A 53,988-nucleotide genomic window follows, 5' to 3' on the forward strand; every position below is an offset into this window, starting at 1 on the left:
GCCTGCGGACATGAGAACGGGGGTGGTGCTGCGCCGACACGGCACCACCCCCGTTACGGCCCTCAGAGGCCGGGACACGCCGCTGCGAGACGGCGTTCGCCCAAGTTTCAAACAAGCCGGAGCCCACCACCAGGGTTGCAGGGGGTTGCAACTTCCTGGCGTCTGTGGGCGGACCGTGTTCCTCCCCGAGCCGCTACCGGCACTATGAGACGTACAGTCAATGGATCCGGGACCGGGAGGACCAGTGCCGCTCTCGCCGACGCATGTGACCCACCTAGCCACCGTGGACACGGCACGTGCAGCCCGGGTACTGAACGACATCCGCTCCGCCACCCTGTCCGGCCGGCGCACGCCCCTCGCCCCGCGCCCCGTGATCGAGGAGTCCTGGAGCCGTATGCTGCGCGGCGGCGTCGACCCGGACCACGACTTCCGGTCAGGTCTGCTGCCCGCCGAGGAGGTGCAGCGGCGCCGGGAGGGCACACAGCTGAGGCACGTCCTGCCGGTGCTCAGGGAGGGGCTGCTGTCGGTCGCCGACATCGCCCACCACATCATGGTGGTCGCCGACGACGAGGGCCGCGTGCTGTGGCGGGAGGGCAGCTCCCCCGTGCTGCGCAAGGCCGACGGCACCGGCTTCGAACTCGGCGCCGACTGGCGGGAGAACGTCGTCGGCACGAACGGCATCGGCACCCCGGTCGTGGTGCGCCGCCCCGTCCAGGTCTTCGCCTCCGAGCACTTCGTGCGCTCACAGACCTCCTGGACCTGCACCGGCGCCCCCATCAAGGACCCGCGCGACGGCCGGCTGATCGGCGTGGTCGACGTGAGCGGCCCCCTGGACACCATGCATCCGGCGACGCTCGCCTGGGTCGACTCGGTGGCCAAGCTCGCCGAGTCACGGCTGCGCGAGCTGCATCTGGGCTCGCTGGAGCGACTGCGCGCCGTGGCCGCGCCGGTGCTCGCCCGGCTCACCGGCCGGGCGCTGGTGGTGGACCGGGACGGCTGGACGGCGGCCGTGACCGGAATGCCGTACCCGAACCGGATCGCGCTGCCCAAGTCGCCCTCGCCGGGCCGCCGATGGCTGCCGGCACTCGGTCTGTGCACCCTGGAACCGCTGGCCGGCGGCTGGTTGATCCGCGCCTCCGACGAGCCGGAGCCGCAGGGCGCCACCCGGATCATGCTGGACCTCGGGCAGCCGCGCCGCTGGACGGTGACGGTGTCGGGCGGCGCCGGCACCTGGAGTCACGAACTGAGTCCTCGGCATGCCGAGTTGCTCTATCTGCTGGCTCTGCACCGGTCGGGCCGCAGCGCGGCGGGCCTGGCGCAGGACATGTTCGGCGATCCGGGCCGCACGGTGACCGTGCGCGCGGAGATGTCCCGGGTACGGCGCTATCTCGGGGCGTTCCTGGAACACCGGCCGTATCGTTTCTGCGAGGACGCCGAGGTCGAGGTGCTGCTGCCGGGCGACCCGGCCGACCTGCTGCCCCACTCGACGGCTCCGGCCGTGTTGGGAGCCCGCGCTTCCACCGAGACCGGGTGAAAACCCTCGCTCATGGTGCATCTTCCGCATAATTGCAGCGTCTTCGTCCCCAGCGGTGCCTTACTGCCGTAGCATCCCCCTACGGGCCACCCCCACCTGCTCCTGGTTCAACGTACGGATCATCAGGCGCAGTTGGCCCGCCTTGGGAGGACGGTATGAAGCAACGTGGCAGACACCGCAGGCGCAAGCGGGGCCAAGCCCTGCGCGCCTTCCTGGCCGGGACCGCCCTCGCGCTGACCGCCGCCGCCACCATGATCAGCACCTCGCAGGCCACGGTGGCCGCCAATCCCGGGACGCTGAAGCCGCTGACCTCGGCCGCCGAGACCGCCCCCCTGCGCCTCAGGGAATCCCTGGTCCCGCAGCGTGCCCTCGACCGGCTCTCCTCCGAGATGGGGCGTCCAGTCGGTGTCTCCGCCGTCCTCGACTCGGCCGACCGGTCCCTGCGCGACGCGATCGAGTGCACGGCCGGCGAGCGGGCGGCGCTGCCCGTGGAGCCGACGGCCACCGCCGCCTACTGCTGGGACACCGCCGACACCCGCTCCTGGCGGGCCGGGGCGGTCACCACCTCCGGGGACGCCGACGACGACGGCCGGTGGGGCGCCAACCGCGTGATCCTCTCCGCGTGGAGTCGCACCGGCACTGCCGCGGACGGCGGGGGCCTGGCCCGGGTCGCCTTCGTCGACGCCAACGACCTGGACCAGCTCACCTACTCCTGGGTCCTGCTCGCCGTCCCGGTCGACGACGGACGTGACTTCCGCGGCCTGGTCTCCCAGGTGTCGGGGATGGTCTGGTACCAGAACAAGCTGCTGGTCACCGCGAGCGGCGACGGCGGCGACGCGCTGTACGTCTACGACATGGACCGCGTCCAGCGGGCCACCGTCGACAGCGCCGCGGTCGGCAGGGTCCGCGGCGGCTGGTCGGCGCACGGCGCCCAGTGGGTCCTGCCCGCCGTCGGCTCCTACCGCCTGACCGACCAGGCGGGTGCCACCCGCCCCGACTACCTCTCCCTGGACCGCAGCACCGCGCCGGACAGCCTGGTCGCGAGTGAGTGGATCTCCGGGGCGGGCGACACGGGCGCCCGCATGTGGCGCTACGACTTCAGTGCCGACCCCCGCCGCTCCGGCCTCCTGGCCACCGCCACCGGCGGCTACGCGCGCGCGGCCGAGGCCTACGTCACCAAGGCGTCCGGCTCCGGCCCCGTCCTGTCTCGCGACTCCCAGTGGTACCTGGGCCGGGCGGCCCGGGCGGAGGGCGACCACGGCACCCTGTGGCGCCAGAACGCCTCGAACCCCGCGAAGGCCACCCGCTGCGGCACGGACGAGACCCGCAGCTGCTGGAGCGGGGAGGCGGAGTCCCTGTCGTACTGGGAGCAGACGGGCGACGTGTGGTCCCAGTCGGGCCGGGTGCTGTTCGCGCTGCCGCTGGCCTCGATCGACAGATCTCTTAAATAGATGATTCCCTGACCGGCATGCCGAACATCCCCGTGACCACCTGGTCCCTGGAACAGACCGCCCCCACCGACCTCCTCCCGGCCGAACCCCCGGAGGGCGACATCCGCATCCACCGCGCGGAAGTCCCCTCCCCCGAGTTCAGCCGCTTCCTCTACGCCTCCGTCGGCGGCGACATCCGCTGGACCGACCGGCTCTCCTGGACGTACGCCCGGTGGCGGGAGCACCTGGAGCGGCCGGGCGTGGAGACCTGGGTGGCCTACGACCACGGCACGCCCGCCGGGTACGTCGAGCTGGAGCCCCAGGACGACGGCGTCGTGGAGATCGTCTACTTCGGCCTGATCCCGGCCTTCCGCGGCCGGCGGATCGGCGGCCACCTGCTGTCCTACGGCACCGCACGCGCCTGGGACCTCGCGGACCGCTGGCCGGGGCTGACGGACACCAAACGGGTCTGGCTGCACACCTGCTCCAAGGACGGCGAGCACGCGATGGCCAACTACCAGCGCCGTGGCTTCCAGCTCTTCGACACCAAGGTCGAGGAGGAGTCGGAGGTGCCCGCACCGGGCCCCTGGCCCGGGGCCTACCCGGCCTGACCTGCGGCAACAAGGGGTCCCGCGATCTTTGTGACCAACGACACCCTTATCTCGCCTACCGAGACAAGGGTGTCCACATGCTGGATAAAGCTGGACTGTGTCCAGAACGCCGTGACACGCTTCCGTCATGTCTGGAACTGGAATTGCCTTGGTGAGTCGGCGGCACGTCGACCTCGGCCGTATGTCCAGCGCCATCTGTCCGGTGCGCTGACGAGCCGCAGCGCCATCCGGCACATCCCCTCGTTCTCCTCCCCGCGCAACGACGCGCAGGTACACCCATGCGCCCGTACGCGCAGGTAAGAGCCGCTTACCGCCTGTCCCGAAGGACGTAACAACCATGGCCGCCACCCCGCAGAACCCTGCCGCCGCAGCGCCCCGCCGCAAGGTGAGCCGTCACCGCGGTGAGGGTCAGTGGGCCGCGGGGCACCACACCCCTCTGAACGGCAACGAGCAGTTCAAGAAGGACGACGACGGTCTCAATGTGCGGACACGCATTGAGACGATCTACTCGAAGCGCGGCTTCGACTCGATCGACCCCAACGACCTGCGCGGCCGCATGCGCTGGTGGGGCCTGTACACCCAGCGCAAGCCCGGGATCGACGGCGGCAAGACCGCGATCCTGGAGCCGGAGGAGCTGGACGACAAGTACTTCATGCTGCGGGTGCGGATCGACGGCGGACGCCTCACCACCCAGCAGCTTCGCGTGATCGGCGAGATCTCCGAGGAGTTCGCGCGCGGCAGCGCGGACGTCACCGACCGGCAGAACATCCAGCTGCACTGGATCCGCATCGAGGACGTCCCCGAGATCTGGAACCGCCTGGAGGCGGTCGGTCTCTCCACCACCGAGGCCTGCGGCGACTGCCCGCGTGTCGTCATCGGCTCGCCGGTCGCCGGCATCGCCGAGGACGAGATCATCGACGGCTCCTGGGCGATCGACGAGATCCACGAGCGGTACATCGGCAGCCACGAGTTCTCCAACCTGCCCCGCAAGTTCAAGACGGCGATCTCCGGCTCCCCGCTCCTGGACGTGGTCCACGAGATCAACGACATCGCGTTCGTCGGTGTCGAGCACCCCGAGCACGGCCCCGGCTTCGACCTGTGGGTCGGCGGCGGCCTGTCCACCAACCCCAAGCTCGGCGTCCGGCTCGGCGCCTGGGTGCCGCTCGCGGAGGTGCCCGAGGTGTGGGCCGGCGTGGTCGGCATCTTCCGTGACTGGGGCTACCGGCGGCTGCGCACCCGTGCCCGGCTGAAGTTCCTCGTCGCCGACTGGGGCCCGGAGAAGTTCCGCCAGGTCCTGGAGGACGACTACCTCAAGCGCAAGCTGGTCGACGGTCCCGCGCCCGCCGAGCCCTCGGGCCGCTGGCGCGACCACGTCGGCGTGCACCGCCAGAAGGACGGCCTGTTCTACGTCGGTTTCGCCCCGCGTGTCGGCCGTGTCGACGGCACCACCCTGACGAAGATCGCCGAGGTCGCGGAGGCGCACGGCTCGGGCCGGGTCCGGACCACCGTCGAACAGAAGATGATCATCCTCGATGTCGCGGAGGCTCAGGTCCAGCCGCTGGTCGAGGCGCTGGAGGCGCTCGACCTCACCGCCAAGCCCTCCCCGTTCCGGCGCGGCACCATGGCCTGCACCGGCATCGAGTACTGCAAGCTCGCCATCGTCGAGACCAAGGCGCGCGGCTCCCAGCTGATCGACGAACTGGAGCGCCGCATCCCGGACTTCGACGAGCCGCTCACCATCAACCTCAACGGCTGCCCGAACGCCTGCGCCCGTATCCAGGTGGCGGACATCGGTCTCAAGGGCCAGCTGGTCCTCAACGACCGGGGCGAGCAGGTCGAGGGCTACCAGGTGCACCTGGGCGGCGCGCTCGGTCTTGAGGCCGGGTTCGGCCGCAAGGTGCGTGGCCTGAAGGTCACCTCCGAGGAGCTGCCCGACTACGTCGAGCGCGTCCTGAAGCGGTTCCAGGCCGAACGCGAGGAGGGCGAGCGCTTCGCCGCCTGGGCCTCGCGCGCCAGCGAGGAGGCCCTGTCGTGAGCGAGCGGGCCGCCCCCTTCTACTGCCCCTACTGCGGCGACGAGGATCTGCGTCCGAGCGAGCAGTCTCACGGCGCCTGGGAATGCGCGGCGTGCAACCGCGCATTCCAGTTGAAGTTCCTCGGGCTGCTCGCCCGGGGCCTTCAGCCCACCGACGCAGCGGGAGACCAGATATGACCGCGATTCAGGAAGAGCGCACGACCGACGATCTCAGGGCGCTCGCCGAGCAGGCGGGCCGTGATCTGGAGGACGCCTCCGCGCTGGAGATCCTCCAGTGGGCGGTCGACACCTTCGGCAAGCGTTTCTGCGTGACCTCGTCGATGGAGGACGCGGTGGTCGCCCACCTCGCCTCCCGGGTCCTCAAGGGCGTCGACGTCGTCTTCCTCGACACCGGCTACCACTTCGAGGAGACCATCGGCACCCGTGACGCGGTCGAGGCCGTGATGGACGTCAACGTCATCACGCTGACCCCGCGTCAGACGGTCGCCGAGCAGGACGCGGAGTTCGGCCCGAAGCTCCACGACCGCGACCCCGACCTGTGCTGCAAGATGCGCAAGGTCGAGCCGCTGGAGCGGGGCCTGAAGGACTACCTGGCCTGGGCGACCGGTCTGCGCCGCGACGAGTCCCCGACCCGGGCGAACACCCCGGTCGTCGGCTGGGACGAGAAGCGGCAGAAGGTCAAGGTCTCCCCGATCGCCCGCTGGACCCAGGACGACGTGGACGCCTACGTCACCGAGCACGGCGTCCTGACGAACCCGCTGCTGATGGACGGCTACGCGTCCGTCGGCTGCGCCCCCTGCACCCGCCGTGTCCTGGAGGGCGAGGACGCGCGCGCCGGCCGCTGGGCCGGGCGTTCCAAGACCGAGTGCGGGCTGCACGGATGACGACATCTACCAAGGAGTTGCACGTGACGACCGGAGCCACTGTCTGGCTCACGGGTCTGCCGAGTGCCGGCAAGACCACCATCGCGTACGAGCTGGCCGGCCGGCTGCGCGAGGAGGGCCACCTCGTCGAGGTGCTCGACGGCGACGAGATCCGCGAGTTCATCTCGGCGGGTCTCGGCTTCAGCCGCGAGGACAGGCACACCAACGTGCAGCGCATCGGCTTCCTCGCCGAACTGCTCGCCCGCAACGGCGTCAAGGCGCTGGTCCCGGTCATCGCGCCCTACGCCGACAGCCGTGACGCGGTGCGCAAGCGCCACCAGGAGAGCGGTGCCGCGTACGTGGAGATCCATGTGGCGACTCCGGTCGAGGTGTGCTCCGTACGCGATGTGAAGGGCCTGTACGCCAAGCAGGCCGCGGGTGAACTCTCCGGGCTGACCGGCGTCGACGACCCGTACGAGGAGCCCGAGACGCCCGATCTGCGGATCGAGTCGCAGAACCAGACCGTCCAGGAGTCCGCGGCGGCGGTCCACGCGCTGCTCACCGAGAGGGGACTGGCATGACGACGACCGTTGCCAAGTTGGACGAGGGCACGGAGGCTCCGTACGCCCTGTCCCACCTGGACGCGCTGGAGTCCGAGGCGGTGCACATCTTCCGTGAGGTGGCGGGCGAGTTCGAGCGGCCGGTGATCCTGTTCTCCGGCGGCAAGGACTCCATCGTCATGCTGCACCTGGCGCTGAAGGCGTTCGCCCCCGCGGCGATCCCCTTCTCGCTGCTGCACGTGGACACCGGACACAACTTCCCCGAGGTCCTTGAGTACCGCGACCGTGTGGTCTCCGCACATGGGCTGCGCCTCCATGTGGCGTCCGTCCAGGACTACATCGACCGCGGTGTGCTCAAGGAGCGTCCGGACGGGACCCGCAACCCGCTGCAGACCCTCCCGCTGACGGAGAAGATCCAGGCGGAGAAGTTCGACGCGGTCTTCGGCGGTGGCCGCCGGGACGAGGAGAAGGCCCGCGCCAAGGAGCGGGTGTTCTCGCTGCGCGACGAGTTCTCCCAGTGGGACCCGCGCCGCCAGCGCCCCGAGCTGTGGAACCTGTACAACGGCCGCCACGCACCCGGTGAGCACGTCCGCGTCTTCCCGCTGTCCAACTGGACCGAGCTGGACGTCTGGCAGTACATCTCCCGCGAGGGGATCGAGCTGCCGGAGATCTACTTCGCCCACGAGCGTGAGGTCTTCTCGCGCAGTGGCATGTGGCTGACCGCCGGTGAGTGGGGCGGCCCCAAGGACGGCGAGAGCGTCGAGAAGCGCCTGGTCCGCTACCGGACCGTCGGTGACATGTCCTGCACGGGTGCCGTCGACTCCGACGCCGACAGCATCGAGAAGGTCATCACGGAGATCGCCGCCTCCCGGCTCACCGAGCGGGGCGCCACCCGCGCCGACGACAAGATGTCCGAGGCCGCGATGGAAGACCGCAAGCGCGAGGGGTACTTCTAAGCATGAGCACCACCACGGAACTCACCGAGACGACCCTTCTGCGGTTCGCGACCGCCGGCTCCGTCGACGACGGCAAGTCGACCCTCGTCGGCCGGCTGCTGCACGACTCCAAGTCGATCCTCACGGATCAGCTGGAGGCGGTGGAGCGCGCGTCGGCGAGCCGGGGCGCCGAGGGTCCGGACCTCGCGCTGCTGACGGACGGTCTGCGCGCCGAGCGCGAGCAGGGCATCACCATCGACGTGGCCTACCGCTACTTCGCCACGCCCAGGCGCCGGTTCATCCTCGCCGACACCCCCGGCCATGTGCAGTACACCCGCAACATGGTGACGGGTGCCTCCACGGCCGAGCTGACGGTGATCCTGATCGACGCCCGCAACGGTGTCGTCGAGCAGACCCGCAGGCACGCGGCCCTGGCGGCGCTGCTGCGGGTGCCGCACGTGGTGCTCGCGGTCAACAAGATGGACCTGGTCGACTACCAGGAGTCCGTCTTCGCCGCGATCGCCGAGGAGTTCACGGCGTACGCGCTCGAGCTGGGCGTCCCGGAGGTCACCGCGATCCCGATCTCGGCGCTCGCCGGGGACAACGTGGTGGAGCCGTCGGCGAACATGGACTGGTACGGCGGCCCGACCGTCCTGGAGCACCTGGAGACGGTCCCGGTCACCCACGACCTGAGCCACTGCCACGCCCGACTTCCCGTGCAGTACGTGATCCGCCCGCAGACCGCCGAGCACCCCGACTACCGGGGCTACGCCGGTCAGATCGCCGCCGGTTCCTTCCGCGTCGGTGAGCAGATCACCGTGCTCCCGTCGGGCCGTTCCACGAAGATCGCCGGGATCGACCTGCTCGGTGAGCCGGTGAACGTGGCCTGGACGACCCAGTCGGTGACGATCCTCCTGGAGGACGACATCGACATCTCGCGCGGCGACCTGCTGGTGCCCAGCAAGGACGCCCCGCCGACCACCCAGGACATCGAGGCGACCGTCTGCCACGTGGCCGACGCCCCGCTGACCGTCGGCCACCGTGTGCTGCTCAAGCACGGCACCCGCACGGTCAAGGCGATCGTCAAGGACATCCCGTCCCGGCTCACGCTGGCCGATCTGTCCCTGCACCCGCATCCGGGACAGCTCGTCGCCAACGACATCGGCCGGGTGAAGATCCGTACCGCCGAGCCGCTGCCCGTGGACTCCTACTCGGACTCCCGGCGCACCGGTTCGTTCATCCTCATCGACCCGAACGACGGCACCACGCTCACCGCGGGCATGGTCGGCGAGTCGTTCGCGTCCCCGGAGCCGGTCAAGGACGAGTCCGAGGACGACGGGTGGGACTTCTGACATGAACTCCACCGACTACTACTCCACGTTCGCGAAGGAGGGCGGCCGCGTAGGCAGCGGCGCGCTCGGCAGCGGGCAGGGCGGAGTGGCGCGATGTGTGCGTTGACGTACGCGCACCGCTTGCGCGCCCCGTCCCCCCACAGCCGTAGACGCAGACCTGCCGACCTCCCGGCCACGACCTGAGAGACCGTGACCGCCGGGCCTCCGAGAGGAACACCTCCCGTGCCTGCTTCATCCGCTCTTCGCCGCAGTTTCGCGGTCATCGCCGCGCTTCCCCTTCTCACCCTCGCCGCCTGCGGTTACGGGTCCGATTCCACGGCCGACAACGCCAAGGAGAAGGTCGCCGCCGGTTCGTCCAAGATCGACGGTCTCGGCTCCGTCAAGATCGGCTACTTCGGCAACCTGACCCACGGGACCGCGCTCGTCGCCCGTGAGCAGGGTCTGTTCCAGAAGGAGCTGGGGGCCACCAAGGCCGCGTACCAGATCTTCAACGCCGGCCCCTCGGAGATCGAGGCCCTCAACTCGGGCTCGATCGACATCGGCTGGATCGGCCCGTCCCCGTCGATCAACGGCTACACCAAGGCGAACGGCACCAACCTGCGCATCATCGGTGGTTCCGCTTCCGGTGGTGTGAAGCTGGTCGTCAACCCGAAGAAGATCAAGTCCCTGAAGGACGTCAAGGGCAAGAAGATCGCGACCCCGCAGCTCGGCAACACCCAGGACGTGGCGTTCCTCAACTGGATCGCCGACCAGGGCTGGAAGGTCGACGCGAACACTGGCAAGGGCGATGTGTCGGTGGTCCGCACCGACAACAAGATCACCCCGGACGCCTACGCGTCCGGTGCCATCGACGGCGCCTGGGTGCCGGAGCCGACCGCGTCCAAGCTGGTCGCGGAGGGCGGCAAGGTACTGCTCGACGAGGCCTCGCTGTGGCCGGACAAGAAGTTCGTCATCACGAACATCATCGTGCGGCAGGCCTTCCTCAAGGAGCACCCGAAGGCCGTCGAGGCCGTGCTGAAGGCCTCGGTCGAGGCCAACAAGTGGATCAACGCCAACTCCGACAAGGCGAAGGCCGCGGCCAACAAGCAGCTGGAGGCCGACTCCGGCAAGGCGCTCAAGCCCGAGGTCCTGGACCCGGCCTGGAAGTCGATCCAGTTCACCAACGACCCGCTGGCCGCCACCCTCAACACCGAGGCGGAGCACGCCGTCAAGGCCGGCCTCCTCGAGAAGCCGGACCTGAAGGGCATCTACGACCTCACGCTCCTCAACAAGGTCCTCAAGGCCGAGGGCGAGAGCACCGTCGACGACGCCGGTCTCGGCGCCAGCTGATCCCCGCCCGACGAGTTCCCAGGAGGTGACGACCATGGCAACGACCTTCGCCAAGGCCGAGGAGTCGGTGGAGTACGCCGCTCGCCTTGAGCATGTCTCGAAGTCCTTCGCAGGACCGGGCGGGCAGCAGCTCGTCCTGGACGACATCAGCATCGATGTCGCACCCGGCGAGTTCGTCACCCTCCTGGGGGCCTCGGGCTGCGGCAAGTCCACCCTGCTGAACCTGGTGGCCGGCCTGGACAAGCCGACCGTCGGCACCATCGCGACGGAGGGCCGCCCGGCCCTGATGTTCCAGGAACACGCCCTCTTCCCGTGGTTGACCGCGGGCAAGAACATCGAACTCGCCCTCAAGCTCAGGGGAGTTCCGAAGAACGAACGGCGCGAGCGGACCGAGGAACTCCTCGAACTCGTCCGTCTGAAGGGCGCGTACGGCAAGCGCGTGCACGAGCTGTCGGGCGGTATGCGCCAGCGCGTGGCACTGGCCCGCGCGCTCGCGCAGGAGAGCAACCTGCTCCTGATGGACGAGCCGTTCGCGGCCCTCGACGCCATCACGCGGGACGTGCTGCACGACGAACTGACGCGGATCTGGACGGAGACCGGCGTGTCCGTCCTCTTCGTCACGCACAACGTGCGCGAGGCGGTACGGCTCGCGCAGCGGGTGATCCTGCTGTCGTCCCGTCCGGGGCGGATCGCCCGCGAGTGGACGGTCGACATCCCGCAGCCGCGCCGCATCGAGGACGCGCCCGTGGCCGAACTGGCCCGTGAGATCACCGAAGAACTGCGTGGGGAGATCCGCCGTCATGGCCAGCACTGAGACGACACCGGCGCAGGACTCCGGGAGCGTCGAGGCGGGCCTCGACGCGCTGGAGACCACGGCCACCGGCCGTACGCCCTTCAGCCAGACCTTCAAGAACAAGATCCTTCCGCCCATCATCGCCGTCGCCGTGGTGCTGGTGGCCTGGACTCTTCTCTACCCGGTCGTCGACAACCCGTCGAAGCTGCCCTCCCCCTCCGATGTCTGGGGCGAGGTCGAGGACCAGTGGCTCAAGGGGACCTTGTTCTCCTACATCTGGGGGAGCGTCTCCCGCGGCCTGCTGGGCTTCCTGCTCGCGCTGGCCATCGGTACGCCGCTGGGCCTGGTGGTGGCACGGGTGAAGTTCGTCCGTGCCGCGTTCGGACCCATCCTGTCCGGCCTCCAGTCGCTGCCGTCGGTCGCCTGGGTCGCGCCCGCGGTGATCTGGCTGGGCCTGGACAACTCGGTGATGTTCACGGTGATCCTGCTCGGCGCGGTCCCGTCGATCGCCAACGGTCTGGTGTCGGGCGTCGACCAGGTGCCCCCGCTGTTCCTGCGCGCGGGCCGCACCCTGGGCGCGACGGGCCTGCGCGGCACCTGGCACATCGTGATGCCGGCGGCGCTGCCGGGCTATGTGGCCGGTCTGAAGCAGGGCTGGGCGTTCTCGTGGCGTTCGCTGATGGCCGCGGAGATCATCGCCCAGTCGCCGGACATGGGCATGGGCCTCGGCCAGCTCCTCGAGGTGGGCCGCACCAACAGCAGCATGGCCACGGTGTTCCTCGCGATCCTGCTCATCCTGTTCGTCGGCATCGCGATCGACCTGCTCATCTTCAGCCCGCTGGAGCGGTGGGTGCTGCGCAGCCGCGGGCTGCTGGTGAAGGGCTGAGTCCCATGAAGCCCGTCCTCCTCGTCATCGCCCACGGCAGCCGCGACCCGCGGCACGCCGCGACGGTGCACGCTCTCGTCCGCCGGGTGCGCGCGATGCGCCCCGGCGTGCGGGTGGAAACGGGCTTCCTGGACTTCAACGTCCCCTCCGTGCAGGGGGTGTTGGAGTCGCTGACGGCGGAGGGTGTGCGGGACGTCGTAGCGCTGCCGCTGCTGCTGACGCGGGCGTTCCACGCGAAGGCGGACATCCCCGCGGTGCTCAGGGACGCGCCGCCGGAGCTGCGGATCCGCCAGGCGGAGGTGCTGGGCCCGTCGCCGCTCCTGCTGTCGGCGCTCGAACGGCGGCTCTACGAGGCGGGGCTGACGCCCGCCGACAAGTCCTCGACCGGGGTCGTGCTGGCCTCGGCGGGGTCCACCGACCCGGAGGCGATCGCAGTGATCGCTGATATCGCGCGGGAGTGGCGGCACACCGGTTGGTGCGCCGTGCGGCCTGCGTTCGCCTCCGCGGCTCTGCCTCGCACGGAGGACGCGGTGCGGGAACTGCGGGCTCTGGGCTGCGCGAAGGTGGCCGTGGCGCCGTACGTCCTCGCCCCCGGGTTCCTGCCCGACCGGATCGCGCGGGGCGCGGCGCAGGCGGACGTCCTGGCCGAGGTGCTGGGGCCCGCGCCGGAAGTGGCGCGGGTGCTGCTGCGGCGCTACGACAGCGCGTCGGCGCGAGTGCTGCTGCGGATGAGCGCCTGAGGCGGCGCTACTCCCCTACGGCCGCGACGGCCTCGTCGGCCAGCCGTACCAGCTCTGCCACCGGCATCGACCCGGCCTGTCTGCGTTCGCGGGCGTAGGTGTTGGCGAGCCGCTGGAGGAGTTCGTTCAGCGGGGTCGGTACGCCGTGCAGGCGGCCGAGGAGGACGATCTCGCCGTTGAGGTAGTCGGCCTCGATGGTGCCGGTGCCGCGGGTGAGGGACTGCCAGGAGGAGCCGCCGCCGCGCGGAGTGCCGTCGGGGGACAGCAGGGTGACCTTGTCGCCGCGGACCTCGCGCTGTTCCTCGGAGCTCGCGTACGCGATTCCGGCCGCGTCGAGCACGGCCACGCCTTCGGCCCGTACCCGGTCGACGAGCGCCAGGGCTTCCTCGCTCTCGACGGGACCGATGACCGCCTCGACCGCGTTGGCGAGGTTGGACAGCAGCTTGGCGTACTGCCAGCGGGCGAGGTCCGGCACGACCGGTGCCTCGAACCTCGACTTCTCCAGGTCGGCGGCGATCCGCCGGGCCGTCTCGTCCGTGCCGTGCGGATGGACGCCCAGGTGCAGGATGCCGGTGAGCGGGCTGCCCGCGGCGGAGACGACTCCGGGTTCGACGAAGGTCGCCGGCAGCCAGACGCAGACGCCGTACACATGCCGGAAGCGCCGCAGGGCCACGCGCTGCCCTTCCACGCCGTTCTGCGCGCACAGCAGCGGAAGCCGCTCGGCCGCTGTGCCGCCGCCCTCGACCGGGGCCGGGCCCCAGGCGTCGAGGGCACCTTCGGTGTCCTGGGTCTTCACGGCGAGGACGAGCACGTCATCGGCGCGCAGGGCACCGAGTCCGGCCGGCCCGTCCACCACCGGCAGCCGGTACGTGAACTCGCCGTCCGGCACTCTCAGCCGCAGTCCACCGTCCCTGAGCGCCGCGTGGTGCGCCCCACGGGCGACCAGGACGACCTCGTGCCCGGCCCCCGCGAGCCGCCCGCCGACGGCCCCGCCGACCGCCCCTGCCCCGATGATGACGTAGCGCATGGCACGAGCCTCGCACACCGTCATTCCGCGAACGGCGTCGCCTGGTGGAAGTAGAGCAGCCACCCGCTCGGTGTGAGCCGCCACAGCGAACTGCGGTGCGCGCGCCTGCCGTCGGACTCGGTGTCGAAGACGAGATGCACCAGACCGGGCGCGAGCTCGACGCCCTTCATCCCGGACACCACGATCGGGCCGGCCGCCTCCTCACCGGCCCCGGCGAGGGCGGCGATGACGGACGTGCGGTCCCAGTGCCGCCCGGACGCGCCGAACTCGTGGAACTCGGGGTGCAGCAGCGCGCCCACCAGCTCCGGCGACGCGCGCACTTCGGGGTCGAGGAGCCTCAACTCCCTCTCTACGGCCGTCTCCACGGCGGGGCCCCGGTCACTCACCCGTCATCTCCACCAGCTTGACGACGGTGTTCCAGTTGCGGCTGGTGGCGATCACGCCCTTGTTCAGCCTCGGCCTGGACAGCTGCTCGGCGAGCTTGGAGCGGCCGAGGCCGTTCGGGACGTACAGGTACAGGGCGCGGTCGCCGAGGCGGAACTCCTCGGGGAGGTAGGCCGACCGGTCGATCTCCGTGAAGCGGTCCGCGTCGACGGGGGCGGAGAAGTAGGTGACGTGGAGCTGCCTGCCCTCCAGTTCGGCGGCCGGGAAGGGGCAGTTGTCGGCGATCGACTTCAGGTAGGCGTGGTCGCGGACGATCACGTCGACCGTGAAACCGAACCGCTTCTCGATCGCGCCCGTGAGCTCGGCGGCCAGGGAGTCCTCGTCGCCGTGGTCGGCGGTGAAGACGGCCTGGCCGCTCTGGAGGTAGCTGCGTACACCGTCGTGGCCGAGGCCTTCCATCAGCGTGCGCAGGTCGGCCATGGGGACCTTCCTGCTGCCGCCGACGTTGATTCCGCGCAGCAGCGCCGCGTACGTCGTCGTCATGCGCCCACCCTAGGACGGCGCCGCTGACCCCGATCGCCGCCCCGCAGAAGGTTCGTTAGATGTAAGGGTCACGATCCTCCCCAGTACGGAGGGCGCGCGGTCCCTTGGGAGGAGCCGAGGGCCCCCGCACTTCACCGGACAGCACGACGAGACGGGTTTATCCAGCTCATACCTTCGAAGCGAAAGGTGGCGGCAGGGGGCTGCCACCGCTCACAAGGGGGCAAGCCCGTCATGGGGAACGGAGACACAAGGGTGCGTGGCCTGGCCGCCCGGGCCGGCGGCTGGAGCGCACGCCACCGATGGGCTGCCGTCGGTATCTGGGTGCTGTTCGTCGTCCTGGCGATGGGACTCGGCTCGGCAGCGGGCCGGGTCGACGTCAAGGACAGCGATCAGCTCAAGGGGGAGACCCACACCGCCGCGAAGATCATCGAGGACGCCGGGATCGACGAGCCGGCCAGTGAGACGGTCCTGATCCAGGCCAGGGACGCCGGGGGCAAGGCGACCGACGCCGACTTCAGGGCGGCCGTCTCCGCGGTCGTGAAGGCGGTCGAGGGCACCGGCAAGGTCACGGACGTCACCTCGCCGTACGACACGAGGACGATCTCCAAGGACGGCCGCAGCGCGCTCGTGCAGTTCGACATGCGCGGCGAGGCGGACACCGCCGGGGAGCGGGTCGAGCCGGTGCTGAAGGCCGTCGAGGGGGTGCAGAAGGAGCACGAGTCGCTGCGGATCGAGGAGATCGGCGGCGCCAGCATGATGAAGACGTTCGACGACGCGTTCGGCGACGACTTCGAGAAGGCCGAACTCTCCGCCGTGCCGGTGGCCCTCGGCATCCTGCTCATCGCGTTCGGCGCGCTGGTGGCGGCACTGCTGCCGGTGGCCCTGGCGGTCACCGCGATCATGGCAACGATGGGCCTGATGGGCGTCGTCAGCCATGTGATGCCGATGAGCGACACCGCCAACTCGGTGATGCTGCTGGTCGGCCTGGCCGTGGGCGTCGACTACTGCCTGTTCTACCTGCGCCGGGAGCGCGAGGAGCGGCAGGCCGGCCGGGACGCCCAGACGGCCCTGCGGATCGCCGCCGCCACCAGTGGCCGCGCGATCATCGTCTCCGGTGTCACGGTGTGCGTGGCGATGGCGGGCATGCTGTTCACCGGGCTCGCCGAGTTCGAGGCGATGGGTCTGGCCTCGCTGATGGTCGTGGCGGTCGCCATGGTCGGTTCCGTGACCGTGCTGCCCGCGCTGCTCTCGCTGCTGGGCGGGCGGGTCGAGAAGGGCAAGATCCCCTTCCTGCACCCGGAGAGCCGGCTGCGCCGCAAGCGGGGCGGCAACCGGGAGAGCCGGTTCTGGACGGCCGTGCTCAAGGGCGTCCTCGCCAAGCCCGTCGTCTCGGTGGTGGTCGCGGCCGGCGCGCTGCTCGCCATCGCGGCGCCCGCGCTCGGCATGAAGACCCAGAACCTCACCCTGGACCAGGAGTTCGGCGACTCGCTGCCGATCGTGCAGACGTACAACCGGGTCAACGACGCCTTCCCCGGCGGCTCCGAGCCGGCCGAGGTGGTGGTCAAGGCGGCCGACATCAACGCTCCCGAAGTCACCGGTGCGCTGGCCGACTTCAAGGCGAAGGCGATCTCCTCGGGCGCCTCGCGCGGCCCGGTCGAGATCAAGCTGCACGACGCGCAGAACCTCGCCTTCGTGTACGTCCCGCTGGTGGGCGGCTCCGACCTGGACAAGGCCGGACAGAGCCTGGACAAGCTGCGTGACGAGGTACGTCCGGCCACCCTTGGCAAGGTCGACGGTGTCGAGGCGCCGATCACCGGACAGGTCGCCGGTTCCAAGGACTTCAACGACCAACTGGCCGGAGCGGTCGTCCCGGTGTTCGCGTTCGTCGTGGTCTTCGCCTTCGTGCTGATGCTGCTGTCGTTCCGCTCGCTGACGGTCGCGATCACCTCGATCGTGCTCAACCTGCTGTCGGTGGGCGCCGCCTACGGCATCCTCGTCGCGGTCTTCCAGCACGGCTGGGGCGCGTCCCTGGTGGGCGCGGAGGGCGTCGGCGCCATCATCACCTGGCTGCCGCTGTTCCTCTTCGTGATCCTGTTCGGCCTGTCGATGGACTACCACGTGTTCGTGGTCTCGCGGATCCGCGAGGCGCACCTGCGGGGCCGCAGCACCAAGGACGCGATCCAGCACGGGGTGGTCACCACGGCCGGTGTCGTCACCAGCGCCGCCGTCATCATGGTCGCCGTGTTCGCGATCTTCGGGACGCTGTCCATGCAGTCCATGAAGCAGATGGGCGTGGGCCTCGCGGCCGCGGTGCTCATCGACGCGACGATCATCCGGGGCGTGCTGCTCCCGGCGGTCATGGCGCTGCTCGGCGAGCGCAACTGGTACCTGCCGCAGTGGCTGAACCGGCTGCCCGACCTCACCCACGACGAGGCCGCTGACGCCGTGGCCCCGCCCGCGGCGCGGGACGACGAGGGTGAGCCACTGAGGGTCTGACCCCTCCGCAGTGAGGGCTGAACCCCCTTGTACTGAGGGCCCGTTGGTCACCGGGGAGCCAGCGGGCCCTCACTCATGCCCGGCGCGCGCCCAGTTCGGCCTCGATGAGGTCGGCGGCCCTGCGCGTGCCGCCCTCCTGTGCCATCTCCGCCTGGACCTCCTTGAGCCTGCGGGCGACCTCGGGGTCGTCGACGAGCGCGAGGGCGGCTTCGCGCAGCGCCTCGGCGGTGGCCTCCTCGGTGTCGATCCGGCGGGCCACCCCGAGCCCCTGGAGCATGTCGGCGTTGCCGAACTGGTCCACGGCCTGCGGTACGGCGATCATCGGCGTGGCGGTCGCCAGTCCCTCCTGGCTGCCGCCCGCGCCGGCGTGCGTGACGAACAGGTCGGCCTGCCTGAGGACCGCCAACTGCGGTACCCAGGAGCGCACTTCGACGTTGTCCGGTACGGCGCCCAGTTCGGCCGGGTCCACGTGCTTGCCGATCTGGAGCACGAGGTGCCAGCCGGGGAGGTCGCCGAACGCCTCGAGGCACTCCTTGTAGAAGTCGGGCCGCTTGGTGAAGGAGGAGCCGAGGGAGACGAGGGCCACCTTCCCGGCCGTCTCCGGGCGCCGCCACTCCCCCTGGGAGGCGCGGTCCCCCTGACAGGCGCCGACGAAGGTGTACACGCTCTCGTCGACCCGGTCGGCGTTCGGCTGGAGCGCCCTGGGGATCAGGACGAGGGAGCGGTCGGGCCGCCCGAGGAAGGAATCGGGGTGCAGGCCGATCCCGTTCTCCCGGAGCCAGCCCTGGAAGCGGGCGTAGTAGGCCTGCCCCCGTGCGGTGCTCTTCGGCTCGGCCCACAGGGGCTCGGCGACCTCCTCCTCGTAGCCCTGCCAGGCGACGAGGTTCGGCGAGAGGGAGATCGCGGGCACGCCCCAGCGGTGGGCGAGGACGCGGGCCGGGTACGCGGTGATGTCGTGCAGGACGAGATCCGGTTCGTCGCCGTCGTACGCCTCGGCGAGCTGCGGCAGGGCCTGCATCGCGTCGGCGAGGAAGAGCTCCACGTGGTCGAGCAGTTCGGTGCCCCAGGCCGACGGGTCGTCGTCGGGCCCGGGAAGCGTCGAGTTCCACGGCTTCACCTCGGCCCCGGTCTCGGCGACCTTCCCGGCGAACAGGGGCGGGACGGCGTACGTGACCCGGTGCCCGCGCGCCACGAGCTCGCGGACCACCTCGAGGCTGGGGTTCACGTGACCGTGGGCGGCGATGGAGAACATGGCGATGTGTGAGGTCATGGCGGCCACTCTGCACGAGACGAGACGTCTCGTGCAAGCCGATTTCGGTCGCCGGGAGCCGCGCCTCCCGTTTCTCAGCGCTGGTAGCGGGCCAGCACCAGGTTCCCGTCCTCCTCCAGGCGTGTGCGCAGCTCGCCGAGGCCGATCGACCCGCTGTAGTACTCCTGGAAGGCGGGGGTGGCGACCTTGTCCTTCCACTCCGGATAACCCCGCACGGACTGCGCGGGGGCCGACCGAAGGTGTGAGGCGAGGGCGGTCCCCGTCGCCCAGCCGTCCTTCGCGGTGTGCAGGGCGGGGCCCTTCAGGGCCGCGGTTCCGGTGGGCAGCATCCAGTCCCCCAGCGCCAGCCGGACCATGTTCTTCGGCCGGAGCAGGAAGTCGATGAACTCGGCGGCCTCCTTCTTGTGCGGGCTGTCCTCGGCGACGGACAGGGTCTGCGGGCTGACTCCCTGGGTGAGCCCGTCGGTGCCGGCCGGGGCCGGCAGCACCTGCCACCGGAAGCCCTTCGGCGCCTGCTGCGCGATCTGCTGACGGTAGGAGAACCCGAGCGGGACCATCGCGTACTTGCCGCCGAAGAAGCCTGGCAGGGTGTCGGAGCCGCCGCTGCCGAGCGTGGTGGGCGAGGCGCTGTGGTCGGTGTTCGCCTGGTCGTGGATCGTGCGGGGCACGGTCTCGTCGGCCTTCTCGAAGCGGATGGTGACCTTTCCGTCGGCGTCCCGGTGGAAGAGCTGTCCGCCCGCCGACAACGACAGGTTGAGGGTCGCGGAGACGGGCTCCTTGAGCGGCCAGGCCACGCCGTACTTCCCGTCGCCGCTGAGCTGCTCGGTGATCCGCCGGAACTCGCCCCAGCTCCAGGGGTGTTCGGGGGTGGGGACGCGTACACCGGACTCCTTCAGCCACTCGGCGTCGGCGACGAGGACCCGCGGTTCCTGGAGGAAGGGCACGCCGTAGACGCCGTCGCCGAAGGTGGCGGACTGCCAACTCCGCTGCGGGATGTCCGACTTCAGCCGCCGGGACAACAGGCTCCTCAGGTCCGCGAGGTATCCGCCGTAGGCGAAGTCCGCGAGGTCGTCGGAGGCGTCGTGGATGATGTCGGGCGCCTCGCCGCCCTCGAAGGAGGTGAGCAGCTGGTCGTGGACGCTGTCCCAACTCCCCTGCACGTACTCGACCTTGATGCCCGGGTGGGTGGCGTTCCACTCCTTCACGAGTTCCTGGTTGGCCTCGACGGACTCCTCCTGCCAGGCGAGGGACTGGAAGCGCAGAGTGACGCGGCCGTCGTCGGAGGTGCTCGTGTCGGTGCACCCGGCCAGGAGCAGGAGGAGGACCCCTGCGAACCATCGCGCACGCATCAGCTCTTCACCGCCCCGGCCAACATGCCTCCCGTGATACGGCGTTGGATGATCGCGAAGATGACCAGCGACGGCAGGGTGGCGAGGAAGGCGGCCGCCGCCAGCGGGCCGAGGTCCGCGACTCCCTCCGCGCCGATGAAGTGGGTGAGGACGACCGGCAGGGTCTGTTTGTCGGCGGTCTTCAGCAGCACCAGGGCGAAGAAGAACTCGTTCCACGCGGTGATGAACGCGAACAGCGCCGTCGCCACGATTCCCTGCGCGAGCAGCGGCGCCGTCACCGACACCAGGGTCCTGAGGCGCCCGGCCCCGTCGACGGCCGCCGCCTCCTCCAGCTCGGTCGGCACGGCACGGACGTATCCGACGAGCATCCACAGCGCGAACGGCAGCGCCCACACGACGTACACCAGCACCAGGCCCGCGAGGGAGTTGATCAGCCTGAGGTTCTTCAGCACCAGGAACAGCGGGATGATCACCAGTACGAGCGGGAAGGCCTGGCTGACCACCACCCAGCCCGTGGCGGCCTTCGCGAGCCGGGTGCGGTGGCGGGCCATGACGTAGGCGAGCGGAGTCGCGATCAGTACGGCGATCACGGCGGCGGTGAGCGCGGCGAGCAGGGAGTTCCCGGCGGCGCGCAGCAGGGGCTGTTCGTCGAAGGCCTGCCGGAAATTGTCGAGCGTGGGCTCCCGGGGGATCCACGTGGGGTGCAGACTGCCCAGCTCTCGCGGGGACTTGAAGGCGGTGGAGACCAGCCAGAGGAAGGGGAAGGCGAGGAAGACGAGATAGGCGAGGAGGGCGGCGTACTGGCCGACGCGGCCGGTGGCGCTGGTCCTCATGCCTCGTCACCTCCCCGGAGTCGGCCGACCAGGAAGAGGGCGAGGAGGACGGAGATGACGGCGACCATCACACAGCCCATCGCGGCGGCGTAGCCGAACTGGCCGTAGCGGAAGGCCTCTTCGTAGGCGAAGAGCATGGGCAGACGGGTGCGGCCGCCGGGTCCGCCGCTGGTCAGCACGTACACCAGGGCGAACGAGTTGAAGTTCCAGATGAAGTTGGTTCTGATCGTTTCCGTGATTCCGTGACTACTCGGTTTCAAGTTCTACGGCCTCTCTACCTGCCTCTTAGTTCCTCGCGAGTGCCCATGCGTGGTCATGTGTTGCCACTCGTGGCCATGATCGTTTCCCACTTGTTTCCCAGTGGGAGACTGAGGGCGGGGCGAGTGCATAAAAGCGCCGGGCCCGGCTCCCTGGGGACGCCCTCGAAGGCGATGGATGGGAACCGGGCCCGGCTTCTATATTCAACGAGTACCCGCCACATCGATCACGATGATCGGTTCACTCGTTCGGGTGGATACCGCGTGCGCATTGCCGGGTACCCGGGTAGGTCCGCCACGTGACCGCCAAGGGGGGTGCAGCGGCCAGGCAGTGGACCCTTCGACACCTCGGGGACCTGAACCCCGCGGTGCCGAAACCTTTCTTCTTCAGTTGACAAGCGCCACCCGTCAGCCCATCCGGCTGCTGGATATATCCAGGATCAAGGGTGGCCCATAGCGTCGGACTCCAAGTCATGATCTTCGGCAGGGGTTCCGATGCCAGCAGCACGCCACAGGCGGATCGCTGCTGACATTCAGCGGCGCATCGCTGCCGGGGAGTGGCGGCCTGGACAGGACCTGCCTTCGAGAGCCGAGCTAGCTGCCGAACTCGGCGTGAACCCTCAGACTGTGCGCCTCGCCTATGTGCTGCTGCGTCGGGCCGGCGTTCTGGCGGGCGAGGAGCGCCGGGCGGTGTATGTGGCGCATCCTCCTGCTATGCGCACTCTCACCGACGCGGATGCCGATTGGCCGTTTGCCAGCGAGACCACCGACACCCGCTCGCGCCCCGCCACGGTGGAGCTTGCGGAGCGGCTTGGCGTCCGCGTGGGTGCGGTCCTGCAGCATGAGGCGGTGGAGTGCCTGGATCCTGGCGGCCGGTCGGCGATGCTGATGGAGTCGTGGTGGCGTGGCCGGCGTCGGCCGCATGCGGCGTTCAGTGCCGAGGTGGGGGCGGTGGCTTTGGAGGAGGGGCAGGCGCACGCGCTGGGGCTGCTTGTGGACACGCTCGCGTTCCGTGTCGTCCGCACTCGTTTCGACCATGTAGGCCGCCCCCTGGAGACTGCTGATCTGCTCTTGCCGATGGATCGGTGGCTGATCCGGCTTGCGCTAGGGCAGCCATAGCTGTGGCGGGGGCATAATCTGCCACCCCTCCCTGACTTGTAGTCAAGCGGTAAACCGCCGGTAAGGGAAGCGTGTTCCCTGCATATATCTGCACTGATTGTGCGCGATCGATTCAACTGCGTAACCGCTTGCCAAGGTTCTGGCCAGGACTTTCCTGACACGCCGGTCAATGATCGCGTATCGCCCACCCTCAACCCGGTCGTCGCAGCCCTGGGCGCCGGCCAGCCTCACTCGTCGTGCATGCACGCATCGAGCACGGCCGCGGCCTCGCCGAGGGTCTGCACGTGCAGTGCGGCGGATCGCAGCCCGGATCCGAGACTGCCGGTGAGCGCATCCCTGGCTTGCAGGAGGGCCTGTTCGCAGCGGGCCCATTCCGTGGTGCCGGTCGCCAGGCGGTCGAGGCGGCGTCGCACCTGCTCGGCGAGGTCCCGGATGACGTCGCGCAGCTGGTCGTGCATCTCCTGGCAGCGGTCACGCGTGGGGAGGATGCCGGTCGCGTCGCGGGCTTCGGCGATGAGGTCGTCGAGTTGCGCCTGCTGTGCGGTGTGGCGTTGCTCCGTACTGTGGCTCACGTCGACGCTCCGTTCGTCGGCCATGCCCCCGGGCCGTTGCTGGCGGTCGCGGGGGTCCCGTGCAATTGCAGGCTAGCCCGACTTGTATCGCTCTGTCTCACGACGTAGCGATACGTAGCCCGAGATGCCGCTCCATGGGGGCACGCCTAGCTTCAGATCATGGCGACTGATCCGGATGCGGTGATTGATCACGAGGGGCCTGTAACCCCGTACCGGCAGCTCGCCGACATCCTGAAGGCGCGGATCGCGCGCGGCGACTGGCAGCCGGGGCGGCCGATCGCCTCGGAGACTCGGTTGGTGCAGGAGTACGGGATTGCTCGGACCACGGTGCGGCGCGCGCTTGACGTCCTCGTCGAGGAGCAGGTCGTGTGGAAGGTACAGGGGCGCGGGACCTACGTCGGGCAGGCGCCCGAGGAGGGCTAGCCGGTCAGGCGCCGAGGAGCGTCATCATTCGCTGCTGCAGCTCGTCCCCGCCCAAGGCGACCGAACCGTCGGGTCCGACGACCTCGACCGCCGACAGCTCGCTGCGTTCCCAGCCGTTGGCAAGGAAGGCGACCGCCTCGTCGAGCGTGTCGCACTCTTCCTCACACTCGCTGAAGTACCGCCAGTAGCGTGCCCTGTAGATCGGTTCGCTCATGCAGCCAGGATGACAGATCGGTCGCCCTCGCCAGAGCCTCTGACAGTGCCCGACGATAGACTCGGATCATGCCCCCCTCTCCTCCGGCGCCGATTCCCGTGCGGTCTGCCGCCGTCGTGGACGCGGAGATTCGCGCCGTGCTGGAAGAGGCGCGCGGCTGGCTGTGGGGGCCCACCCGGGAACGCTACGAGCAGCTACGGGCGGAATGGGTGGAGGCCGTGCGGGCGGAGATCACCACCGCCGCGTAGGGTGACGTGCGAGCGCCCCGCCTGCTTACCTCAGGCGGGGCGCCACTTTTGCGCGGGCTACGGGCGCCACGCCTCCAGGTAGCCGGGACGGCCGTCGTACACCGCCGCCTTGCGCTTCGCCCACCGCTCCACGACGTGCAGCATGGCGGGCAGGTAGTCGGCCTCGCGGCGCAGCGCGGCCCTGCGCGTCGGGTCGTCGTCGTGCTCTCGCGTCATCCGGCTGGCTTCCTTCTGGTGTGCCTGGTGGGCGCGGAGGAGCCGCTGGTACTCGGCGAGGAGTTCGCGGTCGACCTCGATGTCCCGCAGCACCCGCGCCGGATCATGCTCGACGATGTGCTCGGCAACGCCAGCCCAGTTCGCGGAGGCGCACTCTTCCGCCCGGTCGCCTTCGGTGGCGACGATGACGCCGGTCTCCCCGATCTGCCGGAAGCTGTCGCCCGCTCTGCGCGCGCTCCGCTCGTCCTCGTCGAGCTGGGCGCGCAGAAAAACGATCAGGTCATCCATCCTGCACCTCCGTCTCCTTGACCGCAGTCGTGCAGTCCGGGCACGTGATCTTCGTGCCGCGAGGCAGCCACTTCGAGGCCTTGTCCCACACCCACCTGCCGCACGCGGTCTGCCTGTTCTGGATCCCGACACGACGGACCATGTGCGCGGCCCGGTCGCCGTAGAAGCAGCCCCGCTTGATGCCCGTGAACTCGTGCCGCCCGGCGAAGTCGCACTCCCCGTTGCAGGCATGACAGTACGGGTCCCCGGCCACGAGCGGCGAGTACTTCGCGCGGTGCTCGGCATGCCCGTCGTGGTCGCCCTTCGGGTGCGTGCACAGCACGCAGCGCGAGGAGTCCGGGCCGGGCTCGGACTGCTCCACCCGGCCGTCCTTCCATCGCTCGGAGAACCAACCGCACGTGAAGCAACACGGGTCTTCGATGCTGAAGTGCGGAGCGAATATGGAGCGGCCGCCATCGTCGGGCGCGTTGTCCCAGTGCTGGACGATGGCCCACTTCGTGGGTCTCGGGTCGGTCACTGCACAGCCTCCGCGGCCGCATCGTGCGCCTTCAGGGCCTGCGAGATGGCGCCGACGCTCGGGTTCTTGCCCTTGCTCGCACCCTCGGCGATCCGAAGGTGCGGCTGGATCTGCCGGATGGTGTAGCCCTTCTGCCGCAGAGCCACGGCCTGGATTGTCAGGGCTTCCGTCATGACGGGCCTGCGACCACCCACGCGCCCCCGGGCGCGCGCGGCTGCTAGGCCGTCCTTGGTCTTCTTGACGATGTCCCGGCGTCGCTCGGAAGCCAGCACGAGGGAGAGTTCGAGCAGGAGGTTCATCTCGGTGTGCTCGCCGGCGCCAACCCCTGCGAGCACCTTGACGGAGATGTTGCGCTCGAAGAGTTCGGCGAGGGTGACGAGTCCGGTGAGGGTGTCGCGGCCGAGGCGGTCGACTTCCTGTACGCACAGCATGTCGCCGTCGCGCAGATAGTCGAGGGCGGCGCTCAGGCCGGGCCGGTCGACGACGGCCAGCTTGCCGGAGACCTTCTCCTCGAAGACCTTGACGCAGATCGGGTCGAGGGCGTCGTGCTGTCGATCCACGTTCTGCTTGTCGGTTGAAACTCGGACGAGCCCGATCAGCGCCATGCAGCCTCCATATTCATCAAAGGGTTTGGGTGAGTTCCTGAACGGTAGCAGTTGATGAACCGTTTGATGAACAGAATGAGCGAGAGCGGCCCTCGGCTCGGGCATCGGCGGCCCGTATTCATGTAACGACCGATTGATGAACAACCCGGAAACAGCGAAGCGCCCCCGCTCCCCCGCCCGAAGGCGGCAGGAGCGGGGGCGTAGTCGTGGGGTCAGGTCTCGTCGACGAACGGCGGTAGGTCGGGTTCGAGGAATGGGCTGATGGACGGTGCTGGGACGGGCTGTTCGTCGATGCGGCCCATGCGTTCCAGCGAGTCGGCGTCGGCGGCGGTGTCGTCGCGGCGCGGGGACCGTGGCACGGCTTCAGGCATGAATCACACTCCAGTTCGGTTGTACTCGTCCACCAGAGGTTCAGCTGGTTCAGGGTCTATGCCCGCCCGGTACATCTGGCGGGACCATCGGTCGGCTGTCCGGGCGAATGCCCTCAGGACCGACTCCATGCGGACGACGCGATCCCGGAGCGACTTGTTCTCCTCGTCGACTCGCTTCACGGTGGCTTCCAGGACGGCGAACTCCTGGGCCTTCGCCGCGGGTGCCGCCTGGATTGCTGCTGCGGTCCGTGTGCCCCGGTAGGTGAACCAGCCGGTCACGCCGACGCCGATCAGGGTGATGCCCGCCCCGATGATGCCCCAGATTCCGTTCACCCGGGTCTCCCCTCAGCCGCCTGGCCGAGGGTCCGGGGTGTTCCGGCATCAGGCGGGACTCGTGATGCGCACCAGATGACCCCGCAGTGCGATGTGATGTACCAGGCGAACAGCCACAGTCCGCGCGGATAGTCCCCCAGGATGCCCGCCCATCCGTAGGTGAAGGCCCAGATGGCGGGCGGGATGGATGCGGCGACGAAGCCGAGGCCGTCTCTGCCGAAGCGCAGCCACGCGCAGCTGAAGGTGGCCGCCCCGCAGATGATCCACACCCATGCCCAGCAGTGCAGTGGCGCCCAGCGGGTCAGCATGCTGAGCCCGGCCTGTGGGGGCGGTTCGAAGATGAATGAGGCGCCGAAGCAGATTTTGCCGATGCCCATGAAGACGAGGAATGGTCCGCGCCGGCCGAGATGCCCGCTGAACCAGCGGAACGCCCGGCGCGGCACTCAGACTCCCTGAACCGGGGACGCCTTGACCGGGCTGGACTGTTCGAGTGGCACGGCCGGCACGGGGGCGGTGACCTCGCGGTGCTCGAAGAGGGCGAGGACCGCGGCGACGAGCGACATCCATCCGGCCTGCTGCTCCGCGGACAGGTCGAGGCCGAAGCCGATGAACAGGGCCAGGCCGGCGGAGGCGAGCTGCAGGATGGCGGCGCCGAGCGCTCCGTTGCGCAGGACGATGGCGGAGGTGACCGCAACGATGCAGGACAGCACGGTGTTGATGAGTGCCTGCTGGTCGCCGGACACGTCGAGGCCGTAGGCCGCGGCCAGCTTCAGGGCGATCGCGATCGCGCCGAGCAGGTAGACGGGCTCTCTACCGAAGATCTTCATGGTCAGGACTCCTGGTTCTGGGCGGTGGTGACGTCGACGGACACTTTGATGACGGCGTCGGCGATGGCCTTCTGGACGGCGGCAACGACCTGCTCGGTGTCGACGTTGGAGCCGATGAGCTGCGCGAGCTTGGCGATGGCCGCGGTCTGCCCGGCCTCCATCGTGAGGATCTTGACGGTGTTCTCGAAGGTGCCCCGCAGGAACGTTTCCGGCACCCACGTGGTGTTGGTCTTGTTCGCCTCGGTCGACCCGGCGGGGATGTCGTCGATGCGCCAGACCGCGTTGTGGACGTCCTGCTTGGTCATGCCCGCCATGGGGTCCTCCTGGGTGGTGCCTGCGTTGAGGGTGGCCAGCACGTCGGCGCGCACGCCGGGCATGGCCATGATCTTGCTGGGGGCGTAGCCGGGATCCCACTTGTCGGAGGACCACTCGCCGTGCGCGATGACCGACTTCTCCGACCAGCCGTGGAAGTCGAGGATCGCCGCCGACAGCCGGAGGGCCGTCTTGTACTGGGTGTCGGCCATCGGCTTGCTGCCCGAGTACTGGATTTCGACGCCGTAGAAGTGGGCGTTGCCGTCGACCCCGTTGCTGTTGCCGCGCGTCGGGTGCAGCTGGCCGTTGTAGTCCTCGTTGATGACGTGCTGCAGGACGGCTGGGTCGCCGCCGCCGGCGTGGTTGGCGCGGCCCCAGCCCACCAGATAGACGATGCCGTCGGCGCCGATGGAGAACTGGCAGAGCGGGCCCGGCAGATCGGCCAGCCCGTTGTACAGGGTGCTGGAGGCGTAGGACTTGGCATTGGCGGCTGGCACTGCGGCCCCGGTGTGGTGCCAGATGAAGCCGTTCACCGGACCCCAAGCGCCCTTGCTGTTGCGGTTGTGCGTGGCCCAGCCGGGGATCTCGACGTACCGGATACCCCACTTCTTCAACTGGGCGACGACCTGCGCATCCGTCATCGGTGTAGCCATGGTCCCCCCGTTCAGGTGGTCTTGATGAAGACGACGTGCAGGCGCAGGTTCGACCCGTTGTTGATGTTGCCGGTGGCGGATCGCAGCGTGCAGATGCCGTCGGTGCCGACAACGAACCCGCCGCCCGCGACACCCGAATCCCACGTGCCGTTGATGGTCTGGTGAGTGGGCCGCCAGCCGGACGGCAGGGTGCAGCACACGGTGTCGTTGATGTTGCCGTTGGCTTCGTTGATAGTGGCGCCGGTGCGCGTCAGGTAGATGTCGATGGCGGTGACGCGGCCCTCGCGGTAGCCGGCGAAGTCGAGCTGGCTGAACCCGGAGGCAGCCGACAGGCCACTGCTGGTGCTGGTCAGAGACTGCGGCGGGGTCACCCAGGTTGAGCCGTCGTACACCTCCAGGCGGCCCACATCCATCAGGTAGGTGGCCATGCCCTCCACGGGTGCCGTCGCCCCGGAGAGGGCCGCGCCGCGGGCCGATGCGGACGCGAACCGCATCACCGAGCGGGGTGCGATCGCGTTGGCGAGGTCTTTGGCGAGCTTGGAGGCGTCCGGGGCGTCCGTCAGGGACGCAATGTTGACGCCCTGCCCGTAATCGTCCGTGGTCGGCACAAGGCGTCCCTTCTGGCTAGATCGTGTATGAGATGCCGTCCAGTGCGACCCAGGTCGGCAGGTTGGAGGACTGGAAGGTTCTGATCACGCCGGTGGTGAGGATTTCCAGGCGGATCGCGGCTGGTACGACGGCAGCGTCGCGGCTGACCGACCAGGAGATGGCTGTTGCGCCTTCGGGCCGGATTGCGGCAGGCAGGGTGAGCAGGGTGGCGCCGTCGGCGATCGTCCCGGAGGTGGGGCTGATGCGTCCCCGTAGCCAGATCCGGCGGCCCTCGCGCAGGTATGCGGCGGTGTAGCCGTGGCCGGGGTTCTGGTAGCCGGAGGCGAGTGTGAGGGTCGTCCACGTCTGCGGTGTGGTGGCGGCGCGCCCCATGGCCAGCCAGTTGCCGCTGCTGGACTGGTCGATGCGGATGAGGTCGCCGACCGCGGGCTGCACGTAGGACTCCATGCAGCGGATGTTGGGGATGCCGTCGGCTGCGATGGTGCCGTCGCCGTTGTCGGCGGTGACCACGGCGAGCCGCCAGTCGGAGCCGCGTACTGACGGGGCTGCTTCGCCGACTCGCTGCGCTTTGCGTGCGACTGCGGCGACCAGGCTGCGGTTGACGGCGAGCGCCGACTTGTCGCTCACGCGTCCTCCTTGGCGGAGATGGTGGCGATGGGGAATTCGCCGCCGAGATCGAGGGGCACGGAGAAGGAGGCGGCCTGGTGGAGTTCGCGGCTGCCGTCTTCGTGCATGAGCCTCAGCACGTCGCCCGGTTCCAGGGCCGGGTTGGGCAGGGAGGAGATGTCACCGGAGGCGTTCGGGGCTTTGAGCTGGGCGAGCTTCAAGGTGGCCGCCTGCAGGCACTGCGCCGTGGTGACCAGCGTTGATGAGCTGTAGAAGAAGGGCCTGCGCCCGTAAGGCCCCGACCAGTACGTCGGGGAGTTCGGGTCGTTGTCGACGACGAGGGAGGAGACCGGGGCGACGTTGTCGGAGGTGTTTTCCCCGCGGGCCATCACCCCGTTGTAGACGCCGTCGCTGGACATGCTGCGGCTGGCTTTGATGTAGACGCCGCCCTCAGTGGCTTCGATCGACCACGCCGGCTCCGTCGTCAGCAGATCGGGCAGGGTACTGATGGTGAAGGTGCCGTCGGCGGTGGCGTAGCACTCCGCACCTGCTGCTGCGGCGATCTCCTGCACGCCGGTCCACGGGTCGGCTTCGACGTCGTAGACGCGGGTGCCGATGGTGGTAGAGGCGACGGTGCTGACGACGTCGGCGCCGGGAATGCTGCGCTGTATCAGTGCGGTGATCGCACTGGCCACGGTGCCGGTAGCCCGGTACGGGGCCGTGAACTTGTCATCAGCGACGATCGCGGAGAGGTCTTTGCCCTGCAGTGTCACCGGCCCTTGGGTGACGTCTCCGTCGACGCTGTCGAGACGGAACACACCCAGCGGCACCAGCTCCTGGCTGCCGTCGCCGTAGTCGACGCCGCGGCTGATCCGCAGCCGCGCCCCGTAGGTGGCGAGCTGATCAGTAGGGGTGCGCGGGATCAGCGTCACGTCGGCGACGGTGACGGTGCAGGTGCGCCGGTTCGCCTGCCCCCGGTCCACAGTCACACTGCCGCCCGTGTGCGGCACCTCGATGACGCGGCCGTCGGCGAGAAACAGCTGCACCAGGGTGACCGGGGTGTGGGATTCGGCGAGGCGGGCCAGGAACCGGTCGGAGACGGGATACACGCCTCACCCCCGCCGGTTCAGCAGCACGTCTTCCCAGGTGGAGAAGGTGTCCAGGACGTCCTGCCAGGTGTCGAACTCGGTGAGAATGTCCTGCCAGGTGCGCCCCGCTGGCCCGTTGACGCCGGTCGTCGCCGGCAGGTCGGCTTCGGTCAGAGGGAGTGTCCAGGCCCGCCACACGTCCTGCGCGAGTTTCCCGGTGCGGGTTTCCGCTATCTGGCCGACGTTGACGTACATGTCGTCGACGCCCATGCCCGGGTTGGCCTGCCACAGCAGGGTGTTGCCGGAGTTGAGGAGCAGGTGGAGGCTTTGCCGTTCGGCGTCGCTGCGGGTCCAGACGGCAAGGTCGCCCTCCAGGCCCTGCCGCATCCCGGACAGCACCACCTTGTTGCGGCGCCCCCGGACCACGAACGCGGCCTGGTCGATGGGCCGCGTCCAGTCCGGTGCCTGCTGCACCACCACCTTGAGGTTGCGCTGCGGGTTCCCGGGATCCTTCAGCCACGCCTCGTTGATGTCGGCCAAGGTCAACGTGACGCTGTCCGAGGTGCGCACCGAATAGACGGCGCCGGCGAGGCTTCGGATCTCGATGCGATAGGAGACCGGCACTCCGATCGGCGCCTCATGGTCCTGCACGATCAGCAGGTCCGAGGTGATGATCTGCCCGTTGATCAGCCCCGACGTACCCCGCACCAGGGTCCGGGAGCCGTCCTGGCCCACCCGGTAGATGGTGACCGTGTAGTCGTCGACGGGCAGCTCCCGCAGCGTCAGCGTGACGTAGCCGCCGCTATCGAGGGCCTCGACAGCGGTCAGGGGCAGCACCTGCCACAGGGCGATCTGGTCGAGGTGGAGCACCGAGTTGATCGCTGATGCGGTTGCCACGACTTCGATCGCCGACTGTGTGGCGTTCGCCGGCGCCGCGGCATCCGAGGGCAGCGCATACCAGGCCGAGTCGGGGAGCGCGTATGTGTTGCCGGTGGAGGCGCCGAGGTCGACGTTGGAGGCGTCGTACCAGCGGACCCGCACCCGGGCACTCGACCATGATCCGGCCGCCGCGTGAGCGATGACCTGCGCGCGCCAGTTCACGCCGGGCGTGACCGGGAACTTGGCCGAGCGGATCGTCGATGCGGTCGCGGTCGCCGACGTGACCGCCAGGGCGTAGGCGCCGTCGAAGAACGAGTTCCCCCACGGCGTGGTCCGGGCCAATGTGGCGACACCCGTAGCGGTTGCCCACCCGGCGACACCCTGCTCGAACGAGGCGTCCGCATACGGCAGCACCGAGCCGGCCTGCAGCGATGGGGCCGTCACCACCACCACGGTTTCCAGGCGCAGCACCTGCCCGGCCGACGCACTGTCCAGGCCCGCAGCAACCGAGCAGGTGGCCGCGTTCGCCGGGGCGACCATGGAGGCCCGCTGCCGGTACATGCCCGTCGTCGCCGGAGGTGCCAGCGTGGAACGCTGAACCCCGACCTGGTTGCCGACGCTGTCGTAGAAGCGCAGCTCGATCCATGCCTGCGAGGTGAGGACCGGCGGCTGCAGGTAGGCGTAGGCCAGATACTCCACGCCGGGCGTCACCGTGGGCCGGTCCACCGCTAGCACTGATGCGTTACCGGCAGCGATCGCCGTTACCGCCAGCGTGTGTCCGCCCGCCAGGTAGTTGGTGACCGCCCAGTTCATCACCGGCACCTGGCGGCTGACGGTCGCGTTGACGACCGCCGCCCAGCCCGAGGCGTCGACCTCGGTGGACTCGGTGTTGAACGGCAGCAGGTTGCCGGTGGTGCGCAGCGGCAGACCGAGGTAGACGTTCTCCCAGAAGTGGGAGACGGTGGCGCCGACCTCCGTCGACGACAGCAGCACCTGCGCCGTGGCGGTGCCTGCGGGGGCGGTTCCGGCGACGCTCACCCGGTGCCAGCCCGACGAGGCCGTCATCGTCGTCAGCGACCAGGTGACGCTGATCTCGGTGCCGCTGCTGTTGAGCCACCGGATCCCGATCCGCTCCCCCACCACGCCGGCGGTGTCGGAGAACGCGTAGTAGACGGTGCCTGCGGTGACCGGATAGGAGGAGACGGTGCGGGCCTGCATCTCCCCCGCAGCCACCGACCGGACGGACAGGCAGCCGCCACCGCCGGTCCTGCCGCCCACGCCCAGGCCGATTGTGCAGTTCAGCTTGGGTGTCCACCCGGATGTGTTCGGGTCGATGGTCTCGGTCGTTGAGCTGAGGAGGTTGCCTGGGATCGCCAAGAGAACCTCCTCAGCTCGCGTTGAGTGCGCTGATCAGCTGCTGCTGGCCCTGCTGCATGACCGTCGTTGCCTCGCCGCGGACCCGGCCGAGGAACTCGCCGGAGTCGAGGTAGAGGCTGCCTTCGAAGCTGGCCGGGCCCGATGTGCCGCGCGCCGCCATCGACGTGAGGGCGTTGGCCTGCGCCGTGGTGAACACGGGCTCCGGCCTGCCGGTGCCGTTGAACGCGAGGTTCATGCCGGGCTGCAGGTAGCCGCCGGAGTCGTAGGACCCCGGCTTGAACCCGTACCAGCTGGTGAACAGGGGGTCGTTGTATCCGCGGGCGGTCGGGCCGTAGTGGACACCGCGGCCTCCGCTCGACTCGACGTTGGTCTTGCCCAGCGTTCCCGCCGTGTGACCGACACCGGCATTCGTGATGCCGATACGGAACGGCGAGTTGCCGTGGTACACCCAGCCGGGAGGTGCCGTCTTCCCGGAGAACGCCATCGTTGCCCAGCGACGATGCGGCTTCTGGCCTCGGATGACGGACTCGATCGCCGACATGAAACCGGAGCAGTCCCAAGACGGGTTGCCGTTGCCAGCCCACTGGTAGGGCAGCCCGTTCTGGCTCTTCGCCCACTTCAGCGCGGCGGCGATCCGTGGGCCGCCGACCCCTCCGGCGCCCTTCTTGTCGGCCTCCTTGCTGTAGCCGAACAGTGCGTCGATGATCCGGTCCGGCATTTTGCGGAGCAGCCTGCCGAATCCGGTGTCCATGCCGGGGAAGGCGCTGAGCAGCGGGTTGACGACGGTCTTGACGCCCGCCTTCGCCGAGCCTTCCAGGGTGTCGGTCAGCCAGGACGCGCCCTTCTTGATGGTGTTCCAGGCTGCGGTTCCGGCGCCGAGCGTGGCGGAGGCGGCCTTGCCGATCCAGCCGAAGATCCCGCCGTCCGCGAACTTCTGCGTGATGCCGCCGTTGGCGTAACGCAGGGACGTATCCGTCGGCGTGTGCGGGTTGCCGCCCAGCAGGGGCGCCAATGCCGCCTTCACGCCGTCGGAGCCGCGCGACCTGGCCAGCGAGTTCATCTGGCCGACGAAGCCGGAGCCCACCGCGCGGGTGAACTCGGGGCGCATGATGGCCTCGCCGCCCGACAGTTCCAGCTGGCCGCCGGTCGGCGACACGAACCGGTGCACGTCACGGCCCGGCGTGTAGCCGGGCATGATGCCGCCGGACGCGAACTTGAACTTCGGCAACTGCGGTGCACCGAAGGCGGACGCGACCTTGTTCCAGACACCGCGGATGCCGTTGTTGTAGACGACATCCACGACGTACTGCACGGGCTTGCGGGCCAGGTCACGGACCTTCGACCACTGCTCGCCGATGTAGTCCTTCGCCGTCTTGAACGCCGCCCCGACCGCCTTCACGCCCGCCTTGAGCAGGTCGAACTGAGGCTTTACGCCCTTGTTCCACAGCCAGGTCGCCCGGTCGGCGATCCACCCGAAGGCCGGCCTGATGGCGTTCGTGTACAGCCACTTCGCCTGGTTGGCGATGCTGGTGAAGGCTGGCTTGAGGGCGTTCTCCCACAGCCACTTGCCGACCTTCGCGACGGCCCGGAAAGCGACCATCATCGCGTCGAACTGCGGCTTGATGACGTTCCGGTACAGCCACACAGCGGCCGACGCGATGGCCTCGAACGCAGGCTTGATCGCGTTCCTCCACAGCCAGCCCGCGATCGCCCCGAAAATCTTGAACGCGACGATGATCGGCAGGATAACGGCGACGACGATCGCCGTGAACAGGATCCGGGCCGCAAGGGAGATCGCATCCCAGGCAGGCTTGATGGCGTTCGTCCACAGCCACATCGCCGCCTGTCCAAGCTGCTTCAGCCCGGTCCAGAGTTGCATGAAGACGGGCTTGAGGACGTTGTTCCACGCCCACAGGGCGGCCGTCTGGATCGCCGCCCAGGTGGCCTGCACCGCGGTCCGGAACCAGCCGAACTTGTTGTAGGCGTAGATGACCGCTGCAGTCAGGGCGACGATCCCGATGATGATCAGCGTGATCGGGTTGGCGGCCATCGCCGCGTTGAACGCCCACACGGCGATCGTCCACAGCTTCGTCGCCACATAGGCGGCGTAGATGCCCTGCACGAGCCACGGAGCGTTTGCAGCGATGATGCTGATCGCGTCTGCGAGCCCGCCGAGCGTCTTCAGCAGGATGCTGCCGATCGGCCCCATCGCCTTGCCCACGTCGAAGAAGGCGCTGAAGATCTTCCCCAGCGCGTCGGCGACAATGGGGCCCTGCTGCGCCGAGTACGACAGGAACTTCTCGAACGCCGGCGAACCCTTCAGGCTCGTGCCCCAGTTGGCGAACCGGCCCGTGATCCGCTGCATGCGCGTCGAGATCGAGTCCATGTGCGGCAGGAAGGCGTCGATGATGCCGACCATGCCCTTGAAGGTCCGGCCGAAGGACACACCCAGGCCAGTGATCGCGGGTCCGACAGAGCCCGCCAGTTCGGTCTTGAACTTCTGCCACCACGGCGACTTGAAGCCCCGCGACACCCGGTCCTGCAGGCTGCCGATCGCCTTGGCTGCGGCCAGAACAAACGGGGTGAGGCTCGGCAGGCTGTTCTTCAGCCCGTTCAGTGCCCGAGTGAAAATGGGCATGACGGCAGGCTGCAGCGCCCTCGACCAGGCGCTGAAAGCCGTCCGCAGATCCAGGAACGCGCGCAGCGTCCCACGAGCGCTCGGCGTCAGCTTCGCCAGCTCAGCCCGATACTTGGCCTGCGCGATCGCAGCCTGATCCACGCCCCCGGCCGCCGACTGCGACGCGGAGGCGATCTGCCGCTGCGCCGAGGCGATCGAATCCGCCCCGGACTGCTGGGCCTGGACAACACGCTCCTGCGCGCGGGCGATGTTCTCGGCGCCCTGCCGCTGCGCCTCAGAGACGTTCTTCTGCGCCTCGGACAGCTTCTGCTGAGCATCCGCGATCGCCCTGGTGTTCTCGATCTGCGTCTTCGCGACGTTCTCCTGCGCCTTCTTCAACGCAGTCGTCTTATCGACAACCCCCTGCTGGGCGGCAGCGAGCCGCTCCTGGGCGCTCTTGACGGTGTCGCTGCCCTCGACGCCGGCCTTGTTCGCCGCCGCAGTATCGGACTTGAGGCGCTGGGCCTCAAGCTGCTGCTCCTTCAGGTGCTGCTTGGCCTCGTCGAACTGCAGCTGAGCCTGCTGCCGCTGCAATGCGGTCGCCTTCGACCCGGCGGCGTTCACCGCGTTGAGGTTCTGGCGCGCCTCAGCCACCCGCAGTTCGGCATCCCGCAAGCCGAGCTGCGAGTCGACCAGCTGGTTGTTCATGTCCTGGAGTTGACGGGAGGCTTCCTTGCGGGCCGCCGTCAGATCCAGCTGAGCTTGGCGGGCGGACTTCTGTGCTGCGGCCAGGTCGCGTTCCGCCTGCACAACCTGCTCGTTGGCCTGCCCCATGCGGTCCGCGGCCTGGACGTAGGCGTCCGACAGCGACTGCCGGGCTTGTTTCACCTGTGCGGCGGCCTGCGCGTTCGCCTGCGCTGCTTGCCGCACCGCGTCACTCACGCCGCGTTCGGCGTCAGCGATCTGACGGGCCGCGTTCCGGCGGGCCGTCGCCAAAGCCTGCTGCGCCCCCGCCATCTGAATGGCCTTCGAAGCACCCGCCCCGTTCGCCTGCGCACCCCGCAGCGTGGAGTTCGCCGCCGCGTCCTGGGCCGCCTTCTGCGCCTGCAGCACGCCACTGATCTGCTTGAACGCAGGCACGGCCACCAGGGCTATCGCGCCGACGCCTGCAGCGGCTGCGGTGCCTGCGGCGGCGACAGCACCAAGCCCCGCAGCGATCACCGGCAGGACCGGCAGGATCGCCGGCCCCAGCGCGATCGCCGCGAATACGAGACCGTTGATGCTGGCTGTTGCCGCACTCGCGTCGATGTCGACATTTTTGCCGTCGACGGCATCGACCTCGGCGCGCAGCGCGGCCAGCTCAGCCAACGCCCGTGCCGTGTCGGCGCGCACCTGCACGTTCGGGTGCTGGGCGCCGAGTCGCGTCAGACGAGCCTCAATATCGGTGATCTCCGCGAGCGCGGTCGCCGCATCGACGTCGATGCCGATCCGCTTACCCGACAGGGTCTCCAGACGGGCGCGCAGGCGGGCCATGTCGGCGTCGAAGCCGGTCGTCGACAACGTGACATTGGCCTTCGGGAGTGACCGGAACGCCGCCTCCAGCCGGGCCTTCAGTGAACGGGAGAACGCGCCCGCCGTCTCATCGCCCTGCCGGACTGCCGCCGGACGAGCAGCCTTCGCGCCGTTGTTGATGCCCTGCGTGATCGCAGGCGTCATGTGCTGGACGATCTGCCGGCCAATGATCCGGCCGACCTCGTCACCGATTTGCGACGCCGGAGGCACCAGAGCCGCGCGGAGGCGGCCTTCGATGCCGGATGCGTTGGGCAGAACATCAACTTCGACCGAACCGACAGAGATGGCGGGCACCGGGAGCCTCCTCCCGGCGCCCCTATGCGGCGCCCCCGTTGATCAGCGTGAACAGGTGGTTGGCCTGCGCGTCGGACATGTGTTGCTTCGGGCGGAGCGCTTTCGCGCCGGGCCGCCGGATCGGCTCCGGGGGTCTCGGCCTCTTCGACTTCTGCTCGGTGTTGACACACAGCAGGACGTACTCAAGGCGGGCTACCCGGTCGGCGACCATCGCCAAGAGCTGCTCGGCCTGCGACCAGCGGCCCTTCTCCGGCTCGCCCTTCTCGCTCTGCTCCGCCAGCTCCTCTTCCGGCATGGCGTTACGCAGGGCAGTCCAGGTGGCCGACTCGGGCGGCAGCTGCTGGATGAGGACCCGCAGTCTGCGCCACGACATCTGCCCGCGGTGCACGTCCAGCAGGTCGACGCCGTGGTAGTAGCGCAGCAGGTCGGCTTCTACCGCCTCCGCGTGCTCCTCGACGACGGCGCGGGTCCACGCGAGTTTCCCAGGGACTCACCGGCCCGGTCGGCGGCGTCCTGAACGAACTCGCCCCACTCCTCGTTCGTCGGGTCGACGTCCAGGTAGATGTCGTAGTCGTCCGGATGGATCACGATCTGTGCGAACGCGTCGATCTGTCCTTGTGCGGCCAGGCGCTGCCATGACTGCCGCCAGGCGCCCGGCGGGATGATGCGGATCTCCTCGTCGCACAGGATGGCGGTCACATAGTTGCTGACCGCCTCGGTCTCCTGTGCTTCGGCCGCGGTGACCTCCGGCTCCTCATCCGGCTGGGTCTTGCGGCGGGTGGTGGCGGTCCGGGTTGCGGCGCGTGCCGCCCCCGGCTTCCTACTGCTGGTGCTCGGCATGGCGCGGGCTCCTCATCTGTACGGCGCGGGGCTGGGGTTGAAGGTGGACGGGCCGCGCCCGCGCCAACGGGGCACCCGCAGGTACCTACGGCCCGCCCACCAGCTCAGGACCCGCTGTAGGCGGGCGTCACAGGGATCTTGTCGACGTGGTAGACGGTGTTCCCGGACTCGTCCGGGTACGTCGTGATCGTCCACTCGTAGCCCGACATCTCGTCCTGCTTGAAGCTGACGTCGGAACGGTCGTTGATCTCGCCCTGCGGGACGTAGAAACCCTTGTAGGCGTCCCCGTCGATCACCAGGAACCAGAACGCCCTGCGATCCGGCACCGGCGACGCAGTCTCCGCGTACTTCGTGAGCCCGTCGCCGTCCGGGACCAGATCGGCGGCGTCCAGCCGGTACTGCAGCGACTGCACCGCCACCCGCGACGTCTCCCACACCGTCAGCCCGAACGTGCGAACCGACTTGGTGATCTGTGTGCGGAACGGGCTGGTGAGACCCCACGGAGTGAACTCCTGCGAGTCCTCGTCGAAACCGTAGGTCAGGCCGTCGTCCGAGATGGCGCCGAGCGGCGCCCACGGCGACGTCGGCTGGTTGCGAGGATCGGCAGGTGCCGTCGAACCGACCGGCGCTACCCATCCCCCGCCGTTCGCTCCCACCAGGGCGAGGTCCGCGGCGCGGGTGATGTTGACCATGATGTCTCCAGACATGCGAAAGCCCGCGCACGGGCGGGTGTTGAAGGGGTCCGGCGCGGGCCCGAAGCCGGTCAGGAAACCGGGTGACAGAAGATCTCGTAGGTGCCGCCGACGCGACGCAGGGCGGTGTTCTCGTAGTCCCGCACGGCAGGCAGAGAGAGGCAGCCGGTGCGGCCGATCACCACCGTGGCGGTCGTCGAACCACGCAGCACACTGGTGATCCAGTCGTGCACCTCGCGGGCCAGAGCGAACGCATCCGCCCTGGTAGCGGCGTACACGTTCATGTCGACGAGCATGCGGGCCAGCCGCATTCCGTCGTCGCCGCCCGCGGGGATCTGCTCGAACTGGATCGTCGGCAGCTCGTTCAGCAGACTGTTGTCGAGCTCATCGCGCACCACCGCGTTCGGCCACACGGCCTGGGCGCGGGGAATCAGCTCGCCCTCGATGTCGACGATCGCCGTCACTGGTTCCGACCGCCCAACGCCGCCGCGCGCAACAGCACATGGTGCGCAGGTACCTTCTCGGTGCCGTACTCCACCCAGCGGGCGTAGTAGGCGCTGTTGCGGACATAGCCGACCGCCCGGTCCCTGCGACGACCGCCACGGGGAGTGCTGTCCGTCGACCACGACCTCTGATAGTGGCCAGGGTCCGGACTGGACTCATCCACCGGCGAGAGCGCGATCGCTACACCCTCAATGACCTTCGCCCGGCGCAGCATCTCCGCCTGCATGCCAGGCATCCGCAGCATCTCGCCGACACCTTTGCGCTTCATCTTGAACCGTGCTGCCATAGCCCCTCCACGAACTTGTACCACTGGGGGCGGACATGGACGTCAAGGGCGTACTCGGCAGCATCAGCTTCGACGGCGAATGGATCACTATCACCAAGACGCCCGTCGGCCAGTCGCCAGCCCCTGTTCGCCTGCGAGCCGCGGACGTCACCGGAACCCACCGCAAGCCGGCAACCCGCCTGTTCCACGGCTACGTACAGTTCCTTCTTCCGGGCAGCACGGCCGCCGGAGAGAAGAGTGGCGTCATGCAGGGAGGGCGACCGCCGTACAGCGACCCGCACTCCCTATCCATCCCGTACAAGAGCAACGACGCCGCCGAAAAGCTGGTAGCCGCCGTCGAACAAGCCCGCGGCTAGCCGGTCACCCGGTCCGCAGCGAACTGGATGACGCCACGAGTCCCGGTGAACGGGGAACGACCCCAGTCGCCGGGCTCGCCGGTGATGTCGCACTTCACGCCCCGCACCATCACCTGATCCGTCGTGCGCAGCGCCCTGTCAGCAGGCGCGTACACGGTCCAGCCGACGATGACCGTGTCCCGGGCCTGCTGCTCAGCTCCGCCCACCTGCGGAGTCTCCGCCCGCGGTGTGACAACGCAGCCCGCCAGATCAAACGACTCGTCGGCGCCGGGAAGCGGCTGCCCGCGTGAATCCCGGCCCGGCGATGCACCGGTGCGCAGGATCCGCACCGTCTCCCCGAACGGGTACGGGGCGGGCACTCAAATCCACCCCCAGCCCGGCTCGTACTCCAGGCCGTAGCCCTCGGCTTCGTCGACCGGCCAGGTCGGCGAAGGATCCGCAGCCGCAGGCGTCGGATCCACCGTGAACGCGCCGCCGCGGCCCGCCAGCGACTTGAGCGCCGACTTGTCGGACTTCGTCAAATACAGGCCGCCCGAACCGGACGGGCGCTGCACCGACATCGGGCCGATCGTCTCGTAGGACACCTGCTGCGGATTCACATACGCGCGGCCCGCCACCGACAGCACCACCGCCTCCGCACCCTCAGGGAGCGGCTTCACGACGGTCTGGCACAGCGAGATCGCCGTAGTGATCAGCAGGTCCGCACGGTCCCCGTCGATCTCGTCCAGCCCCAAGTACAGGCCGAGCTGTTCGACGGTCGGAGGAATGAACGCCACCGCGCGCCTCCTATCCGGTCGAGCCCTCCACGGCCTGACACCAGGCGGCGAGATCGGCAGCTGGGTTGAGCTCGACACTGCGGGCCTTGGCCCGCTTGCTGGCCAGCCGGTACTCGGCTGCGGTGCCCAGCTTCCGCAGGACCGCCTCGTAGCCGGCCACGTCCTCGCGGTCCACGAAGATCCCAGCCTCACCCAGCGACTCGCACAGCCCCGGGGTGGGGTGGGCGACCACGGGAATCCCGCTCGCGAGCGCCTCACAGCCGGCCCGGCCCCATGACTCATACGAGGACGGCATCAGCAGCACTCGCGTGCGGGCGTACACCTTCTCCCGCATGTCGGCGCCGTCCACGTGCTCGACGATCTCGACGTTGGGCAAGTCTGGGAGGATCTGCTCACCGTAGGCGCCCTTCACGGCGAGGAACTGCTGATCCGGCATGCGTTCGGCGAGGGCCTTCAGGACCTTGCCGCCCTTCTCCGGATTGCAGTTGATCAGCGTGATCGCCTTCCCGGGCTTCGTCGCGTACTCGTCGGCAAACACCGGCGGACGCACGATCAGACTGCCGGCAGGACGGACGGACTTCGGGTACTCGGCGAAAAACAACTCCGCCTCCGCCTGCATCCACTGGCTGTTGTAGACCGCCAGCGACGTCCCGCCCGCCGCCATGTCGCGGAACGTGGGCCGGTGCGTGTTGTGGCACACCACCACGAGCCGCTTGCCGTAGCCGCGGGCCAGCGACGCCGTCGACGGCACCGTCTCCAGATGCGCCACCAGCACATCCGCCCGACGAACCGCAGTCGGGAAGTCGAGGCGGGACTCCAGCGGCACCACACGGATGCCACGGTAGTCGTACTCCTTGTGGGCCTTGCCGTAGCGGGACAGCCACACAGACACGTCGTGACCGCGCTCCACCAGGGGTCGGAGCATCGACACGAGCATGTGCTCGGCGCCCGCATTGTGCTCGGGGGGAAATGCATGGAATCTTGCAACTACCTGCATGTATCTCCTTGTTTGCCTGACTGCCGTTATATTCCGGCGGTAGAGTAGTGACATGAAGATGTGCAGCCAGTGCGAGAAGAAGCACTACGCCCGGGGTATGTGCGTGAACCACTACATGCAGTGGAGGCGTGCCGCAGGTGGGACTGCCCCCAAGGATCAGCCGCCGCCCCGAAGCAGCCCGACAAGGAGGTTCTGGGCGAAGGTCCAAAAGACCGAGACGTGCTGGCTCTGGACGGCGTCGACCAAGAAGGTCGGATACGGGTGGTTCAAGCTCAACGAGAAGCAGGTGGCCGCCCACAGGTTCGCCTACGAACTGCTGGTCGGTCCGATACCTGCCGGACTAGACCTTGACCATCTCTGCAACGTGCGCAACTGCGTGAATCCGGACCATCTCGAACCCGTCACAAAGGCAGAGAACAACCGCCGCCAAGTTCCACGACGGAAGACTTGCAGGCGCGGCCACCCATACGGAACCGACAACTACTGGATGGTGTCCGCAGGGAACGGCCGGAGGGCTCGACGCTGTAAGACATGCGCCTCAATCCGTCGCGCGCAGCGATACGTCGAGACGGGAAAGTAGGGGCTTGGCTGCCCCGCCCGGCGCGGAAGCCGGGACAGCCCTCGCCATCAGGAACCGCTCGGGGTGCCGGTGAACTTGACGAACGCGTCGACATCGCCCATAACGAAGCCGTAGTAGGCCTCGGCGAGGATCAGGATGAGGTTCTCCTGGAACGCGGAGTGCACGCCGCCCTCCTCATCCACGTAGGTGGCCTGGTCGGAGATACGAACCGTAATGTCCATTCCGACCCCATATGCGGCCTGGCTCCAGTCGCCGCCGATCGCCCGCAGGCCCGTGTCGACGCTCGCCGACTGGCGACGCTGCTTGCCAGACACGCTGCGCGAGTACGCGAGCGGTTCCCCGATCAGGGTGCCCGCCGCCGCCATGTTCGTGCCCGGCGTCTGCGTGTCCACCAGGATCGGACGGCCCGTCGTGTCCGTCGCCAGCAGCAGCGACGGCTTGAGGCGGTGGTCGGCGACCGTGCCGGTGTAGTCCCAGTCGTCGTCGACGACCTCGGCCATGCCGTTCACGAAGTCCGCCCAGATGCCGCCCTGCGCCTGCGTGGCCGTGCCGAGCGCCACGCTGTTGGAGGTCGCGGCCAGGTACTCCGTGAACGGGCCGGTGGCGCCCTTCATGGTCTTGCCGTGGATCGTCGCGTGGTCGAAGGCCCGCGCGAACGCCGTCGGCAGGTCCTTCTGCAGCTGGTCGTACAGGCCGCCCGCGTTGGTCTTCGCGACCTCCATGGCGACCGGGATCAGCACAGCGACCTTCTTGGCCTGCATCTGCTTGACGTCGACGCCGCCGGTCGACAGCGGCTTCTTCGCCGCCTGCCCGACCCAGTCCGCAGTCGGCACGTCCATCGGGATCGGCACCGACGTGGTGGCGTCCAGCGCGAGCGGCGCCGGACGGGCCAGCTGCATGACCGCGGACGCCTCGACGGACTTCTCGAAGATGGGCGCCGTGATCGTGCGGGGCAGGAGTGCACTGTCCACATTGGACAGCGTCAGGGGGGCGGTGACCGCCATGATGTCTCTTCTCCCGAAGCTACGTGAGCTTCGAACTCAGCCACCCGGCGAACTCATCGCGCGGGCTGGGGGCCTGCTTCTTGTTGGCGCCGGACGCCTGTGTGCGGTCCGGTGCGGGGCGCCGCGGGCCCTCCTGGGGCTGGGTCTTCGCCCAGTGCGGCTTGCGCTCCAAGAGCGCGTCGAGGTCCGCCTTGATGGCCGCCTCGTCGATGTCGCCGTCAGAGTCGATGTACGAGTCGAGATCCAGCGCGCCGACCGCGTCCTCCGGGTCCGCGAACCCGGTCATCGCCAACGCCTGCACCTGGGTGCGAGCCAGCCGCTGACGTGTCTTGGTGACCTGCTCGGTGGCGGCTGCCAGCTGATCCGCCAGCTTCTGCGCCTCGGTCTTGTCGCGGTCCTCGTACTCCCGCAGACGCTTGCGCAGGTTCTCCGCCTCGGAGTTCTGCTTGCGGATCTTCTCCTTGGCGCGCTCCAGGTCGAACACCTCGCGTGACTTGCCGGGAGGCGGCTTCGGCTTCGGCTTCTCCTCGCTACCGGTCTCCGCCTCCTGGGCGTCGTCCTGCTGCTCGGTGCCGCCCTGCCCCGTGGTCGCCGTCTCGTCGACGGTTCCCTCGGTGCTGGACTCCTGCTGCTCGCTGGTCTGCTCGGTCTCTTCGGGCATGACGAATCGGCCCTCCAGGGGCTGTGGAAATGAGAAGGGCCGCCACCAGGGCGACCTCGTTGAGCGGGTGAGCGCGGTCTAGCCGTGCTCGGCGACCGCCTGCCGGAAGCGGCGGAGCTGATCGCCGGAATAGGGGGCGGCGTACTCGCGGTACAGGCGCTCCCATTCCTTGGCCTTGTCGGACAGCTCGAATCGCTGCCCCTTGAACACCGGGATGGCCATGCAGTGGCACCCCGAATGCGCGCGGAAGTTGACGGTGTCCTGCTTAAAGACAGCCCCGCGTATGGAAAGCATCCGACAGAACGCACAGGCGCCCAGGGCAGCCGACCGTGCCCAAGCGACAGCCTGCCGATCGCTCTTCACGGCGTCCTGCACTGTGCCTCGCCCGGCGTCTGTCACCAGCTTCTGCGCGACAGCTTCGGCCTTCTTCTCTGCCTGCTCCAGCCGCGTATCCAGCGGCTGGAGTTGGGCGGCCGTCGCAACATCCGGATCGCGTTCCCAGATGTCCTTCGTCGCCCACCGCAGACCCGCCTCGGTCTGCGCGTCCGGCGGCGGATCAGCGACCGGCACCGTGAACGAGCCGGGCACGCCCGCCGCGTCCCGTTGGGCGTCATAGAACTCGGCGCCCAGGCCGGCAGACGTCCGCGCGTACTGGTCGACGATCGCCTGCACGGCAGCCATCCAGTCCGGCACCGAAGTCCGCAGTCGCGACGGGATGATGAGCCGGCGCAGGCCGCGCACATCCCGCACCAGCAGCCGCGTCAGGCCCAGTTGGGCGGCCCGATACCGGTCCGGGTCACGGCCTCCGTCAGAGACTGTTGCCGCCACCGGACACCTCCGCCGCCGACGGCAGGTTCGCCGCAGGCTGCTCGTTCAGCGAAGCCAGACGATCCAAGAGGCCGCCACCAGCCGCGGCAGCACTCGACCGGCGCCGGTCCACAGCAATCCGCTGCCGCTGCCCCTCCGTGAAGCCCGCCATCTCCAACGTGACGTCGCTGTCGGCCGGCAGGACACCCGCCTGCACAAGCTTCACCGTGGCATCCACCTGGGCAGCCACCGTGGGCGTTGCTGGGTTGCGCCACACCGTCTCGATCCGGCGCGTCTTGTCGGGCGGCTCGCCATCCCGAACCCACAGGGCGAGGCGCATCGCCTGCTGCCAGGCGGCGCCGAAGCGGCGAATCCGTCGCTCCGAGCGTTTCACCAGCTTCGCCTCGGTCGACCGGATCGCATCCGCAGAAGCCGGGTTGTCGGTGGTGTAGCCGAGCATGTGCGGCGGCAGACCGAACTGCGACGACATGATCCGCGCATACAGATCGATGATCTTCGTCATGCCCGTCGGGTCATGCGCCGCGAACTGGCCCACCGACGGCACCTGGCCGTCCTCGTCCCGCTCCAACGCCAGCACCCGGCCGATGTACGTCTCCCACGCCGACTTCGCCGTACCGTCCGCGTCCTGAAACGCCGACTCCGACGCCCCCAAGATGTACCGCTGCGGAGCCCCGAAGAACTCCGCCGCGACTTCCATGCCCATCAGACGCCGGCACGCCGCATCCGTGATCGACATGACCTCCGGGGTGATCTCCGACTTGCCGACCCGATCCGCAGTCCGCTGCCGGTTCGCCATCCGCACCACCGGCACAACACCCAGGTTATGGATGTCCCGGTCGACGACCTCCCAGCCGCCCGACGCGTTCGGCAGGCACATCACCGTCTGATCCGGCAGATACAGGACCAGCATCCGCTCCTCAGGCCCCGACTCGATGAACGTGTCCGCCGCGCACTCCCGCAGCGCCGCCGTACCCATCCGCAGCCGGGCATCCCACATCAACGTCATATCCAGCGGCGACTCGGCCGAGATCAGTGGCGGACAGTCGTCCGTACCGCAGTCCCCCGAACCGACCGCCAGATACTCCCGCCCGTACACCAGCGCATCCAGGTGAGCCAGACTCGACTCGTCGAACAGATCGTTCGCCTCGGCGATCTCCGCCAAGTCGCTGGAATCCGCGCCGTCAGCCCACCGGAACGCCTCCAAATCCAGGCGCTCCTCCAGGCTCTCGACACCGACCCGCGGCCAGCCGATGACCGTGTGCAGGCCCTTCAACTGCGGCGGAATGCTGATGCCGAGGTCCCGCACCAGTTGCTCGCCGTTGAAGTACGCGTCCCGCAGCAGCAAGGCGTACCGGTCACGGAGCATGTCCGCGCGCAGCATGTTGATCAGAGCCAGCTCGTCGTCCGAGAGATACACCAGCGGCAGTTCAGGGATGGAAACGGTCACCGCAACACCACCACCCTGCCCTTACCGCGCGACTTCGGCCGCTTCCCGTACTGCTTGCTGTTGAGGAGCTTCCGGCGAAGCATCCGGGCGCCAACCATGCACACCGCGAGGTCGATCTTCCGGGCAGACTCACGATGCTCCTTGCCGATCGTGATCCCCCAAGCGTTCGTCCGCCGCCGGGCATTGGCGACGTGGGAGCGCATCAGTTTGTGGCCGTCGTGCGTAAGACGGCGCTCGAGGATGTCCTCACCCGTGCGCTTCACCGCATCGGTGAACTCCTCCTGATGCCGCGGGGCGCCCATGTCCCAGCGGACCGCGTGCTGCTTCGGTCCCGCGGTGACGGCGTGCAGGATCAGGTTCGAACCGTGCTCCTGGCCCCACCTGTCGAGGTAGGAGTACCAGTAGCGTTCGCCGTCCTCGTCCTGGCCCGAGCCCGGGTCGCAGAAGAAAGCCAGCACCTTGTAGGCATTGAACGCCCGCTCCACGACACCGTCGACCTCGTCGCGCGGCACCGACCATGGCACGTCGAGGTTCCAGTTCGCCGGGCGCTGCCACACGCCCAAAGTGAAGACGTGCCCGTCCGACATCCGGCAGCCAGCCAGCGCTGTGGCGTCATCAGACTTGGATCCGTCGAAGAACATGACGATCTCTTCGCCGTCCAGGACTTCAAGGGCGTCGGCCTTGCAGGCGTCCCACTCGTAGGGCGCCATCCAAGCATCCTCGGCCGCAACGATCATGTTGAACCAGAAGCGGCGCGACCTGCTGGGTGGATTCCTGACGTCAGCAATGGACTTCACGATCCGGTCCACGTTCAGCCAGGTTGCGTCACCGCGGATCGACCGGATCACCGCCGGAGCGTCCTCCACCGTCAACGGCGCCTTCGGCGGGGCCTCGAGCGAGTCGTACAGCAGACCCGAATCCATCACCCGGCCGGCATCCACCGCCTCCCAGGCTTCCCTGTCCCGCTCGGCCACCGAATCCTGGCCAGGCTCATAGGCGTTCGTGATGCGCAGCGTCCGGGCAGCGCCATCCGCTGACTTCGTGGCGTTCCGCTCGATCACGTCGGCCATGTCGTGGCCCGAGTTCGACGAGTCCCAGTGATGCGTCTCGTTGAGCAGCACGAACGTGGCCCGTGCGCCCTCGAGCGTCGACGGTGACGACGTGACGGCCTGGATCAGCCGCGAGTCGCCGAGGGCGTTGACGGTCTCCTTGCCGACCTGGATGCGGTAGTGCTCCTTCGCCTCCGCCGTGAAAAGCGAGGGGAAGAGCCGCATCGTGTTTTTCGTTTGCTCCAAGCTGACCGCCGCGGTCTGCACCCAAGCTTCCGGACTGTCCGTTGCGATCGGCGTACCGTCCGAGGCCCAGCCAGCGAAGCGGGACGGGCCGAGCGCCTCCCCCGCGCACAGGCAGGCACCGACCGGGTCTTTTCCCCAACCCTTCAAGCGCTGGAGGACCCCATCGCGGTACGCGAACGCCCCCGCCTCATCGAGTGCGAACCACCAGAGGATGAAGCGAGCCTGCTCGTCGGTGAAGCGCCACGGGACGCCGCGGGAGTGCTGCAACCAGACGCCGCACCAGCCGAGAAACTCCCAGCCGAGCGTCGCCTCCGGCAGTAGCCAGGTGCCATCCGGGTTCCGCTGCCAGGTCGGGCCGATCAGCTTCGGCTCCCACTCCAGGTCGGGGCGTGGAGCAACCGTCAGCAGCCGCTCCCGATACCAGCCGATGACCTCGTCATGCCCGTCGTCCTGGCGCTCGACCGACCGCCTACGCGCCACGGCCCCAACGCGCCATCGCGGCCTGGCGAGCCGAAGCCGACGCATTGCCCTTCGCCGGCGCCTCCTCATCGGGAAGCTTCAGCCAGCCGAGCAGGCGAGCGAGGACGCCCCGGTGCTGCCGCAGTTCCTGAACCAGAGGGGACGCGACCGGCTGCCCCATGCTGCCAGTGACCATCAGGTCGGCATGCACGAGCTCCGCCTCAAGCCGCTCGATCAGATCGATCTCCCGGCAGGCATCCTCCAGGACCCGCAGCTCATCGATGCGCAACTCATAGTTCCCCGCGATCTCCGACCAGACCACCAGGGCCTTATCGCCGAGACCCTCAGGGGGTTCGATCTTGGACATGGCGACCCTCCTGGGGCCTCGTGGAGGCCCACCAGGGGCCGAAAAAATACAGCTCAGGCGCTTGCAGATCCAGAGCTTCTAGACGGCCCCGATCCCTGAAAAGCCCCATAAGGGGGTATTGCCCCTATCTGTCCGATTCGAGACCTGAGTTCCTCAACTGCTCGCTGATCGAGCTGGAGCCTGTCGGTCTTGATCGAGTTGCAGAGATAGTGGGCCAGCTGAACGTTCGCTGGTTCATGCGTTCCGCCTTGCGCCAACGGAACGACATGATCGAGTGTCGGCGCTTGAGGGTGCGGAACGACCTCATCCCGTGCTACAGCCTCACCGCACAGCTGGCATGTCCAGTGGTCCCGCTCGTACACCTCGGGCCGGCTGACGGGTGCGACGAAGGCGTTGCGTTCCAGCGCTCGGCGCTTGTCCTTCGCTGATCGTCGGCCACAACGGGGGGAGCAGTTCTGGTCGCGTGGATTGTCGGTCACGAACCAGGCTCTGCACATCGGACAGCATGCGCTGAACCAGCGGCGCCGCAACGGGCGAAGCACTACCGGTCGGGCCACGCGCGGCGCCGCTAGCAGCGGCTTCCAGGCGAGCTCAACCTGGGCGTGCTTCGCGTGGCTCACCTCGTACCAACACGTATGCGAGCAGTAACTCGCTCCGCGCTTGGTCACCACTGCCTGCCGATCGCACCGCGCGCAGGTGATCGTGTACTGCCTCTTCTTCCCCCGGTCATACAGGCGGGATTGGAAGTGCCCGTGCTTCTCCTTGTAGCGGCGCTGGTACTCGCGCATGCGCTCCGCGTTGAAGGCTTTCCTGCATTCCGACTTACCGCACTGTTTGCGGCGGGGGTGGGTCATGGGGGTCGCGCAGTAAGGGCACGGCACCGCAGCGGCTCGTCGAGCTTCTTCCCGAGCAGCAGCGGCTTGCGCCTGGCGCGCGAGGCGTCTCCGCTCCCACTCGTCTGCTCTGCCGGTCTCGCGCGCCCGAGTCTTGTTGAAGCGGGAACGGCAGTTGGCGGAGCAGTACTTGGGGATCGGCCCGTCGCCAGCCACGGGGGCCTTCTGGTCACATTGGGCGCAGTTGATCCACTCAGGTCTCATTCTGTCTCCAGGCATACGGAAGGCCCGATGCCTGGAGACATCGGGCCTTCCTTCCTGCGGGAGCTACCCGCAGGCGTTTTCGGTTGTGAGGTTGATCAACGCTTCCGGCTGGAACCTCTGTTGGCCTTGCTGCCGGGCCAGATGCCTGTCGCCTCATGGAAGCGCAGAGCGCAGAATCCCTTAGCCCGAGGCCCGAGGAACCGGCTGGTCCTGGACACGCAGCGCGTGAACGCCCCGCTGCGAGGCGCGTATCCGATGCCGGCCGCCTTGCCGTTGGATGTCGGACGGTCGCTCCAATACCGCCGCCCTTCGCGGACGATGCGCCGGTTGGACTTCGCACGGTTGGCCACAGGTCTCACTCCTTCTGCGGCGCGGGCTCCTGGTCGGGGGCTTGTGGTTCGTCTACCCGTTCGATGCGGGCTCCCATCGCGGCGGGGATGGCGGTGCAGAAGCCGTTGCCATCGCGGAAGATGGCCCAGCCGCCGGCGAACTCGACGGTGAGGGGTTCGTCTTCGAGGAGGATGTCGTCGCGGCGTTGCCCTGCCGGGTGGATGATCAGGTAGGCGGGCATGGTCACCGCCCTACAGGAGTCCGGGATGCTGCTCGGGTTCGCGTTTCCGTCCGGGCTTGGGGTTGGCGCGCTGGGCGGCGTTCCCTTCGGCTGACGACTTCCGCATGTGGCAGGGCTCGCAGACTCCTTGGAGCTGCTTGTGGTCGTCGGTCTTGGCCTTGATGTGGTCGCAGTGCGTGGATGGCCGCACTCCGCAGAGGACGCAGATTGGATTCCTGGCGAGGGTTTCGGCGCGGAGGCGAGCCCAGTTGCTGGGCAGCCGGCTCTTGCGGTCGCTGCCTTTCCATCCCCCGCTCACGTCTGCTTCTCGGCGTTGGGGTCGTCTTTCTGTCCGGGCCGCCAGTCGGTGAGGAGTTCGAGGGTGAGCGTGCGGTCGTCGGGGTCGTAGCCGGTGATGCGGTAGACGACTTGGTCGGCGATGACGACGTCCCCGTCTTCGATCAGGATGTAGAGCCCGGACTGTCCGAGGATGTCGACGTGCATCTTGGCCCACCGCGGTGCGGTGTCGACCTTGATTCCGATGCCGAGGTGTCGTGTGATCTGTACGTCGCCGTATACGGGGGCGGCCATCGCTACTCCTCGGGGCTGCGTTCGGTGTCGCTGTTGAGCGCCCGCGTGACCTTGCCTTGCGCGTACACGATCTCTTCCTGTACCTGCTCACGGAAGGTCTCGAAGTCGGGCTCGATACGCAGCTTGACCGGGTAGCCGTCGGGATCGAGGGGCACGTCGTTGGCGGGGATGTCGACGGTCTCTTCGAAGACGAGGATGGCCCGTGCGCCGATCTTCTCGGCGATTCCGGCGAACAGATCAACCGGCTCGGGATGCGACTGGTCGGGACCGAGCACGTAGCGCTGCGGCTCGTACTGGTCGACGACGAGCACGAACGGCGGCCGGTCGTCTTCGCTGCCTTCGGGGAGTTCGAGGATCTACAGGCGGGCCATGGGCGCGGGCTCCTGTGTGGTGGGTCTACGGCTTCCAGTTGGGCCCGCGTAGCGCTTCGGGCACGTCGCTGGTGGTGATGGGCTGCGTTGCCGTGATGCGGTGTCCGGCGGTGTCGTAGTAGTCGATGCCGCCGAGTTCGATGTGGTCGCCGACGAGCGTGAACCAGGGGCTCATGGTTGCGGCTTCGGGCGGGGCGTCTGGTGCGGACCAGGTGAGGATGACGTGTTCGCTGTCGCGCCGACGGGAGAGCTCGCGGCCGGGCAGGAGGTGCTGGTGCTTGTTGAAGTCGGCTTCCAGTACCGCGTTGACCGCCAGCTCGACGCGAGTATCAATCACGTCAGGTCCCCTTCGGCCGCGATGACGATGCGGCGGGCGAAGAGTGTGAGGGTGACGGTGACTGCTTCGTCTTCGCTGATGTCGTGGACGCGGATCTTGGTCCCGGAGGGGATGGGGATGTCGACACCGTTGATGCGGACCGCGCTTGGTACGAGGACGGGCCCGGCGCTTCCTCGGTCGATGATCTCGATGTCGGCTCCGCGCCGCACGGGCGCTCCGGGCTTGTCGGTGTCGAGGGCCATGGGCGCGGGCCTTCCATGGGTTCAGGTGATGGGGGTGCCGCACCACTGGCAGCGTGGGGCGATGCTGTGCGGGGCGCCGCGTCCGTGGCGTCCGCGCTTGTGGAGGTACCGCATGCGGGCGGCGTAGATCCGCGAGTAGGCGGCGACGTACAGGTGGTAGAGGCCGCCGGACTCGCGCCTGAAGCTGGGGACGTGGCGGTAGGCGAACCGCTGGGTGGCGTTCACGCAGCCACCTCTCAGGCTTCGAGCGCCCGCCGCACGCCCTCTTCGAGCGTCACGGTCGGCACGTAGTGGTTGAGCATCCGGGACGGGTCGCTGACGCGGTGGTGGACGCCTTGGGGCGCATCCTGCCGGTGCTTGAAGTGGGGCCGGTAACCTGCCGCGTCGGTGACGATGCGCGCGAGCTCGTCGAACGATGTCGCCCTGCCCCAGCCGAGGTTGACCGGGCCGGTGACCTCATTGTCGAGGAGTGCGAGGGTGGCGCCGACGAGGTCGTCCACGTGGATCCAGTCGCGCGTCGAGTCTCCACTCCCCCAGATCTCGAACGGGTCGTCGCGGCGTTTGGCTCTGGCGATGAACGCGGGGAACGGGTACGCCTCGTCCTGGTCCTCGCCGTAGCCGCTGAACGGGCGGGGGATGAGGATGCGGCAGCCTTCAGCCTCCGCGTAGGACGCCAGCTTCTCCCCCGTCAGCTTCGCCCAGCCGTAGCTTGCATCCGGCTCTTCCATGTACGCAAGGTTGATGTCCTCTTCGTACAGGCGCCGCACGTCGCCGGGCTGCTGAAGCGCGACCGGATACGCGGCACTGCTGCTGAAGAACACGGCGCGCGGGGTGCCGGTGCGGATGAGCCACCGCATGTACCAGGCGTCGAGCGCAAGGTTGGTGGCGACGCCGAGCGGCGAGCCGTCGATGCTGGCCCGCCCGCCGACGATCGCCGCCGCGTGGATCGCGAGATCGTACCGGGTGTCGTTGGTGCGGAAGAAGTCGAGTGCGTCGTCGCCGTCGGCGAGCTCAACGCAGGTGATCTCGTAGCCGCGTTCGTCGAGGGCCCGGTGCAGGTGACGGCCTACGAAGCCGCCCGAGCCCGTGAGTAGGGCCCGCATCAGCCGCCTGCCTTCACGGCCTTGTAGACGCCCCACGGCAGCGCCGCATCGACCTGCTTGAGCCCGATGCGGGCACACGCGTCGTCGTGGGCTTCCTGGCTCCAGGTGGTGACGTCGGTCCACACCTGGCCTTCGGCGGGCTGGTCGCTGATCGGCCAGTCGAGGACGAGGAGCCCGCCGAGCTTGACGGCCTGCCGGAGTTCGGCGAGGAGGTTGAGGCAGTCGGCGTAGCCGTGGTGGATGAGGACGGCGAGGGAGACGACCGCGTCGGCCTTCTTGCCGTACTGCCCGTACAGATCCCGGCCGGGGTTGCACAGCGTGGGCATGTCGGGGTCGTGCTGGCGCAGCCGGTCGAGCATGTTCTGGCTCGCGTCGACGGCGGTGACGTCGTAGCCGAGCGCCCGTAGCGGGATGGCGACGCGACCATCCCCGCAACCGAAGTCGACGACCTTGCAGCCGTCGGCCAGGACGGTGCCGATGAGGGCGGCCTGGTTGCGGCCGGAGTTCCAGTAGGCGTCCTCGTCGATGCCCCGGGTGGGGTGGATCGCGGACGGGTCTGCCTGGTCCCAGGCTTCGATGATGTCGGCGGCGGTCATGAGGCTTCCTCAACAGTCCGGCATGGCCCAGTGCCATGTCTCATCGACGGTGCGGGTGACGTCGTTCTTGACGGCGCCGTCAACCCGCCATCCGTTGGGCTCGAAGACTGTGAGGTCGACGTAGGGATCGATCTTGTCGGGCTCGATCACGTGAGTGACGATCGCCGCTCGACAGGGTCCCGGGCGCCACTTTCCGTCCCCGGCCTCCGCCCCCTTGGCTACGTAGTGGACGATCGCGCCCACCCCCGGGAGGCTCATCCGGACTCCTCGACGAGCTTGCGCAGCTTGGCCAGGTCGCCGTCGAGGCCGCCGTTGTCGCGGTAGTCGTAGTAGGCGGCGGCGTCCGAGGATGCCCGCTCGGGGCTGTTGCAGTCCTCGTAGACCGCATCAACGCTCGCCTTGCCCGCCGCCGGGTGTAGGTGCTCGATGACCATGTCGTCGAGGTAGGTGATCCGCCCCATGCCGCGACCCCACGCAACCCAGACCAGATCCACGCAGAGGTGGACCATGGCGCTCGGGGCCATGTAGCCGAGCGTCTGCACGATGTCCGACGTCATTGCCACGGCGGTCGCCATGGCCTCGCCTTGGAGCAGGTCGTTGCCGTAGACGATGCCGGGCCCGCCGGACAGGCAGACACGGATCCGCTCATCCCACGGCGTGGCGGCTGGCCGGGGCCGGTGGTCGTCGCCGAGGAACGCGAGGAACCGGTAGTCCGGCGCGTTCTTCACCGCGGCCTGGTTGAGCGTGCCGACGAGGCGCTTCCGCGCCCAGAACACGAACCGCACCCGCGCGTCGTCGGCCAGCTGCTTCGCCTGCTGCTTGTACCCGCCGAGCTCGGGGTCGTCTTTGTCGACGCAGAACAGCACGTCTGCGGTGGCCCCGGTGTCGTCCCACGCTTGCATGATCTCGGGGATGGAGCCGGGCCGGCCGCGGGTGGGGATGATGACGAGGAGGTCGTCGGCCATGGCGCGGGCTCCTATCCGACGGCGGCCCAGTAGGTCAGGTTCGTGGCCGTGTTGCTGGCCGGTGTGATCGGGGCGGGA

68 protein-coding genes and 1 pseudogene (1 of these 69 cut by a window edge) are annotated in these 53,988 nt (G+C 68.7%); 20 read left to right on the forward strand and 49 right to left on the reverse strand.

The genetic code is table 11. From position 1 onward, the window contains the following. The first annotated feature begins 244 nt into the window (after positions 1-244). The 14 genes from ABZT93_RS27095 (at position 245) to ABZT93_RS27160 (ending at position 13,067) form a co-directional block, all read left to right on the forward strand. Complete coding sequence (locus tag ABZT93_RS27095) at positions 245-1,534, forward strand: GAF domain-containing protein (RefSeq protein WP_356109365.1); 1,290 nt, start codon at positions 245-247, stop codon at positions 1,532-1,534. 155 nt (positions 1,535-1,689) lie between these two features. Continuing rightward, positions 1,690-2,985, forward strand: coding sequence for a hypothetical protein (locus ABZT93_RS27100; RefSeq protein ID WP_356109368.1), 1,296 nt, complete (start codon positions 1,690-1,692; stop codon positions 2,983-2,985). A 17-nt stretch (positions 2,986-3,002) separates the two neighbouring features. Then, positions 3,003-3,575, forward strand: coding sequence for a GNAT family N-acetyltransferase (locus ABZT93_RS27105; RefSeq protein ID WP_356109370.1), 573 nt, complete (start codon positions 3,003-3,005; stop codon positions 3,573-3,575). Between the two features lie 127 nt (positions 3,576-3,702). After that, on the forward strand, positions 3,703-3,786 hold the full coding sequence (locus ABZT93_RS27110) for a putative leader peptide (RefSeq protein ID WP_349817346.1): 84 nt from the start codon (positions 3,703-3,705) through the stop codon (positions 3,784-3,786). 126 nt (positions 3,787-3,912) lie between these two features. Further along, positions 3,913-5,610, forward strand: coding sequence for a nitrite/sulfite reductase (locus ABZT93_RS27115; protein ID WP_356109372.1), 1,698 nt, complete (start codon positions 3,913-3,915; stop codon positions 5,608-5,610). Then, positions 5,607-5,786: a hypothetical protein gene (locus ABZT93_RS27120; RefSeq protein ID WP_356109375.1), complete on the forward strand. Its 180-nt coding sequence runs from the start codon at positions 5,607-5,609 to the stop codon at positions 5,784-5,786. The genes ABZT93_RS27115 and ABZT93_RS27120 overlap by 4 nt, the downstream gene beginning before the upstream one ends. After that, positions 5,783-6,493, forward strand: a complete 711-nt coding sequence (locus tag ABZT93_RS27125; protein ID WP_356109377.1) for a phosphoadenylyl-sulfate reductase — start codon at positions 5,783-5,785, stop codon at positions 6,491-6,493. Before ABZT93_RS27120 ends, ABZT93_RS27125 begins: the two co-directional genes overlap by 4 nt. Further along, positions 6,490-7,053, forward strand: coding sequence for an adenylyl-sulfate kinase (gene cysC, locus ABZT93_RS27130; RefSeq protein ID WP_078902735.1), 564 nt, complete (start codon positions 6,490-6,492; stop codon positions 7,051-7,053). The genes ABZT93_RS27125 and cysC overlap by 4 nt, the downstream gene beginning before the upstream one ends. After that, the gene (cysD, locus tag ABZT93_RS27135) at positions 7,050-7,988 is read left to right on the forward strand and encodes a sulfate adenylyltransferase subunit CysD (RefSeq protein WP_356109381.1); all 939 of its coding nucleotides are present in this window, start codon (positions 7,050-7,052) and stop codon (positions 7,986-7,988) included. Before cysC ends, cysD begins: the two co-directional genes overlap by 4 nt. 2 nt (positions 7,989-7,990) lie before the next feature. Further along, the gene (locus ABZT93_RS27140; RefSeq protein ID WP_356109383.1) at positions 7,991-9,319 is read left to right on the forward strand and encodes a GTP-binding protein; all 1,329 of its coding nucleotides are present in this window, start codon (positions 7,991-7,993) and stop codon (positions 9,317-9,319) included. Between the two features lie 222 nt (positions 9,320-9,541). Then, a complete protein-coding gene (locus tag ABZT93_RS27145) occupies positions 9,542-10,648 on the forward strand; it encodes an aliphatic sulfonate ABC transporter substrate-binding protein (protein ID WP_356109386.1) in 1,107 nt (368 codons plus the stop codon). Between the two features lie 34 nt (positions 10,649-10,682). Beyond that, complete coding sequence (locus ABZT93_RS27150; protein ID WP_356109388.1) at positions 10,683-11,462, forward strand: ABC transporter ATP-binding protein; 780 nt, start codon at positions 10,683-10,685, stop codon at positions 11,460-11,462. Further along, entirely contained in the window at positions 11,449-12,327 is an 879-nt protein-coding gene (locus ABZT93_RS27155; RefSeq protein ID WP_356109390.1) for an ABC transporter permease, read from the forward strand. The genes ABZT93_RS27150 and ABZT93_RS27155 overlap by 14 nt, the downstream gene beginning before the upstream one ends. A gap of 5 nt (positions 12,328-12,332) precedes the next feature. After that, positions 12,333-13,067 carry a sirohydrochlorin chelatase gene (locus ABZT93_RS27160; RefSeq protein WP_356109393.1) on the forward strand — a complete coding sequence of 245 codons (735 nt, stop codon included), beginning with the start codon at positions 12,333-12,335 and terminating at the stop codon, positions 13,065-13,067. 7 nt (positions 13,068-13,074) lie between these two features. On the opposite strand, the gene ABZT93_RS27165 is transcribed toward ABZT93_RS27160, so the two are convergent. Genes ABZT93_RS27165 through ABZT93_RS27175 form a run of 3 tightly spaced genes read right to left on the reverse strand, consistent with a single transcriptional unit; the run spans position 13,075 to position 15,021 of the window. Continuing rightward, positions 13,075-14,094, reverse strand: coding sequence for a 2-dehydropantoate 2-reductase (locus ABZT93_RS27165; RefSeq protein WP_356109396.1), 1,020 nt, complete (start codon positions 14,092-14,094; stop codon positions 13,075-13,077). 20 nt (positions 14,095-14,114) lie between these two features. Next, entirely contained in the window at positions 14,115-14,480 is a 366-nt protein-coding gene (locus ABZT93_RS27170) for a nuclear transport factor 2 family protein (protein ID WP_356109400.1), read from the reverse strand. After that, entirely contained in the window at positions 14,473-15,021 is a 549-nt protein-coding gene (locus tag ABZT93_RS27175; protein ID WP_356109403.1) for a DUF1697 domain-containing protein, read from the reverse strand. The genes ABZT93_RS27170 and ABZT93_RS27175 overlap by 8 nt, the downstream gene beginning before the upstream one ends. Positions 15,022-15,252: 231 nt before the next feature. Here ABZT93_RS27175 and ABZT93_RS27180 point away from each other — a divergent pair, with 231 nt between their 5' ends. Continuing rightward, complete coding sequence (locus ABZT93_RS27180) at positions 15,253-17,517, forward strand: MMPL family transporter (protein ID WP_356109405.1); 2,265 nt, start codon at positions 15,253-15,255, stop codon at positions 17,515-17,517. 73 nt (positions 17,518-17,590) lie between these two features. Here the strand turns inward: ABZT93_RS27180 and mgt are convergent, their stop codons facing one another. The 4 genes and pseudogenes from mgt to ABZT93_RS27200 all read right to left on the reverse strand — a co-directional run. Then, positions 17,591-18,787, reverse strand: coding sequence for a macrolide-inactivating glycosyltransferase (mgt, locus tag ABZT93_RS27185; protein WP_356109408.1), 1,197 nt, complete (start codon positions 18,785-18,787; stop codon positions 17,591-17,593). A 74-nt stretch (positions 18,788-18,861) separates the two neighbouring features. Further along, positions 18,862-20,136: a sugar ABC transporter substrate-binding protein gene (locus tag ABZT93_RS27190; RefSeq protein ID WP_356109411.1), complete on the reverse strand. Its 1,275-nt coding sequence runs from the start codon at positions 20,134-20,136 to the stop codon at positions 18,862-18,864. Continuing rightward, positions 20,136-20,969, reverse strand: a complete 834-nt coding sequence (locus tag ABZT93_RS27195) for a carbohydrate ABC transporter permease (protein ID WP_356109413.1) — start codon at positions 20,967-20,969, stop codon at positions 20,136-20,138. Before ABZT93_RS27195 ends, ABZT93_RS27190 begins: the two co-directional genes overlap by 1 nt. Next, positions 20,966-21,181 (reverse strand): annotated as a pseudogene (locus tag ABZT93_RS27200) (sugar ABC transporter permease); the annotation flags it as partial. The pseudogene ABZT93_RS27200 and the gene ABZT93_RS27195, both read right to left, overlap by 4 nt. A 540-nt stretch (positions 21,182-21,721) precedes the next feature. On the opposite strand from ABZT93_RS27200, the gene ABZT93_RS27205 reads away from it, so the two are divergent. Beyond that, positions 21,722-22,345 (forward strand): GntR family transcriptional regulator, encoded by a 624-nt coding sequence (locus ABZT93_RS27205; RefSeq protein ID WP_356109416.1) that lies wholly within the window; start codon positions 21,722-21,724, stop codon positions 22,343-22,345. 227 nt (positions 22,346-22,572) lie between these two features. Here ABZT93_RS27205 and ABZT93_RS27210 read toward each other — a convergent pair whose 3' ends face one another. Further along, complete coding sequence (locus tag ABZT93_RS27210; protein ID WP_356109418.1) at positions 22,573-22,917, reverse strand: DUF6415 family natural product biosynthesis protein; 345 nt, start codon at positions 22,915-22,917, stop codon at positions 22,573-22,575. A 159-nt stretch (positions 22,918-23,076) separates the two neighbouring features. Between ABZT93_RS27210 and ABZT93_RS27215 the strand changes: the two genes are divergently transcribed. Then, on the forward strand, positions 23,077-23,340 hold the full coding sequence (locus ABZT93_RS27215) for a GntR family transcriptional regulator (protein WP_356109421.1): 264 nt from the start codon (positions 23,077-23,079) through the stop codon (positions 23,338-23,340). 4 nt (positions 23,341-23,344) lie between these two features. Here ABZT93_RS27215 and ABZT93_RS27220 read toward each other — a convergent pair whose 3' ends face one another. Next, positions 23,345-23,554: a hypothetical protein gene (locus ABZT93_RS27220; protein ID WP_356109424.1), complete on the reverse strand. Its 210-nt coding sequence runs from the start codon at positions 23,552-23,554 to the stop codon at positions 23,345-23,347. A 68-nt stretch (positions 23,555-23,622) separates the two neighbouring features. On the opposite strand from ABZT93_RS27220, the gene ABZT93_RS27225 reads away from it, so the two are divergent. After that, positions 23,623-23,802 carry a hypothetical protein gene (locus tag ABZT93_RS27225; RefSeq protein ID WP_356109427.1) on the forward strand — a complete coding sequence of 60 codons (180 nt, stop codon included), beginning with the start codon at positions 23,623-23,625 and terminating at the stop codon, positions 23,800-23,802. Positions 23,803-23,859: 57 nt separating this feature from the next. Here the strand turns inward: ABZT93_RS27225 and ABZT93_RS27230 are convergent, their stop codons facing one another. From ABZT93_RS27230 to ABZT93_RS27315, 18 genes are all read right to left on the reverse strand, one after another. Then, positions 23,860-24,306, reverse strand: a complete 447-nt coding sequence (locus ABZT93_RS27230; RefSeq protein ID WP_356109429.1) for a DUF6221 family protein — start codon at positions 24,304-24,306, stop codon at positions 23,860-23,862. Beyond that, positions 24,299-24,823: a hypothetical protein gene (locus ABZT93_RS27235; protein ID WP_356109432.1), complete on the reverse strand. Its 525-nt coding sequence runs from the start codon at positions 24,821-24,823 to the stop codon at positions 24,299-24,301. Before ABZT93_RS27235 ends, ABZT93_RS27230 begins: the two co-directional genes overlap by 8 nt. Then, the gene (locus ABZT93_RS27240) at positions 24,820-25,428 is read right to left on the reverse strand and encodes a recombinase family protein (protein WP_356109435.1); all 609 of its coding nucleotides are present in this window, start codon (positions 25,426-25,428) and stop codon (positions 24,820-24,822) included. The genes ABZT93_RS27235 and ABZT93_RS27240 overlap by 4 nt, the downstream gene beginning before the upstream one ends. Positions 25,429-25,640: 212 nt before the next feature. Continuing rightward, the gene (locus tag ABZT93_RS27245; protein ID WP_356109438.1) at positions 25,641-25,799 is read right to left on the reverse strand and encodes a hypothetical protein; all 159 of its coding nucleotides are present in this window, start codon (positions 25,797-25,799) and stop codon (positions 25,641-25,643) included. A gap of 3 nt (positions 25,800-25,802) precedes the next feature. Next, the gene (locus ABZT93_RS27250) at positions 25,803-26,132 is read right to left on the reverse strand and encodes a hypothetical protein (RefSeq protein WP_355736589.1); all 330 of its coding nucleotides are present in this window, start codon (positions 26,130-26,132) and stop codon (positions 25,803-25,805) included. Next, positions 26,129-26,575: a hypothetical protein gene (locus tag ABZT93_RS27255; protein WP_356109441.1), complete on the reverse strand. Its 447-nt coding sequence runs from the start codon at positions 26,573-26,575 to the stop codon at positions 26,129-26,131. Before ABZT93_RS27255 ends, ABZT93_RS27250 begins: the two co-directional genes overlap by 4 nt. Continuing rightward, on the reverse strand, positions 26,576-26,959 hold the full coding sequence (locus tag ABZT93_RS27260) for a hypothetical protein (protein WP_356109443.1): 384 nt from the start codon (positions 26,957-26,959) through the stop codon (positions 26,576-26,578). A gap of 2 nt (positions 26,960-26,961) precedes the next feature. Continuing rightward, positions 26,962-27,912 (reverse strand): N-acetylmuramoyl-L-alanine amidase, encoded by a 951-nt coding sequence (locus tag ABZT93_RS27265; RefSeq protein WP_356109446.1) that lies wholly within the window; start codon positions 27,910-27,912, stop codon positions 26,962-26,964. A 23-nt stretch (positions 27,913-27,935) separates the two neighbouring features. Beyond that, entirely contained in the window at positions 27,936-28,532 is a 597-nt protein-coding gene (locus tag ABZT93_RS27270) for a hypothetical protein (protein WP_356109449.1), read from the reverse strand. Positions 28,533-28,548: 16 nt separating this feature from the next. Then, positions 28,549-29,160, reverse strand: a complete 612-nt coding sequence (locus tag ABZT93_RS27275) for a hypothetical protein (protein WP_356109452.1) — start codon at positions 29,158-29,160, stop codon at positions 28,549-28,551. Beyond that, a complete protein-coding gene (locus ABZT93_RS27280) occupies positions 29,157-30,248 on the reverse strand; it encodes a DUF5047 domain-containing protein (protein WP_356109455.1) in 1,092 nt (363 codons plus the stop codon). Before ABZT93_RS27280 ends, ABZT93_RS27275 begins: the two co-directional genes overlap by 4 nt. Before the next feature lie 3 nt (positions 30,249-30,251). Next, positions 30,252-32,483, reverse strand: a complete 2,232-nt coding sequence (locus ABZT93_RS27285; protein WP_356109458.1) for a hypothetical protein — start codon at positions 32,481-32,483, stop codon at positions 30,252-30,254. A 10-nt stretch (positions 32,484-32,493) separates the two neighbouring features. Beyond that, positions 32,494-36,966, reverse strand: a complete 4,473-nt coding sequence (locus ABZT93_RS27290; protein WP_356109461.1) for a hypothetical protein — start codon at positions 36,964-36,966, stop codon at positions 32,494-32,496. A gap of 22 nt (positions 36,967-36,988) precedes the next feature. Continuing rightward, positions 36,989-37,339: a hypothetical protein gene (locus ABZT93_RS27295; protein ID WP_356109463.1), complete on the reverse strand. Its 351-nt coding sequence runs from the start codon at positions 37,337-37,339 to the stop codon at positions 36,989-36,991. 59 nt (positions 37,340-37,398) lie between these two features. Continuing rightward, positions 37,399-37,806, reverse strand: coding sequence for a hypothetical protein (locus ABZT93_RS27300; protein WP_356109466.1), 408 nt, complete (start codon positions 37,804-37,806; stop codon positions 37,399-37,401). A 104-nt stretch (positions 37,807-37,910) separates the two neighbouring features. Then, positions 37,911-38,513 (reverse strand): phage tail protein, encoded by a 603-nt coding sequence (locus ABZT93_RS27305; protein ID WP_356109469.1) that lies wholly within the window; start codon positions 38,511-38,513, stop codon positions 37,911-37,913. 56 nt (positions 38,514-38,569) lie between these two features. Continuing rightward, positions 38,570-38,962 carry a hypothetical protein gene (locus ABZT93_RS27310; protein WP_356109472.1) on the reverse strand — a complete coding sequence of 131 codons (393 nt, stop codon included), beginning with the start codon at positions 38,960-38,962 and terminating at the stop codon, positions 38,570-38,572. Beyond that, complete coding sequence (locus tag ABZT93_RS27315) at positions 38,959-39,288, reverse strand: HK97 gp10 family phage protein (protein ID WP_356109475.1); 330 nt, start codon at positions 39,286-39,288, stop codon at positions 38,959-38,961. Before ABZT93_RS27315 ends, ABZT93_RS27310 begins: the two co-directional genes overlap by 4 nt. A gap of 35 nt (positions 39,289-39,323) precedes the next feature. On the opposite strand from ABZT93_RS27315, the gene ABZT93_RS27320 reads away from it, so the two are divergent. Then, a complete protein-coding gene (locus ABZT93_RS27320) occupies positions 39,324-39,644 on the forward strand; it encodes a DUF4429 domain-containing protein (RefSeq protein ID WP_356109478.1) in 321 nt (106 codons plus the stop codon). Here the strand turns inward: ABZT93_RS27320 and ABZT93_RS27325 are convergent. The 3 genes from ABZT93_RS27325 to ABZT93_RS27335 form a co-directional block, all read right to left on the reverse strand. Then, positions 39,641-39,850, reverse strand: a complete 210-nt coding sequence (locus tag ABZT93_RS27325; RefSeq protein WP_356109480.1) for a hypothetical protein — start codon at positions 39,848-39,850, stop codon at positions 39,641-39,643. The two genes, ABZT93_RS27320 and ABZT93_RS27325, sit on opposite strands and share 4 nt — an antisense overlap. A gap of 153 nt (positions 39,851-40,003) precedes the next feature. Next, positions 40,004-40,420 (reverse strand): hypothetical protein, encoded by a 417-nt coding sequence (locus tag ABZT93_RS27330; protein WP_356109483.1) that lies wholly within the window; start codon positions 40,418-40,420, stop codon positions 40,004-40,006. A gap of 10 nt (positions 40,421-40,430) precedes the next feature. After that, positions 40,431-41,345, reverse strand: a complete 915-nt coding sequence (locus ABZT93_RS27335) for a glycosyltransferase family 4 protein (protein WP_356109486.1) — start codon at positions 41,343-41,345, stop codon at positions 40,431-40,433. Positions 41,346-41,469: 124 nt separating this feature from the next. Here ABZT93_RS27335 and ABZT93_RS27340 point away from each other — a divergent pair, with 124 nt between their 5' ends. Next, the gene (locus ABZT93_RS27340) at positions 41,470-41,997 is read left to right on the forward strand and encodes an HNH endonuclease signature motif containing protein (protein ID WP_356109488.1); all 528 of its coding nucleotides are present in this window, start codon (positions 41,470-41,472) and stop codon (positions 41,995-41,997) included. Positions 41,998-42,044: 47 nt separating this feature from the next. Here the strand turns inward: ABZT93_RS27340 and ABZT93_RS27345 are convergent, their stop codons facing one another. From ABZT93_RS27345 to ABZT93_RS27435, 19 genes are all read right to left on the reverse strand, one after another. After that, on the reverse strand, positions 42,045-43,001 hold the full coding sequence (locus tag ABZT93_RS27345) for a phage major capsid protein (RefSeq protein WP_356109491.1): 957 nt from the start codon (positions 42,999-43,001) through the stop codon (positions 42,045-42,047). A 19-nt stretch (positions 43,002-43,020) separates the two neighbouring features. Further along, positions 43,021-43,662 (reverse strand): hypothetical protein, encoded by a 642-nt coding sequence (locus tag ABZT93_RS27350; RefSeq protein ID WP_356109493.1) that lies wholly within the window; start codon positions 43,660-43,662, stop codon positions 43,021-43,023. Positions 43,663-43,740: 78 nt separating this feature from the next. Continuing rightward, positions 43,741-44,490 (reverse strand): hypothetical protein, encoded by a 750-nt coding sequence (locus ABZT93_RS27355; RefSeq protein ID WP_356109496.1) that lies wholly within the window; start codon positions 44,488-44,490, stop codon positions 43,741-43,743. After that, positions 44,471-45,937: a phage portal protein gene (locus ABZT93_RS27360; protein ID WP_356109498.1), complete on the reverse strand. Its 1,467-nt coding sequence runs from the start codon at positions 45,935-45,937 to the stop codon at positions 44,471-44,473. Before ABZT93_RS27360 ends, ABZT93_RS27355 begins: the two co-directional genes overlap by 20 nt. Then, the gene (locus ABZT93_RS27365; protein WP_356109501.1) at positions 45,934-47,712 is read right to left on the reverse strand and encodes a terminase; all 1,779 of its coding nucleotides are present in this window, start codon (positions 47,710-47,712) and stop codon (positions 45,934-45,936) included. Before ABZT93_RS27365 ends, ABZT93_RS27360 begins: the two co-directional genes overlap by 4 nt. Further along, the gene (locus ABZT93_RS27370; protein WP_355736654.1) at positions 47,702-48,058 is read right to left on the reverse strand and encodes a hypothetical protein; all 357 of its coding nucleotides are present in this window, start codon (positions 48,056-48,058) and stop codon (positions 47,702-47,704) included. Before ABZT93_RS27370 ends, ABZT93_RS27365 begins: the two co-directional genes overlap by 11 nt. A 53-nt stretch (positions 48,059-48,111) precedes the next feature. Beyond that, a complete protein-coding gene (locus ABZT93_RS27375) occupies positions 48,112-49,170 on the reverse strand; it encodes an HNH endonuclease (RefSeq protein WP_356109503.1) in 1,059 nt (352 codons plus the stop codon). 340 nt (positions 49,171-49,510) lie between these two features. Next, positions 49,511-49,726: a hypothetical protein gene (locus ABZT93_RS27380; RefSeq protein WP_356109506.1), complete on the reverse strand. Its 216-nt coding sequence runs from the start codon at positions 49,724-49,726 to the stop codon at positions 49,511-49,513. A 10-nt stretch (positions 49,727-49,736) separates the two neighbouring features. Further along, positions 49,737-50,024, reverse strand: coding sequence for an HNH endonuclease signature motif containing protein (locus ABZT93_RS27385; RefSeq protein WP_356109509.1), 288 nt, complete (start codon positions 50,022-50,024; stop codon positions 49,737-49,739). Further along, positions 50,021-50,296, reverse strand: a complete 276-nt coding sequence (locus ABZT93_RS27390) for a hypothetical protein (RefSeq protein WP_356109512.1) — start codon at positions 50,294-50,296, stop codon at positions 50,021-50,023. Before ABZT93_RS27390 ends, ABZT93_RS27385 begins: the two co-directional genes overlap by 4 nt. Before the next feature lie 2 nt (positions 50,297-50,298). Next, positions 50,299-50,607 (reverse strand): hypothetical protein, encoded by a 309-nt coding sequence (locus tag ABZT93_RS27395; RefSeq protein ID WP_356109515.1) that lies wholly within the window; start codon positions 50,605-50,607, stop codon positions 50,299-50,301. Between the two features lie 85 nt (positions 50,608-50,692). Then, on the reverse strand, positions 50,693-51,004 hold the full coding sequence (locus ABZT93_RS27400; RefSeq protein ID WP_356109517.1) for a hypothetical protein: 312 nt from the start codon (positions 51,002-51,004) through the stop codon (positions 50,693-50,695). Next, complete coding sequence (locus ABZT93_RS27405) at positions 51,001-51,246, reverse strand: hypothetical protein (protein WP_356109520.1); 246 nt, start codon at positions 51,244-51,246, stop codon at positions 51,001-51,003. The genes ABZT93_RS27400 and ABZT93_RS27405 overlap by 4 nt, the downstream gene beginning before the upstream one ends. Before the next feature lie 21 nt (positions 51,247-51,267). Beyond that, complete coding sequence (locus ABZT93_RS27410; RefSeq protein WP_356109523.1) at positions 51,268-51,471, reverse strand: hypothetical protein; 204 nt, start codon at positions 51,469-51,471, stop codon at positions 51,268-51,270. 11 nt (positions 51,472-51,482) lie between these two features. After that, positions 51,483-52,349 carry an NAD-dependent epimerase/dehydratase family protein gene (locus ABZT93_RS27415; RefSeq protein WP_356109526.1) on the reverse strand — a complete coding sequence of 289 codons (867 nt, stop codon included), beginning with the start codon at positions 52,347-52,349 and terminating at the stop codon, positions 51,483-51,485. Beyond that, a complete protein-coding gene (locus ABZT93_RS27420; protein WP_356109529.1) occupies positions 52,349-52,945 on the reverse strand; it encodes a class I SAM-dependent methyltransferase in 597 nt (198 codons plus the stop codon). Before ABZT93_RS27420 ends, ABZT93_RS27415 begins: the two co-directional genes overlap by 1 nt. Positions 52,946-52,954: 9 nt before the next feature. After that, complete coding sequence (locus ABZT93_RS27425; protein WP_356109532.1) at positions 52,955-53,203, reverse strand: hypothetical protein; 249 nt, start codon at positions 53,201-53,203, stop codon at positions 52,955-52,957. Next, complete coding sequence (locus ABZT93_RS27430; RefSeq protein ID WP_356109534.1) at positions 53,200-53,910, reverse strand: hypothetical protein; 711 nt, start codon at positions 53,908-53,910, stop codon at positions 53,200-53,202. Before ABZT93_RS27430 ends, ABZT93_RS27425 begins: the two co-directional genes overlap by 4 nt. Before the next feature lie 11 nt (positions 53,911-53,921). Then, positions 53,922-53,988: the 3' end of a glycosyl hydrolase family 28-related protein gene (locus tag ABZT93_RS27435; RefSeq protein ID WP_356109536.1), read on the reverse strand. It continues 2,918 nt past the right edge of the window; only the last 67 of its 2,985 coding nucleotides appear in the window; its start codon lies beyond the right edge, outside the window; it ends in the stop codon at positions 53,922-53,924.

The organism is Streptomyces sp. NPDC005303 (assembly GCF_040607335.1).
Lineage (GTDB): Bacteria > Actinomycetota > Actinomycetes > Streptomycetales > Streptomycetaceae > Streptomyces.

Coding starts and splice junctions, on each gene's coding strand:
- ABZT93_RS27100 (WP_356109368.1), top strand. CDS start 1,690: ATGAAGCAACGTGGCAGACACCGCAGGCGCAAGCGGGGCCAAGCCCTG.
- ABZT93_RS27180 (WP_356109405.1), top strand. CDS start 15,253: ATGGGGAACGGAGACACAAGGGTGCGTGGCCTGGCCGCCCGGGCCGGC.
- ABZT93_RS27240 (WP_356109435.1), bottom strand. CDS start 25,428: ATGGCGCTGATCGGGCTCGTCCGAGTTTCAACCGACAAGCAGAACGTG.
- ABZT93_RS27415 (WP_356109526.1), bottom strand. CDS start 52,349: ATGCGGGCCCTACTCACGGGCTCGGGCGGCTTCGTAGGCCGTCACCTG.
- ABZT93_RS27390 (WP_356109512.1), bottom strand. CDS start 50,296: ATGGCCGCCCCCGTATACGGCGACGTACAGATCACACGACACCTCGGC.
- ABZT93_RS27155 (WP_356109390.1), top strand. CDS start 11,449: ATGGCCAGCACTGAGACGACACCGGCGCAGGACTCCGGGAGCGTCGAG.
- ABZT93_RS27340 (WP_356109488.1), top strand. CDS start 41,470: ATGAAGATGTGCAGCCAGTGCGAGAAGAAGCACTACGCCCGGGGTATG.
- ABZT93_RS27350 (WP_356109493.1), bottom strand. CDS start 43,662: ATGCCCGAAGAGACCGAGCAGACCAGCGAGCAGCAGGAGTCCAGCACC.
- ABZT93_RS27265 (WP_356109446.1), bottom strand. CDS start 27,912: ATGACGGATGCGCAGGTCGTCGCCCAGTTGAAGAAGTGGGGTATCCGG.
- ABZT93_RS27195 (WP_356109413.1), bottom strand. CDS start 20,969: ATGAGGACCAGCGCCACCGGCCGCGTCGGCCAGTACGCCGCCCTCCTC.
- cysD (WP_356109381.1), top strand. CDS start 7,050: ATGACGACGACCGTTGCCAAGTTGGACGAGGGCACGGAGGCTCCGTAC.
- ABZT93_RS27125 (WP_356109377.1), top strand. CDS start 5,783: ATGACCGCGATTCAGGAAGAGCGCACGACCGACGATCTCAGGGCGCTC.
- ABZT93_RS27175 (WP_356109403.1), bottom strand. CDS start 15,021: ATGACGACGACGTACGCGGCGCTGCTGCGCGGAATCAACGTCGGCGGC.
- ABZT93_RS27370 (WP_355736654.1), bottom strand. CDS start 48,058: ATGTCCAAGATCGAACCCCCTGAGGGTCTCGGCGATAAGGCCCTGGTG.
- ABZT93_RS27295 (WP_356109463.1), bottom strand. CDS start 37,339: ATGTCGTGGCGCAGACTGCGGGTCCTCATCCAGCAGCTGCCGCCCGAG.
- ABZT93_RS27345 (WP_356109491.1), bottom strand. CDS start 43,001: ATGGCGGTCACCGCCCCCCTGACGCTGTCCAATGTGGACAGTGCACTC.
- ABZT93_RS27190 (WP_356109411.1), bottom strand. CDS start 20,136: ATGCGTGCGCGATGGTTCGCAGGGGTCCTCCTCCTGCTCCTGGCCGGG.
- ABZT93_RS27305 (WP_356109469.1), bottom strand. CDS start 38,513: ATGTCTGGAGACATCATGGTCAACATCACCCGCGCCGCGGACCTCGCC.
- ABZT93_RS27300 (WP_356109466.1), bottom strand. CDS start 37,806: ATGCCGAGCACCAGCAGTAGGAAGCCGGGGGCGGCACGCGCCGCAACC.
- ABZT93_RS27420 (WP_356109529.1), bottom strand. CDS start 52,945: ATGACCGCCGCCGACATCATCGAAGCCTGGGACCAGGCAGACCCGTCC.
- ABZT93_RS27230 (WP_356109429.1), bottom strand. CDS start 24,306: ATGGATGACCTGATCGTTTTTCTGCGCGCCCAGCTCGACGAGGACGAG.
- ABZT93_RS27260 (WP_356109443.1), bottom strand. CDS start 26,959: ATGAAGATCTTCGGTAGAGAGCCCGTCTACCTGCTCGGCGCGATCGCG.
- ABZT93_RS27215 (WP_356109421.1), top strand. CDS start 23,077: ATGGCGACTGATCCGGATGCGGTGATTGATCACGAGGGGCCTGTAACC.
- ABZT93_RS27425 (WP_356109532.1), bottom strand. CDS start 53,203: ATGAGCCTCCCGGGGGTGGGCGCGATCGTCCACTACGTAGCCAAGGGG.
- ABZT93_RS27320 (WP_356109478.1), top strand. CDS start 39,324: ATGGACGTCAAGGGCGTACTCGGCAGCATCAGCTTCGACGGCGAATGG.
- ABZT93_RS27140 (WP_356109383.1), top strand. CDS start 7,991: ATGAGCACCACCACGGAACTCACCGAGACGACCCTTCTGCGGTTCGCG.
- ABZT93_RS27430 (WP_356109534.1), bottom strand. CDS start 53,910: ATGGCCGACGACCTCCTCGTCATCATCCCCACCCGCGGCCGGCCCGGC.
- ABZT93_RS27245 (WP_356109438.1), bottom strand. CDS start 25,799: ATGCCTGAAGCCGTGCCACGGTCCCCGCGCCGCGACGACACCGCCGCC.
- ABZT93_RS27115 (WP_356109372.1), top strand. CDS start 3,913: ATGGCCGCCACCCCGCAGAACCCTGCCGCCGCAGCGCCCCGCCGCAAG.
- ABZT93_RS27205 (WP_356109416.1), top strand. CDS start 21,722: ATGCCAGCAGCACGCCACAGGCGGATCGCTGCTGACATTCAGCGGCGC.
- ABZT93_RS27405 (WP_356109520.1), bottom strand. CDS start 51,246: ATGGCCCTCGACACCGACAAGCCCGGAGCGCCCGTGCGGCGCGGAGCC.
- ABZT93_RS27335 (WP_356109486.1), bottom strand. CDS start 41,345: ATGCTCCGACCCCTGGTGGAGCGCGGTCACGACGTGTCTGTGTGGCTG.
- ABZT93_RS27160 (WP_356109393.1), top strand. CDS start 12,333: ATGAAGCCCGTCCTCCTCGTCATCGCCCACGGCAGCCGCGACCCGCGG.
- ABZT93_RS27380 (WP_356109506.1), bottom strand. CDS start 49,726: ATGCCCGCCTACCTGATCATCCACCCGGCAGGGCAACGCCGCGACGAC.
- mgt (WP_356109408.1), bottom strand. CDS start 18,787: ATGACCTCACACATCGCCATGTTCTCCATCGCCGCCCACGGTCACGTG.
- ABZT93_RS27165 (WP_356109396.1), bottom strand. CDS start 14,094: ATGCGCTACGTCATCATCGGGGCAGGGGCGGTCGGCGGGGCCGTCGGC.
- ABZT93_RS27220 (WP_356109424.1), bottom strand. CDS start 23,554: ATGAGCGAACCGATCTACAGGGCACGCTACTGGCGGTACTTCAGCGAG.
- ABZT93_RS27375 (WP_356109503.1), bottom strand. CDS start 49,170: ATGCCTGGAGACAGAATGAGACCTGAGTGGATCAACTGCGCCCAATGT.
- cysC (WP_078902735.1), top strand. CDS start 6,490: ATGACGACATCTACCAAGGAGTTGCACGTGACGACCGGAGCCACTGTC.
- ABZT93_RS27315 (WP_356109475.1), bottom strand. CDS start 39,288: ATGGCAGCACGGTTCAAGATGAAGCGCAAAGGTGTCGGCGAGATGCTG.
- ABZT93_RS27105 (WP_356109370.1), top strand. CDS start 3,003: ATGCCGAACATCCCCGTGACCACCTGGTCCCTGGAACAGACCGCCCCC.
- ABZT93_RS27150 (WP_356109388.1), top strand. CDS start 10,683: ATGGCAACGACCTTCGCCAAGGCCGAGGAGTCGGTGGAGTACGCCGCT.
- ABZT93_RS27110 (WP_349817346.1), top strand. CDS start 3,703: ATGTCTGGAACTGGAATTGCCTTGGTGAGTCGGCGGCACGTCGACCTC.
- ABZT93_RS27225 (WP_356109427.1), top strand. CDS start 23,623: ATGCCCCCCTCTCCTCCGGCGCCGATTCCCGTGCGGTCTGCCGCCGTC.